Genomic DNA, 56,482 nt, shown 5'->3' with positions numbered 1-56,482 from the left:
ATGGCCTGGTTGTCGTCTCCGGTGACCGGCACCTGGAACTGACCGACACCGGCCGCAAGCGTGCCACTGAGGTCATGCGGAAGCACCGGCTGGCCGAGCGCCTGCTGGCGGACGTGATTGGACTGGACTGGGCTTATGTCCATGACGAAGCCTGCCGCTGGGAACACGTCATGAGCGAACGGGTGGAGCGCCGCATCTACGAGATGCTGGACCACCCTACGGAGTCGCCCTACGGAAATCCCATCCCCGGCCTTGCCGCGCTGGGCGGCCAGCCCGGGCCCGGGTTCGGCGATGGCGCCATGAGCCTGGTGGAGGCAATGAAGGCCTACGGACCTGAATCTGCCGTGACCATCAGCCGGCTGGCGGAACCGATCCAGGTGGAGCCCGAACTGCTGACCCAGCTCGACGAGGGCGGTATCCGGCCCGGTGCGTCTGTCTCCCTTGAACGCGTCGGTGACTACATTTCGGTACGGGTGGCAGGAATCGAGGGCGCGCTGGAGCTGCCTCCCGAGGTGGCGGCGCACGTTTTCGTCGCCGTGAACCAGGCCTGACGCCGCCTTCCCATACCCCACCCAAGGGATTCCACGCAAAGATAACGGAATTGTTACCTAGGGTCTTAAGCCCTTATAGTGGAACGCAGCGTTGATACTTAAGCGTTACCTGATCCGGAGCCGAGCTCTGCCAGCGGGCCAGGTGTACGAGTCGTTACTGGCAGAGGCGGGGGAACCACAACCGGCAGCGGGGGACTGCCTTGGGGTGAAGTCCGTCAGCAGCAAGCCTCTCCAGTGAAGGATTCTTCCGGGAATACCCCTGTGTGGAAGTTTGCCCATGACGGACCGGGTCTTTGATCTCTCTGACCCGAATCCGACAGCTAACTCCGCAGGCTATTCCAGAGAGGAACCCTTCTTGACCATGCAGACCTCCCGGGGCCGCCGTCGCGCGGCGGGCCCCCCTGAGGCACCCCGGGTTGTCGAAGTAGCCGCTGCGGAGCGCCCCCGCGACCCGCAGCGGGATGCACGCCGGCGCCGGGGTCCCTTCCGGCAAATCACCGACTTTGCCGCGGCCAGCGGCATCGGCCAAAAGGCCGGCATCGCCCTCGCCGCCACCGGCCTGGTGCTCACGGTGACCATGCCCGCCACCAGCCCCGTCATGGCGACGGATGCGGCTGGCATTGCACCCCAGGCCGCCTCCGCAGTCAGCCCCCAGCCCCAGATTTCCGCGGATGTAGGCGCCCAGATCGACTTCAGCCGCTCAGCCGTCGTGACGCAGGCGGACCCCGACGGGAAGCTGAAGCAACTGCTGAGCGCCCAGTCGGCCGGATCGGTGACGCGTGCGGCATCCGCCGGGACCCTGGCCGCGCCGCTGGCCTCCCTCGTGACCGCGTCGCCCTTCGGCTACCGGGTCAGCCCGATTACCGGCGGCACCGGAGATTTCCACCGTGGACAGGACTTCGTGGCACAGTGCGGGACGTCCGTCCTGGCGGCCGCAACAGGAACCGTGACCTTCGCCGGCTGGCACCAGTTCGGCGGTGGAAACCGGGTGGTGATCGACCACGGCAACGGCCTGGAGACCACGTACAACCACCTCTCGTCCTTCAACGTCAAGGTGGGCCAAACGGTCTCCCGCGGCGAAGTCGTGGCGCTGAGCGGGACCACCGGCGCGTCCACTGGCTGCCACCTGCACTTCGAAGTCCAGGTCAACGGCGAAGTGGTCGATCCGATGGGCTGGCTGTAACCGTATGATTGCGCACTCTCAGATTCCGGTGACCCGCCGTGACCTGAATGTGACATTGAAGCAAAACTGCTGTACCGTCTAACTCGCGTCAACTTTTCCGAAGTTGACGCTCTTGAGTGGATTGCCTAACTCTGCCACCGCTCAAGGTCCGTTCGCATTTCATCGTCTGGCAGGGGCGGGGGAACCAATTTTGGCCTTCTGCATTCCGGAAGGCCTTGGGGTTAAGTCATGAGCTTCCCAGGAAGCGAAGTGGCCGGGTGACTCCCATCCGAATCCGACAGCTCACCTCGCAGGCATTGGGAGAGGCTACCTTCGTGTCTTCACGCCATAATTCTGCGCGCCACCGTGCGCAAACGGTTCGCGCCAACCCCTTGGACGCCATGTCCAAGGCCGTGAGTGCCAATGCCGGGACCGTGGGCCGCCAGGCTGCCGTTGTGGCAGCGGCTTCGGGCCTCATCCTGAGCATGGGCCTGCCGGCCAACGCCGCGGACACCACCGCCGGCATCTCGGCCTCCACGGAGTCCGGTTCTGCGCAGACCGCCCTTGCTGTCACCGCGGCCCCCACGGCCACCGTTTCCTTCGAGCGTCCGGCGGTCAAGACCACCGCCGCCCCGAAGGTGGAAGCCGTGCGCACCCAGTCCACCGCGTCCGCGGACCGCACCGCCACCGCTGCCGGCCAGGAGGCGTCCAAGGCCGGACAGGCAGTGGAGGCCGTTTCGTCCGCAGCCACCTCGGGCATCGCCGCGATCGCCTACACCGGCATCGGCCACCCCTACGTATGGGGCGGCACCACCCCCAACGGCTGGGACTGCTCCGGATTCGTCCAGTGGGTCTACGCGCAGGCTGGCATCAGCATTCCCCGCACGAACGCGTGGAGCATCATGACCCCCACCTCCACCCCGCAGCCGGGTGACCTCGTGGTCCAGAACGGCGGCGCACATGTCGGCATCTACGTCGGCAACGGCATGATGATCAGCGCGCTCAACCCGTCGCAGGGAACCATGCTCCACTCGCCGGCAGCCACCGGTACTTCCACGTACTACCACCTGAACAAGTAGTTCTTCGGCTCCACGCTCCAAGGGCTATTTCTTTGCCCAAAGCTTTTTCGCTAGAAACCAACATCCCCGTTCGGGACGCGCCGGCGTACCCCCAAGATGCCGGCGCATCCAACCCCCTCGGACAGGCCACCGCGGTCCAGAGGAAAACGAAAGAGAGAACTGATGACGACTCGTGCTACCGCACGGCACCGCGCCGAGGTCACCAAAACCAACTCGATCGCAATCATTGCCAAGGCTGTCAGCGACAACGCCGGCGGCATGGGCCGCCAGGCTGCAGTAATCGCTGCAGCTTCCGGCCTGGTCCTGACCAGCGGCATCGCAGCCAACGCTGCCGACACCAACGTCAAGCGCGACTCCGCTCCGGCCTCCGCCATGGAAGTTGAATCCGCCGTCGACGCTCCGATCTCGGCGGCTTCCACCATTGCCATCAGCTTCGAGAAGCCCGCCGTCACCACCACTCCGGCTCCGGCTCCCGAGCCCGCGGTTGCGGTGCAGGAAGCCGCTCCGGCTCCCGTTGCCCAGGCCGTTGCCGCTCCCAAGGTCACCGCCAAGGTTGCAACTGCCGATGCCACGGCTGCCCCCGCCGCCCAGGTTTCCGCCAGCGGCAAGGGTGCTGCCATCCTCTCCGCTGCCTACGCCCAGCTCGGCGTGCACCAGGACTGCACCATGCTGGTGACCAACGCACTGGCTGCTGTCGGCATCCACTTCCACGACTGGCCCGCCGGTTACCTGTCACTGGGTGACAGGGTGCCTGCTTCCCAGGCCCAGCCCGGCGACCTGATCTACTACGCCGACGGTGGTGGAGGAATGGCCCACATTGCCGTCTACGCCGGAAACGGGATGGCCGTCCACGGTGGCTTCAACGGCAATGACACCGTTGTGTTCAGCGCCAACGTTGGCTCCGGACCGGTCTTCATCCACGTCCGGTAACCATTACAGCCCGCCGCACGCGGCGGCGCCTGAGATTTGCCCGGAAGGACCCCTGCCATTGAGGCGGGGGTCTTTTCCGTTTAAGTCGCGCCATTCTGCGTGCACCCAGGCTTCCGCCACCGGGAGGGGGAGCCGGCCACGGCGAGTACCGATTACCTGATATTGCATTTCTCTGTTTACTCTTGTGATGTCGATCCATAGCCCGGACATGCCGAGGGCAGCCGGCCCTCGTGCCCCTGACGGGTGCGGCCGTGAAGAGGTACGTGCATGCGCACTCTCGTTCTGAATGCTGGATATGAACCGCTGGCGGTTATCACCTTCCGCCGGGCGCTGGTGCTTGTGCTCACCGGCAAGGCGAGCGTGGTGGCCGAGGGGGATGATCCCGTGGTGGGCCCCACCGACGTCCTGGGCCGCCCGTCCGTGATCCTCCTCAACCGCTACATCCGCCCCCGGTATAACCATTCAACGGCCGTCAGCCGCCGTGGTGTGCTTCGGCGTGACGGGCATAAGTGTGCGTATTGCGGAAAGGCAGCGCACACAATCGACCACGTCCACCCAAAATCGCGGGGCGGGGCCGATTCCTGGGAGAATCTCGTGGCTGCCTGCCTGCGGTGCAACAACGTCAAGGGTGACCATACCCCCGGCGAGATGGGATGGACGCTGCGCTTCGTACCGGAGCCGCCGCATGGAACCATCTGGCAGATCAAGGAGCTGGAAAAGCCAACCCCCGCCTGGGATCCGTTCCTGCTTCCGGAGCGCGCTGCCTGACAAGCGGCTTCCAGGCCGGTTGCTGTTCGCTAGGCTGGGTGGGTGCAAACGGACCCGTTGATCTTTGACGCCCTGATCCTGGCGGGCGGCCGGTCATCACGGCTGGGCGGCGTGCCCAAGCAATCGTTGGTCCTGCGGGGAAAAACCCTCCTGGAATGGACACTTGATGCCGCTGCCGGTGCCCGCCATACGGTGGTCGTGGGTGATGTTTCCGCCGGCAGCCCTCCGTCCGGCGGGGCTGCCGATGATGCCGGGGCCGCCCAGGCCCTGCCGCCAGGGGTCCTGTCATGCCGGGAGGAGCCGAAGTTTGCCGGTCCTGCCGCCGGGATTTCAGCCGGCCTCGCGGCCCTTGCCGAATGTGGGGGAGCGGCGCCCTTCACTTTGGTTCTTGCGTGCGACATGCCGCTGGCAGCCCGGGCGGTGGCGATGCTCCGGGACGCGGTGGAAGCAGCGGGCGATGGGCGTGGCGCCGTGGCCCGCTCGGCCGACGGCAGGGAACAGCCGCTGGCAGCCATTTATAACACTGATGAGTTAAAGATCGTGCGGCGATTTGTCCCGCCGTAACGCCCTGGTCAACGGCTCCGTGAGGTCGCTCCTTGCTAATCTGGACGTGCAGCTTGTCACAGTCCCGGCCGGGTCCACTGCCGACGTGGATACGTGGGGTGATGCTGCCACGCTGGGGATCACCGCCGGGAGCCAGCGTGCAGACTTTGACCAAAACGTGCGGAGCCAACGTGGGAGGCAAGTCGTGAAAAGCCAGGACGAAACGCTGGAGGAATGGTGCAGGGCCCTGCTCCAGGCGTACAAGCTGGAGGACGTCCAGGTGGACGTGAACGCAGTGCTGTCCCTTGCCGGGGTCGCGGCCCACGCCGTTGTCCGGCCGGCTGCTCCACTCACCACGTTCATCGCAGGCTTCGCCGCGGGGCTGGCCGCCGCACCGGGCAGGGAAATGGACACGGCGTCCATGGAAGCGGCTATGTCCGTGGCACGGTCCCTGGCTGCCGACTACGAGAATGAAGCTGCCGCCGGGACCCCCGGCGAATGACGGCAGAACCCCGCGACTGGCCGGAGGTCCCACCCGCCGACGACCCCGAAGCGCCACAGGGGACCGCCGGGCCCGAAACACCTGTACCGGAGACCACGGAACCGGAGACCGAAACCAGCCACGGGCACCACCTGGCGCACACCTGGGAAGAAGCCCGGCAGGCTGCGTTCGATGCTGCCACCCCGATCCCGCCAGGGCCGGTGCCGCTGCGCATGGCCCTCGGCCGCAGGCTCGAGCGGGACATCCTGGCACTCCAGGACATGCCGCACTATGCGTCCTCAGCCATGGACGGCTGGGCGGTCAACGGCAGCGGCCCCTGGATTCCGGTGGACCCCGGAAACCGCCTTGCCCCGCACCAGGCAAGCATCATCGTCACGGGAGGCCTGATCCCGGCTGGAGGCAAAGCGGTCCTGAGGACCGAGAATGCAGTTTTAGCCACGGACGACGAGGGACTCCCGCTGCTGATGACCGGCGGAAAGGCCCGCCCGGGGGAACCACGCGCCGGTGAGCACATCAGGAAAGCGGGCGAAGAAGCCCTGGAAGGGGAGGTCCTGGTCAAAGCCGGCGTGGACCTCAACCCCGCACACCTGGCACTGGCCGCACTGGCCGGACACGATGAACTCCAGGTCAGGGGCAAGCCCGTGGTGCGCCTGGTCCTGACAGGCTCCGAGGTGGTGGACTCAGGCACCCCCGGGCCGGGCATGGTGCGCGATACCTTCGGGCCCCAGTTGCAGGACGTCGTAGCGATGCTTGGTGGTATACCGGGCGGTCAGCAGCGGGTCGGCGACTCCTACGAGGAATGGCTGGCGGCGCTCGAAGACGTCGTGCCGGAGGTGCCGAACGCGCCGGACCTGCCGGCCGACGTCGTCATCACCACCGGAGGAACCGGGCGCTCGGGGACCGACCACTTCCGGCGGGCCGTGGCTGAACTTGGCGGCCGGCTGGTCATCGACGGCGTGGCCATGCGTCCGGGGCACCCCGCCGTCCTTGCCGAACTTCCGGACGGCCGCTTTGTCCTGGGCCTCCCGGGCAACCCGCTCGCGGCCATGATGGCACTGTCCACTGTGGGCGCCCCGCTCCTCGCCGCGCTGGGCCACGCCGCCATGCCCGCCGTCCAGGTGGTGCCGTGCGGCACCATGATCGAACCGGACCCGGGGCGCACCCGGCTGATGCCGTTCCGGCTGCTGTACGGCATGGCCTCGCCGGCCCAGCACACAGGACCCGGAATGATGCGGGGACTGGCTGCCGCCGACGGCGTCCTGGTGGTACCGCCGCACGGCGTGCAACTGGGGGAGCCGGTGCCGGCCTTCGCACTGCCCTGGGGCCCGCCCATGCCGCCGCCCGCGGACGCGGCGGCAAAGGCCAAGCCGCGAACCGCTGGACGGACCGGGCAGCCCAAGGGCAAGCCCGCACCCAGCGGCCCCGTGGACTGGAGCGCGCTGCTGGACTGAGCCGGGCGCCGAAAGTGCCATGATGGAGTCATGACGAGGCAGGCTGGAACATGGGACGCGTAACCCAGCGCCGAAAGGTGCACAAGTACGTACTGGATGGATCGCCCGGCGCCCTGGAGTACCCGGTCCGCCACCGCGAAGACGTCCTCGCGGTGGAGGAGCCGCTGGAAATCCGGCTCGGCAGGCTTTCCTACTCGGTAACCATGCGGACCCCCGGGGACGACTTTGACCTCGTGGCCGGATTCCTGGTGTCCGAGGGCGTCATCTGGGCTCCGGAGCAACTGGTATCACTGCGATTCTGTGCCGGCGAGGACGAGGACGGCGTCCAGACGTTCAACGTGGTGGAGGCCCAGCTGCGGCCCGACGTCAAGGTTCCGGATACCGGGCGGAAGGTCTACACATCCAGCTCCTGCGGCATCTGCGGAACCGACTCCATTGATGCAGTCCAAAAGTCCTCGCACTTCAGCCCGCAGTCGGATCCGCTGAGAGTCGATGCGGAAGTCCTGGCGTCGCTGCCCGGGCTGCTGCGGAAATCCCAGCGCCTCTTTGACGATACCGGCGGAGTGCACGCCGCGGGCCTCTTCAGGATTGGGGACGACGGCGAATCGCGACTCCTGTGCCTGCGCGAGGACGTGGGACGGCACAACGCCGTGGACAAGGTGGTGGGGTGGGCGTTGCGCGAAGGCCTCCTGCCGCTGACCGGCACCGTCCTGCAGGTGTCCGGGCGGGCGTCCTTCGAACTGGTGCAGAAGGCATCCCTCGCCGGAATCCCCGTCCTGGCCGCCGTCAGCGCACCGTCGAGCCTTGCCGTGGAGCTGGCCGAGGCCAACGGGCTGACCGTGGCGGGCTTCAGCCGGGGCACGAGCTTCAACGTCTACTCCGGTGAAACCCGGATCCTGCGACCGGAAGCCGCCGTCCCGCGGACCCAGGGGTAAACTCCCGGCTCGAGGGGTTGGATGCCGTGAAGCCAACGGGTAGATTTGTCCATCGAATGGATACCATGATCCAGTTCCAAGCTTAAAGAGGACCCATATTGCATGACGACCGCAGGATCACGGAAGTCCGCCTGGCAAGGTTTGTGCGAGAGCGCATCACCCCGGCCATCTACAGCAGGACGGTCCCGCTTGCCCTGAGCAGCTGGGAAGTTCCCGGCGAACCGGTCCCGGCGCTCGAAGCGATGCGGCAACAGTTCCAGCCGCAGGAACACGGCGCGCCCTGGGGCAGGCCGTGGGGCACCACCTGGCTGAGGCTTCAGGGGGAAGTGCCGGAATCGTGGGGCGGCGGCCCCGACACCACCCTGGAGGTGGTGGTTGACCTCGGGTTCACCACGGAGGCGCCCGGATTCCAGTGCGAGGGAATCGCCTGGCGTTCAGACGGGTCCATCATCAAGGCGATCTCGCCCCGCAACCAGTACATCCCGTTGAAGCTCCTGGGCAGCGGCATGGCCGTGGACTTTTACGTGGAGGCCGCCGCGAACCCGGACATGGCGCAGGGCTGGACCTTTGCGGCCACTCCGCTGGGCGACAAGGCAACAGCCGGCGCAGCGCCGCAGTACCGGCTCGGTACCATCGCCATCGCCGAGCTGAACCAGTGCGTGTGGGAACTGCAGCAGGACCTCTGGACCCTGTCCGGCCTGATGGAACAGCTGCCGCTGGAGCTGCCGCGCCGCCACGAGATCCTCAGGGCGCTGGAACGCATGATGGACGTGATGGACCCGGACAACGTCGCCGGGACAGCGTCGGCAGGGCGTGAGGCCCTCGCCGAGGTCATGCGCCGGCCGGCGTATGCCTCCGCCCACCAGCTGGTGGCCACCGGCCATGCGCACATCGACTCGGCGTGGCTCTGGCCCGTCCGCGAAACCATCCGAAAGTGCGCCAGGACGTTCTCCAACGTAGTGGCGCTGATGGATGAAAACCCGGACTTTGTCTTCTCCTGTTCCTCCGCACAGCAGCTGGCCTGGATCAAGGAGTACTACCCGGAATTGTTCGGGCGGATCCGCGAGAAGGTGCGCGCCGGCCAGTTCGTCCCGGTCGGCGGCATGTGGGTGGAATCGGATACCAATATGCCCGGCGGTGAGGCGATGGCCCGGCAGTTCGTGGAGGGCAAGGGCTTCTTCCTTTCCGAGTTCGGTATCGAGTGCAGGGAAGCCTGGCTGCCGGACTCATTCGGGTACAGCGCTGCTCTTCCCCAGATCGTCAAAGCGGCAGGCAGCCGCTGGTTCCTCACACAGAAGATCTCCTGGAACCAGACCAACAGGATGCCCCACCACACCTTCAACTGGGAGGGGATCGACGGCACCCGGCTGTTCACCCATTTCCCGCCGGTGGACACGTATAACTCGGACCTCAGCGGCCGCGACCTGGCCCACGCTGAACGCAACTACCGGGACCACGGACGCGGCACCGTGTCCCTGGTGCCGTTTGGCTACGGCGACGGCGGCGGCGGTCCCACACGGGAGATGCTGGCTGCCGCAGCCCGCACTCGGGACCTCGAAGGGTCGCCCAAGGTGCGGATCGGGTCGGCGGAGAGCTTCTTCCGGCGGGCCGAGGACGACTACCAGGGGCTGCCCGTCTGGGTGGGCGAGATGTACCTGGAACTGCACCGCGGCACCTACACCAGCCAGGCGCGCACCAAGAAAGGCAACCGGCGCAGTGAGCACCTGCTGCGCGAGGCGGAGCTGTGGTGCGCCACGGCTTCGGTCCGTACCGGCGGCGACTACGAGTACCCCGCCGCTGAACTCCGGCGGCTCTGGCACTTGGTGCTGCTGCAGCAGTTCCACGACATCCTGCCGGGCAGCTCCATTGCCTGGGTGCATCAGGATGCCGAGCGGAACTACCGGGCCATCGATACCGCGCTCGAAGCAATCATTGGCCAGGCGGCATCAGCCATGCTGGGTCCGGGCGATCAGGAGTTCCTGCTCAATGCGGCTCCGCACGCGCGGCAGGGTGTTCCGGCGCTCGCCGCAGCCACGCCCGTGGCCGCGACGGACGCCGTCCGCGCCACGCGGGACGGCGACTGCTGCATCCTGGACAACGGCATCATCCGAGCCGTGGTCGACGCCGACGGGCTGCTGGTCTCCCTCCGCGACCACGCCACCGGCCGCGAGGCCATCGCCCCCGGCCAGCGCGGCAACCTGCTGGAACTGCACCGGGACACGCCCAATGAATGGGATGCCTGGGACATCGACGAATTCCACCGGCGCAACGTCACGCCGCTGCGGCACGCGGAATCGGTCCGGCTGTCCACGGACGCGGCGCGAGCCGTCGTCGTCGTGGACCGGGTGGCAGGCACCTCGCCGCTCACGCAGCGCATCACCCTGGCGCCCGGCAGTCCGTCCCTGGAAATTACCACCACGGTCGACTGGCAGGAGCGGGAGAAGCTCCTCAAGCTGGGCTTCGCCCTGGATGTGCGGGCCGATCGGTCCGCAGCGGAAACCCAGTTCGGCCATGTCTTCCGGCCCACCCACACCAACACTTCCTGGGAGGCCGCGAAGTTCGAAATCTGCGCCCACCGGTGGATCCATGTTGGCGAACCCGGCTATGGCGTGGCTGTTTCCAACTCTTCCACATACGGCCACGATGTGGGCAGGAGCGTCAGGGAAAGCGACGGCGGAACCACTACGACGGTGCGTTTGTCCCTGCTGCGCGCACCCAAGTTCCCCGACCCCGACGCCGATCGCGGCCGCCACGAATTGACCGTGTCCATCCGCCCGGGCGCCGGCATTGCGGACGCCGTCGAGGAAGGGTACCGGACCAACCTGGCACCCCGGCTGGTCCGCGGTGCGGCGCCGGTGCAGCCTCTGTTCACGGTCAGCAATCCTGCGCTGGTGGTCGAAGCGGTCAAATTTGCGCAGGACGGTTCCGGCGATGTTGTGGTGCGGCTCTACGAGTCCTTGGGACAGCGCTCAGCCGGGCGCATCACCGCCAACTTCCCGGTCCATGGAGTGGTGGCCACGGACCTGCTGGAGCGGGCGGACGAAGCGCCGGGAGTTGTTCCGGGCGGGAGCGGGGCCGGGCTCAGCCTGCGGCCGTTCCAACTGGTCACCCTGCGCTTCACCCGGCAATAGCTCTTGCTAGGCCGGGTAAAGAGCCCTTAAACAGGCTGAGTGGGGGCGGTCCCCAACGATCCGCCACCACTCATCCCCCCAATGTGTGCAAAGGCATGTTGGACGGCCCGGCGATTCAGAATTTATCCCCGTTCAAAAGCGCCTGGTCAGCCCGCCTTCACACATTCATGATTGTGTCACACACTAATGATTTTGTGAAAGCGGAAAAGGTTACGTTTCGGTAGATGTCTTTCGGGACCCCGAATGGCGGTTGACTATCCGGGCTGTCCAGATCAGGGCCAGCCCTACCACGTAACAGAGGACTGCCGAATAATTGATGATGAATTCCGCCGCGTTCATCGACGGCGGGATCAAGGGAAAGAGCAAGGTCAGCGCAACGGCTGCCCCGCCCAGTGCCAGCAACCCGGCGGCAATCCGCACCAGGAGGGGCAGGCGTTCCCGCACGGCACGCACCATGGGCGGCACGAGGGCGAGCGCAACGAATGCGGGGTACGCCCGGCCGGCGGCGCCGTAATACTCGACGAGGGCGTAGTTGCGTCCGTCCTTGGCGGAAATGGCCATCAAGCCGGCGGAGGAGCCCGAGGTGTCCATGAGCAGGAAAAGGGCAACCATCACGGCGGAGATGGTGAGCAGGACCATGAGTCCGGTCTTTCCCGTGATCAGCCGGTAGGCGCCGTCCGCGCCGAAGCCCCGGGAGACGCGGATGCCGAGGAAGAAGATGGCGCCGAAGACGACGAAGCGCAGCAGCAGGTTGGCCAGGTTGATTCCGCCCATCGCCTGGTCGATGACGAGGTAGGGGCCCTGGATGCTCAAGAGGATGGCAAGGGTCATCAAGGCGAAGATGCCGAACAGGGAACGGTTTTCGCCGCGGAGGGCACTGGGAATGCGTGCTGCGGCCACGAGGCCGCAAATGGCCAGTGTGCTCCACTGGAGGGTCTCGATCATCCCAGGTTCTCCCATATTTTTTCCGTTTGTGCCTGGTCATGTTCATGCCGGCGCAGCACTTTGCCCAAGGCCTGCAGCCGGTCTCCCGCGAGCACGGTGAGTTCACCGTCGGAGAGGCTGTCCAGTGCGGCCTGCCGGGCCCCCGCCGGCCAGCCGGCCTCCTCCTCGGTGACAAGCCCCGTCGCCACCAGTCCGCCCACGGGCCCCACCCCTGCGGCCACGGCGGTGGCCATGGCGAGTTCGGGGAGAGCCGGTTGGCCGTCAGCTGGGCTGAATAGTTTTGCGGGGCCACCCCGGTACTGGCCGACACCCGCTGACGGACCTCGCCGTCGTCGATCGCATCAACCCAGTTCTTCACCGAAGTGGCATGCGGGGCAGGGCCCAGGGCGGGTGCGGCAGTTCCCGGGACAGGGTCCATGGCGGACCGGGACAAGAGGGCCCGCAGGAGGTCGGGCGTGGAAATCTGGCTTACCAGCTCGCACTTCGTAGGCGGGTGGGGTGGGCCGGCCAGGACGCGGTAATCGTCGAAGCCGGCCAGCGAAGCGACCGGATTCGCGTGATAGGCGCGGCTGATGCTGACCACGGTATGGACGGCCACCTTTCCGCGGACCAGCTGCTGGGCGAGCGTGGTGCGCTTGATCCCGGAGACCCGGCAGACGTCCGCAGTGCTGGCATCGGGGGCGATGCTTTGCAGCCAGCGTTGAAACGCCTTGGCGGGAATGGTCATGTAGAGCCCTCTGCAGAACGTGTGGTGGTGTGGATAACTTTACCGTGCCGGCCGGTCCGGAGCCGTGCCGCGGATTTTGCCGGCGTCCCACATTCGTCTATAGTTGATGGTCGAGCCCGTTGGTCCGTACACCCCCCAAGTCCGGACCAGCGGGTTCTTCTATGTCCTGCAGCCCCAGCGGCGCCGCGGCCCCGTATCCGCTGCTGCGCCGGCCGCATATTGGCTGCCCGGGCAGTGGCGAAAGGACGAATCAATGACCGCAACCCTCGTTGCCAAGGACGTCTCCGGCGGCCACGGCCACCGTATGCTCTTCTCCGGGCTGTCGCTGACGGTCGCCCCGGGCGACGTCGTCGGGGTGGTGGGAGCAAACGGCGCCGGAAAGTCCACCCTGTTGCGCCTCCTCGCCGGCGTGGACGAGCCCCAGGACGGTTCGATCAGCCTGGCCCCGGCGGACGCCTTCGTTGGCTGGCTGCCGCAGGAGCACGAACGCCTCTCCGGTGAGACCGTGGCCGGCTACATTGCCCGGCGGACCGGCTGCGCGGAAGCGACCCTGCAGATGGAAACCACCGCGGAGGGCCTGGGCTCCGGCGAACCCGGGGCAGACGATGCCTATTCACGGGCGTTCGACCGCTGGATGGCCTCCGGCGCTGCGGACCTCGATGACCGCATTCCGGCTGCGCTCGCCGACCTCGGACTGGACGCCGGCCCGGATGCGCTGATGACTGGACTGTCCGGCGGCCAGGCCGCGCGGGTCGCCCTTGCCGCGCTGCTGCTGAGCCGTTTCGACGTGGTGCTGCTCGATGAGCCCACGAACGATCTGGACCTCGCCGGTTTAGCCACCCTTGAAAACTTTGTCCAGGGGCTTCGCGGCGGCGTGGTGCTGGTCAGCCACGACCGTGAGTTCCTGGCCCGCTGTGTGACGCGCGTGGTGGAGCTGGACCTTGCCCAGAACAGCGTGGCCGTTTACGACGGCGGCTACGACGCCTTCCTTGAGGAACGCGCGGTGGCCCGCCGGCACGCCCGCGAGAAGTACGAGGACTTTGCAGCCACCAAGGCAGACCTCGTGTCCCGCGCACGGACCCAGCGCGAGTGGAGCTCCCAGGGCGTCCGGAACGCCATGAAGAAGAACCCGGACAACGACAAGATCCGCCGCGCCGCCAGCACGGAGTCGTCGGAGAAGCAGGCCCAAAAGGTCCGGCAAATGGAGTCCCGCATCGCCCGGCTCGACGTGGTGGAGGAGCCCCGCAAGGAGTGGCAGCTCCAGTTCAGCATCGGCCAGGCACCCCGCTCCAGCGCCGTCGTCGCCACCCTGCGCGGGGTGGTGGCCCGCCAGGGGGACTTCACGCTGGGACCGGTGAACCTCCAGCTCAACGGCGGGGAACGCATCGGGATTACCGGGCCCAACGGCGCCGGAAAGTCGACCTTGCTGCGGCTGCTGCTGGGCACCCAGGAGCCGGACGACGGCGAAGCCTCCATGGGTGCCTCAGTCGCCGTCGGCGAAATCGACCAGGCCCGCGGGCTGCTTGATGGTGCCCGGCCCCTGGGCGACGCCGTGGAGGCCGTGCTGGCCGATTGGAACAGCGCCGACGTCCGCACCCTCCTGGCGAAGTTCGGCCTCAAGGCGGACCACACGTCCCGGACTGTGGATTCCTTGTCGCCCGGTGAACGGACCCGGGCAGCTTTGGCGCTGCTCCAGGCCCGCGGCGTGAACCTGCTGGTGTTGGACGAACCCACCAACCACCTGGACCTTCCCGCCATTGAGCAACTGGAAGAGGCCCTGGAAAGCTACGATGGCGCCCTGTTGCTGGTCACCCACGACCGCAGGCTGCTCGAAAATGTTCGGCTCGACTCACGGTGGCACCTGGAAGACGGCATGGTCCAGGAACTCCACCACACTGCAAGCCAGGAGAAATAACCATGAGCATGGACCGTGTGGCCTGGAGCTCGCTCTACAACATCAGCACCGCCAAGAGCGGCTCGAAGCCGTTCTCCAAGGCAACTTTAAAACGGGTGCTGGCCTTCGCCGCCCCGCACAAGGGCAAGCTCATTGCCTTTGTGCTGTCCTCCATCGTCGCGGCTTTCCTTGCCGTCGCCACCCCGGTGCTCGCCGGCCAGGTGGTTGACGCCATCATCGCCAAGACGGATGCCGGAACCGTGATCTGGCTGGCGGTGCTAATCGCCATCGTGGCGGTGGGCGAAGCCGGAGTGGGGCTGTTGACCCGCTGGCTGTCCTCGACCATTGGCGAAGGCGTCATCGTGGACCTGCGCACCCGGGTGTTCGACCACGTGCAGCGCATGCCCATTGCCTTCTTCACCCGAACCCGCACGGGAGCCTTGGTCAGCCGCCTAAACAACGACGTCATCGGAGCGCAGTCCGCTTTTGCCGGCACGCTTTCCGGCGTGGTGAGCAACTCCGTGGCACTGGCCCTGACCCTGGTCGTGATGCTCAACAAGTCGTGGCTGGTCACCGTGCTCGCCATGGTCCTGCTCCCGATCTTCCTGATCCCGGCCCGCCGCATGGGCTCCAAACTGGCAGACCTGCGCCGCGAAGCCGCTGCGCACAACGCCGCCATGGGCACCCAGATGACGGAGCGGTTCTCCGCACCCGGCGCCACGCTGGTGAAGCTGTTCGGCCGCCCGGATGAGGAATCCCGCGAGTTCGCTGCCCGCGCGGGACGCGTCCGCGACATCGGCGTGCGCATGGCCATGCTGCAGTTCACGTTCGTCACGGCCCTGACGCTGGTGTCCGCGCTCGCGCTCGCGCTGGTCTACGGACTGGGCGGCTGGCTCGCCCTGGCCGGCCAGCTCGCGCCCGGGGACGTGGTGGTCCTGGCGCTGCTGCTGACGCGGCTCTATGCCCCGCTCACGGCGCTGTCCAACGCCCGCGTTGAAGTCATGAGCGCACTGGTCAGTTTTGAACGGGTCTTTGAGATCCTGGACCTGAAGCCGCTCATCCAGCAAAAACCGGACGCCGTGCCCGTTCCTGCCGGCCCCGTGTCGGTCGAATTCGACAACGTCCGCTTCGCCTACCCCTCGGCGGACAAGGTCTCCCTGGCCTCCCTGGAGGAAGTCTCCACCCTTGACACCCGCGGCGGCGAGGAAGTGCTGCACGGCGTCAGCTTCCGGGTGGAACCAGGACAGACCGTTGCCCTGGTGGGCTCCTCGGGGGCCGGCAAGTCCACCATTGCCCAGCTGCTGTCGAGGCTCTACGACGTCGATTCGGGCGCCGTACGTCTCGGCGGCACCGCGCCGGGGACGGGGCTGGACGTCCGGGACGCCACCTTCGATTCGCTGCGGGACACCCTGGGCATGGTCACCCAGGACGGCCACCTGTTCCACGAAACCATCGCCTCCAACCTCCGGCTGGCCCGGCCTGACGCCACGGATGAAGACATGTGGGACGTCCTGCGCCAGGCACGCCTCGAGACCATGATCAGGTCCCTGCCGGACGGCCTGGAGACAGTGGTGGGGGAGCGCGGGTACAGGCTCTCCGGCGGCGAACGCCAGCGCCTGACCATCGCCCGGCTCCTGATCGCCCAACCCCGGGTCGTCATCCTCGATGAGGCCACTGCTGCACTGGACTCGACCAACGAAGCCGCCGTCCAGGCAGCCCTGGGCGCCGCGCTCGAGGGCCGGACCGCCGTCGTGATTGCCCACCGGCTCTCCACCGTCCGTGCGGCGGACGCCATCCTGGTGGTGGAGGGCGGCCAAATCGTGGAACGGGGAACCCACACCGAACTGCTGGCGGCGGACGGCCGCTACGCTGAGCTGTACCGGACGCAGTTTGCCGAGGCCACGGCCGTGGCGCAGGAGTCCGTCCCCGAGTTCTAGCGGAGCTGCGGCCGCGCGGCCAGCACGGGCAGGATGTGGTCCGTGAGCAGCGGTGCGAGGTCCGCCGGGAGGGATGCGCCGTCCGTCCCGGCATAGTCCAGCCAACGGATCTCGGCGATCTCCGCGGCCGGGGTGGCCTGCCAGGTTCCCGGGGCGAGGAAGACGGTTGCCTCGATGTCGGTGGCGGCCTCGTTGGCGGCATCGGCCACCCAGACCCCCATCAGTTCCAGATCCTCCGGACGCACCACGATGCCCACTTCTTCGGCCAGCTCGCGGGCGGCGGCGTGGACGGCAGTTTCGCCCGGCTCCGGTTTGCCGCCGGGGTGCATGAACATGTCCGTGCCGCGTTTGCGGACCGTCAAGAGGCGTCCGGCTTCATCGAATACGCAGACGGCGGACACCACGATCCTGTCCTTCATGCGGGAATCCTTTCCAAGTGCGAGACCAGCAGCAGGTCCTTACGGGGACCGGTAACGTCCCAGCTGTAGCTGAACCGGTCAGGTGATTGGCAGGTGTAGGTCACGCGGTAGGTATCGGGGTCGCACCAGTGCGCGTCCTGGCTGGCATCCGGGGTAAAGCTCATCCTGTGGAACGGGCGGCCGTCCGGGAAGAACATGTCCAGGGCGTCCGGCCGCGGGGACGCCTTCAGCACGTACTCCCGTGAGGCGGGGCCGGTGAAAGCAGGCCAGCGCATGGTGCCTTCCTCGCGAAGGGCAAGGCCGTCGTCGTCCATTGCGGTGTAGAGCACGACGCCGGTAAAGGTTCCGCGGGTGCCGTCCGACCTGTCCAGCAGATCGCGCTCCACCAGCCAGCGTCCCGGCCGCTCCGGTGCGGCGGGACCGTCCGCCGGGCTGCCCAGGAGGTAGGCGCGAAGGAGGGACTGCGGGGAACTGGAGTTCAAGTGCCCTCGATTGGAATCGAACCAACGACACCGGCTTTAGGAGAGCCGTGCTCTATCCACTGAGCTACGAGGGCGGGCATTCGGCAACCGGCGGGGCCGGCTGGTCCGAACACGGTTACAAGCATACAAGGTGCCGGGCCGTACTACGCTCAAACCATGAGTCCAGCCCCGACTGCCACTCCCGCTGCCGCCTACCTGCCGAACACCGCGTCCACCCGGCACTACATCGGCGCCTGGTCCGTGCTGAGCGTGCTGCAGTACTTCCTCGCCGAGGCGGTGGTGGCCCTTGCCTGGGCCGGCCCGCGTCCGTATGACCTCAGGACCGGCTACATCAGCGACCTTGGTGCGCTGCACTGCGGCGTCCATGCCGGGCGGCAGGTGTGCTCGCCACTGAACTGGGTGATGAACGGCTCGTTCGTCCTCCAGGGCCTTGGACTCCTGCTGGGTGCGGTGCTGCTGAGCTCGGGGTTGCTGTGCGTGGCGGCACGGCATGGTGCCCGGGTTGACCGTACACACCGGAAACCCCTGCTGGCCGCGGTGTGGGTGCGGGTGCTGACCGGGGCCGCGGGGGCCGGAACCGTAGTGGTGGGCCTGGTCCCGGAGGACGCCGGCTCACCCTTGCATTACGTGGGGGCCATAACCTACTTCCTGGCCGGCGGGTCTGCCCTGCTGGTCCTGGGCATCCTGTGGCGGCGGCAGACGGGGATGGCTTGGTTCCTGTTGGTCTGCGGAGGGGTATCGCTGGCGGCCGTGGCGACCGGCGGCCTGACCCGCATGGACGTGCCCGAGCCCGGCACGCTGGAACGGTTGATGGGCTATCCGGTCACGGTGGGGATGGCCGCCGCCGGGTTGGTCATTGCGCAGCGCGTGCGGCGGCACCGGAAGGAACGGCGGGCAGCGGCGCGCGCCAGGGCAACAGCTGCCTAACGCCCTTTCCGTTGCCGCCTGTTGAGGAACACCGCCGCGGCCCCGGCCAGGAGGCTCAGCACCAGAAGTACCCAGCCGGCAACGGTGAGGCCGGACGCCAAGGCGACCTGGCCGGCGTCGGGTCCGCTGGAAGCCATCATGGCGTCAATGGCCACGTTGGCGCACAACCGGACCACCACGAACATCATGGGCAAAGCCCAGAGCGCCCAGCGGAGCGCCTTCCGCGCCACGTTGGTCCCGATGAGGAGAAGCCAGGTAAAGCCAAAAATCAGTGGGAAGAGCGTCCCGGCAGTCTTGTGGACGTAGCTCAGCTGGCCCAGGGCGTCGCCGTTCATGACCGCCTGCAGCCGGCCGATGTAGCCGGCATCGAAGCCGCCCATCAGCGAGTCCGGCATGGCCATCTCCTGGGAGAGCTGCGTCATCTGGGTCAGGGTCAGCAGGTGCAGGTACCAGAACAGGAACAGGCTGGCCACCACGCCGGCAACGACAATGAGGTTGCTGTTCCCTTGTGCCTTCTCGGGCGTGCGCGCGGTGGTGGGATTGACCACCGGTGGCAGGTGATGCTGCGGCACAACCGCATTGGCGCCGTGCTTCTTGATCCGCTGGGCAGGGGTTTTGGCCATGGCACCATTATCCCGCCCCATAAACTGAACCCATGACCACTGGCCGACACAGCGCAGCTGTTCTTGACCCCGCATTGGACGACTACGAGCTGGCGGCGGCGCTGGTCCGTGAAGCCGGACAGCTGGCGCTCCTCATGCGCATGGCCGGCCTGGAATCGGAACAGAAGACCTCCGTCTCGGACGTGGTGACTGCGGCCGACCACGCCGCGGAGGCCTACGTGCTGGAGCAGCTGCGGCGCTGCCGGCCGGAAGACGGCATCCTGGGCGAGGAGGGCGCGTCCGTCCAAGGGACCAGCGGGCGGACCTGGGTGATCGATCCCGTGGACGGCACCTACAACTTCCTGCATGGCTCCACTTACTGGTGTTCAGCCATAGCGCTCAAGGATTCCGCCGATGTGCTGCTCGGCGCCGTCTTCCAGCCGGAGGAGGACAAACTCTGGGTCGGCGGCCGCGACAGGCCCGCCACCCGCAACGGCGAAGCGCTCACCGTCTTCGCCGACGACAGCGGCAGGCGGAACACCACCCCCGTGGCCGAACTCGGCGCCGCCACCTACATCCACCCCACGTGGCTGATGGATCCCCTGTGCGCCATGCCGTGGCACGCCGCGGCGACGTCCGCAGCGTCCCTCCGCATGCTGGGCTCGGGTTCCTGCGACCTGGGCCGCGTGGCGGACGGCCAGTTGGGGTGCTGGTTCCAGCACAGCTGCCCGGAGTGGGACTGGCTGCCGGGCAAGGCAATCGTCCGGGCAGCCGGGGGCGCCGTGGACACCGTCCGGGTCAACGGCCTGGAGTGGTTCCTGGCCGGAGGAACGACGGCGGTGCGGGAGTTGCGTGCGGCCCTCCTGTCAGGCTCGGTGGCGTAGCACCACCGCGGGCGCACAGCCCGTAATCCACAGCCTGGAAGGCGGTGTCGGTCCCACCGCCTAGACTTGTAGGCACCATGGATATGTTGTTTGACCCATACTCTGACGGGCCGTTCAAGGCCGCTCCTGCCACCACCGCCCGCACCAAGTCGCCCTCCGAAGGCGCCGTTGCGGTCCCCGCGGGCGGGGGAGGCGTGCGCGCAAGACAGGCACCGGAAGGGCATTCCCGGGGCCACCGCCCGGATGCCGCAGCCTTGCTGGAGGGGTTGAACCCGCAGCAGGAAGAGGCGGTCAAGCACGCAGGCCCGGCGCTGCTGATCGTCGCCGGTGCAGGATCAGGCAAGACCCGCGTGCTCAGTAACCGGATCGCCTACCTGATCGCCACCGGCCGTGCCCACCACGGCGAAATCCTGGCCATTACCTTCACCAACAAAGCGGCCGCTGAAATGCGGGAGCGTATCGAAGCGCTGGTGGGCGGACGCGCCAAGATCATGTGGATCTCCACGTTCCACTCGTCCTGCGTGCGCATCCTGCGGCAGGAGGCGGCCAACGTCGGGCTGAAATCGAACTTCTCCATTTACGACTCCGCCGACTCCCTGCGGCTGGTTACCCAGGTCTCCAAGTCCCTTGACTTGGACCCCAAGAAGTTTGCGCCCAAGGCCATCCAGCACAAGATCTCCGCGTTGAAGAACGAATTGATCGACGCCGACTCCTTTGCCTCCGAGGCCAACTACAACGATCCGTTCGAGCACGCCGTTGCGGACGTCTACAAGGGTTACACCCAGCGCCTCCGGCAGGCCAACGCGATGGACTTTGACGACCTCATCGCCGAAACCGTCTACATGTTCCGTGCCTTCCCGGCCTTGGCAGAGTCCTACCGCCGCCGGTTCCGCCACGTCCTGGTGGACGAATACCAGGACACCAACCACGCCCAGTACGCGCTGGTGCGCGAAATTGTGGGCGAAGGGCCGGGCGCCTCGGAACTGACCGTGGTGGGCGATTCCGACCAGTCCATCTACGCCTTCCGCGGCGCTGACATCCGCAACATCGTGGAATTCGAAAAGGACTACCCCGAAGCCCGGACCATCAAGCTGGAGCAAAACTACCGCTCCACCCAGAACATCCTGAGCGCCGCCAACTCGGTCATCTCGCGCAACCCCAACCGGCCCGAAAAGCGGCTCTGGACGGCCGAGGGCGAAGGCCACAAAATCATCGGATACGTGGGCGAGAACGAGCACGACGAAGCGCAGTTCATTGCCAAGGAGATCGACCGGCTCCAGGACGAAGACAACCTGCGGCCCGGTGATGTCGCCATCTTTTACCGGACCAATGCCCAGTCCCGCTCCATCGAGGATGTGCTGGTGCGCGTGGGCCTGCCCTACAAGGTGGTGGGCGGCACGCGCTTCTACGAACGCAAGGAAATCAAGGACGCCCTGGCGTACCTTCGGGTCCTGGTCAACCCGGACGACGACGTCAATCTCCGCCGGGTGCTGAACGAGCCGAAACGCGGCATCGGCGACCGCGCCGAAGGTGCGGTGGCAGCGCTGGCCGAGCGTGAGCGGACCTCCTTCATGGCAGCTGCCCGGCGCGCCGACCAGGCACCCGGGATGGCCACCCGGTCCGTCAATGCCGTCCTGGGCTTCGTGAAGATGCTGGACGACCTCGCCGAGGTGGCGGTGGGGTCCGGCGCCGCCGCCGCACTCGAAGCTGTCCTGGAACAAACCGGATACCTGGCCGCGCTGCGCTCCAGCACCGATCCCCAGGACGAATCCCGGGTGGAGAACCTGGCGGAACTGGTTGCCGTGGTCCGTGAATATGAACAGGAAAACCCGGAAGGCAGCCTGGCCGCGTTCCTGGAGCAGGTGTCCCTGGTGGCCGACGCCGATCAAATCCCGGACGCCCCGGGCGCGGACATCGATGCCGCGGTGGCCGAGGCAAAGCGTCTGGGCGTGGTCACGCTGATGACCCTGCACACGGCCAAGGGCCTGGAATTCCCGGTGGTGTTCCTCACGGGCATGGAACATGGATTGTTCCCGCACCAGCGATCCGCCACCGATCCCAAGGAGCTGGCAGAGGAACGCCGGCTGGCCTACGTGGGACTTACCCGTGCCCGCAAGCGGCTGTACGTGACCCGCTCCGAGGTCCGCAGCATGTGGGGGCAGAGCCAGTACAACCCTGCCAGCCAGTTCCTCGAGGAGATTCCCGCAGAGCTCCTTGAGTGGAAACGTGAGGGCACCAGCCGGCAGTCGTGGGCGGGCGGCGGTTCCATCGGGTCCGGCCGTTACAGCGGGTCCTTCTGGGGCGCCGGCACGTCCCGCGGAGCGGCGGCAGATTCTTCCGCCGGGTTCAATGCCGACGTTCCGGCGTTCCTTGCCAAGACCCGGGTGCAACCGCAGAAGGAAATCATCGCCGTCAGTGTGGGGGACAAAGTCAACCACACCAGCTTCGGAAACGGTACGGTCCTGGCGCTCGAGGGGGCGGGGGACAAGACGGTCGCCAAGGTCAAGTTCGACGTCGGCGAGAAGCGCCTGCTGCTGCGCTACGCGCCGTTGACCAAGCTCGACGCCTAGGGGCGGACGAGCGGGCTGCCGCCCTGAGCATCCGCCGTTGCGGCGTTAACTGCGTGCGGGGCAAGACGTGGCCACCAGGCGGCGGGCCATCTCCACCGCACGCGATCCATACACGGCGCCGTCCAGGACCGCGGCCGTGGCGTAGGCGCCGTTGAGGACAATGAGGAGTTCTTCGGCGAGCCGGTCCGGGTCCTCGGCCCCTGCCTCGGCCGCCAGGGTGTGGAACCAGTCGCGGACCTGCTGCTTGTGGGCGACCGCGGCGAGGTGGGCCGGGTGCACGCCGTCGGGGAACTCCGTGTTGGTGTTCAGCATGGGGCACCCCCGGTAGCTGCTTCCGGCGCAGTCGGAGGCCAGTATTTCGAACACGGCAATGAGCTTGTCCTGCGGAGATCCTTGCCCGCCGGCAGCCTCACGCATGCGCTCGAACCAGGCGTCTGCCCGGCCCTGGACATAAGCCGTGGCCAGGGCGTCCTTGGTGGGGAACTGGCGGTAGACGGTCGCGTTGCCCACCCCGCACTCCTTGACCACGGTGTCCATGCCCACCGCCCGTATGCCGTGCGCGTAGAACAGCCGCGTGGCCACCCCAAGTACGTTGCGCCGGTTTTCCTCAGCCGTCCTGCGCGCCACAATTCTCCTCCAGTGTGCTCCGATACCGACTGACCCAGTTTGACAGACGGAACGATCCGTCACAAACTTGGGAACGATCCGTCACATTGAATGGCGGCGCCGCCATCACCAGGAGAACACCATGAAGACAGCAGTACTTGGAACCGGAATGGTTGGCCGGACCATCGCCGCACGCCTCGCGGAGCTCGGCCATTCCGTCACCGTCGGCACCCGCGACCCCGCGGCCGCGATGTCCCGGACCGCAGCTGACGCCATGGGCAACCCTGCCTTTGGGACCTGGGCCGCGGAGAACCCGGCCATCAAGGTGGCACGTTTCTCCGACGCGGCGGAAGGTGCCGGGCTGATCGTCAACGCAACCAACGGCGGTGCATCGCTCGAGGTGCTGGAGCAGGTCGGTCCCGCAAACCTCGACGGCGCGGTAGTCCTGGACATCGCCAACCCGCTCGACTTCAGCAACGGCATGCCCCCCACTCTCTTCGTCAAGGACACCGACTCCCTGGCGGAGCGAATCCAACGGGCCTTCCCCGCAGCCCGCGTCGTCAAGGCCCTCAACACCATGAATGCGGACCTGATGGCCTACCCCGGACAGCTGTCCGACCCCGGCTCTGTCTTCGTCTCCGGCAACGACGCCGAAGCCAAGGCCGTGGTCACCGGACTCCTGAAGGACTTCGGCCACCAGGACATCATCGACCTCGGAGACATCACCACGGCACGCGGAACCGAAATGCTGCTGCCCGTCTGGCTCCGCCTGTGGGGCGCCCTCGGAACGCCTGCCTTCAACTTCAAGATCGTCCGCTGAAAGGACAACCACCATGAAAGCCGTCCACATCACCGCTCCGGGCGCGAGCCTGCAGCTCGTTGAAACCGATCGCCCGGAAGTTCCCCACGGACATGTGCTCATCAAAGTCGCAGCCAGCGGCATCTGCCACAGTGATGGCATGCCCGGTGCGGGCATGGCGTCTTCCTACCCGCGTATCCCCGGCCATGAGGTCGCCGGAACCGTTGAGCTGCTGGGCGACGGCGTGACCCGGTGGGCGCCCGGCCAGCGCGTGGGCGTCGGATGGTTTGGCGGGGCGTGCTTTCAGTGCGACCCATGCCGGCGCGGGGATTTCATCTCCTGCGAGGCCGGAAAGATCACCGGGCTGACCGCTGACGGCGGCTATGCAGAGTACGTCGTCGCCCCGGCTGATGCCCTCGCTGCCGTTCCCGACGCACTAACGCTTGCGGAAGCCGCACCGTTGATGTGCGCAGGCGTCACCACCTTCAACGGCTTGCGCCACAGCGGTGCCCGGCCGGGAGACCTGGTTGCCGTCCTTGGGGTGGGGGGCCTCGGCCACCTCGGTGTCCAGTTCGCGGCCAAGATGGGATTCGAAACCGTCGCCATTGCGCGCGGCGCCGAAAAGGAACCGTTTGCCCGTGACCTCGGCGCCCACCACTACATTGACAGCCTCAGTTCCGACGTCGCCGCGGAACTGAGGGGCCTCGGCGGTGCCGCCGTCGTCCTCGCCACCGTCACCGACTCCCATGCGATGTCTGCCGCCGTTCCGGGACTCGCGGCCCGTGGCCGGCTCGTGGTCCTTGGCGTCCCGCACGAACCAGTCCCGGTTAACGCCGGCCTCCTCGTGGGCGGCAGCCGCTCGATCGCCGGACATGCCTCCGGGACGGCAAAAGACTCCGAGGACGCCCTTCGCTTTGCGGCGATGACCGGGGTGCGCCCCCTGATCGAAACCTACCCGCTCGTGCAGGCAGCCGAGGGCTTCAACCGGATGATGTCCGGCCGGGCGCGCTTCCGCGTGGTCCTGACCAATGACTAGGCCCCTGGCGCCGGAACCCGAAGCTGCACTGGAAGGACATACGAACACTCCATGACCAACCAACGCACCCTTGTCATCGTGGCCCACCCCGATTTGGCAGGATCCCGGGTCGCCGCCCACCTCACCGCCTCCATCGGGGACCTTGATGGTGTCACGGTCCGGGACCTGGCGGCCCTCTACCCTGACCGTCGCGTGGACGCCGAACTGGAACAGCGGTACCTGCGGGAACACGACACCATCGTGCTGCAGTTTCCCTGGCACTGGTATTCCGTTCCCGGGCTGCTGAAGGAATGGATGGACCAGGTGCTCACCCGCGGTTTTGCCTACGGCGCCGGTGGGGACGCGCTGCACGGGAAGCGCCTGCAGCTTGTCACCTCAACCGGCGGACCGGAATCCTCGTACTCGCCAGCCGGCCACAACCGCTTCACCATGGCCGAGCTGCTGCGGCCCCTGGAAGCCACCGCACACCTCTGCGGGCTGGACATGGCCGAGCCCCTGGTCCTGCACGGGGCGCATGGGGCGACGCCGGAAGAACTGGCGGCGCATTCCCGGCGATACCGGGACCTGCTCTCCGCGGTGCCTGCAACAGCAGGCAGCTGAGCGCGCCCCGTCTGCCGGCGGCGGGGCATAATGGAGGCCATGCGACGGACTGTACGGGGGATGCTCGCCGCCCTTTTCCTGATGGCCGGCACCGGATGCTCGGTGACAACCAGCGACCCTTCCTATGTCCCGCCGCCACCGCGGCCGCCGATGGAGCAGCTGGCGAACGCGCCGCTGGCCGACGCGAAGCAGTTCTCCAGCGGCGGCGATGTCCTCTCCTTCATTACCGCGGACCGGACCGTCGCCTGCTCGTTGACCTCCGCACGCGGAGATCACCTGAACCTCCCGTACGAGCAGAACAGCTACAGCAATGCGGCCAACAACAAGCTGCCCATCGTCCCCGTGGCCCACTGTGAATTGGCCGCCTATCCGGCGCCGAAAGCCGCCGATATCAAGGACGACTGCGCAGGAACCCACCTGGGCTACCTCGGCGGCACAGCCCTGCTTGCGCCGGACAGTGCACGCTACGGCGAGTGCCGTTCCGGCGTCACGACCATGGAGGCAAGCTACGGGCCCAAGGGAAACAAGGCAGGGCCGCTGGCCCAGCTGCCTGTGCTTGCCGACGGGCAGAACCTGGAGCGCAACGGACTGCGCTGTTCGGCCTACAACGGCGGTGTGGCGTGCGGAAACGTCTCCGCTGGCGTCGGATTCTTCGTTTCAACTGAACGTTACGAGCTGATTCCCGGACCGGACAAAATCACCGCACCGCCGCAGGCAGGGGCCTCAAAAACCCCGTAAATCCGCGGTTTTTCTACGCCCCATAGAATAGTGTGCTTACTCACATAAGAGGTAGTCTGGGACGGCCCGGCCGCTCCAAAGGACTAGAGTTCCCCATGGAGCATTACGCCGCGTGGCTCGTTTCCAGACAGGCCGCCGGTGCGTGCAATCCGCAGCCCGGTCATCGTCCTTCCGATGGTGTCCGACTGTACAGAAACTACTTCGACGTAGAAGGACACTAAACCGTGGACCTGTTTGAATACCAGGCGCGCGATATGTTCGAGGCGCACGGTGTACCCGTGCTTGCCGGCATCGTGGCGTACACCCCAGAAGAAGCAAAGGCAGCTGCCGAGAAGATCGGCGGCGTGACTGTTGTCAAGGCACAGGTCAAGGTTGGCGGTCGCGGCAAGGCCGGCGGCGTCAAGGTCGCAAAGTCTGCCGACGAGGCGCTTGAGCACGCCACCAACATCCTGGGCATGGACATCAAGGGCCACACCGTTAACAAGGTGATGATCGCCCAGGGTGCAGACATCGCCGAGGAATACTACTTCTCCGTCCTGCTGGACCGGGCCAACCGCAACTACCTGGCCATGTGCTCGGTTGAGGGCGGCATGGAAATCGAGCAGCTCGCCGTCGAACGCCCCGAAGCGCTGGCCAAGATCGCCATCGACCCCGCCGTGGGCATCGACCAGGCCAAGGCCGACGAAATCGTCGCAGCCGCAGGCTTCGCCGAGGAACTGCGCGGCAAGGTCGCCGCCGTGATCCTCAAGCTCTGGGATGTCTTCAAGAAGGAAGACGCCACCCTGGTGGAGGTCAACCCCCTCGTCAAGACCGGCGCCGGCGACATCGTCGCCCTGGACGGCAAGGTCTCCCTCGACGAGAACGCCGGCTTCCGGCACGCCAAGCACGCGCAGCTCGAGGACAAGGATGCTGCAGACCCCCTTGAGGCCAAGGCAAAGGCGCAGGACCTCAACTACGTCAAGCTCGACGGCGAAGTAGGCATCATCGGCAACGGTGCAGGCCTGGTCATGTCCACCCTCGACGTCGTGGCCTATGCCGGTGAAAACCACGGCAACGTCAAGCCCGCCAACTTCCTGGACATCGGCGGCGGAGCCTCCGCCGAGGTCATGGCCGCCGGCCTGGACGTCATCCTGGGCGACGAGCAGGTCAAGTCCGTGTTCGTCAACGTCTTCGGCGGCATCACCGCCTGCGACGCCGTCGCCAAGGGCATCGTTGGCGCGCTGGCCGAGCTGGGCCACTCCGCGAACAAGCCGCTGGTAGTCCGCCTTGACGGCAACAACGTCGAGGAAGGCCGCCGCATCCTCACCGAGGCCAACCACCCGCTGGTAACCCTGGCCGCCACCATGGACGAGGGCGCCGACAAGGCCGCCGAGCTCGCCAACGCAGCTAAGTAAGGGACGCACCATGTCTATCTACCTCAACAAGGATTCCAAGGTCATCGTCCAGGGCATCACCGGCGGCGAAGGCACCAAGCACACCGCCCTGATGCTCAAGGCCGGCACCAACATTGTTGGCGGCGTCAACGCCCGCAAGGCCGGCACCACGGTCCTGCACGGCGACAAGGAAATCAACGTCTACGGCACCGTCAAGGAAGCCATGGCTGAAACCGGCGCCGACGTCTCCATCGTCTTCGTGCCGCCGGCCTTCACCAAGAACGCGGTCGTCGAAGCCATCGAGGCCGGCATCGGCCTGGTCGTGGTGATCACCGAAGGCGTTCCGGTCCAGGACTCCGCCGAATTCTGGGCACTGGCACAGTCGAAGGTCGACGCCGACGGCAACCAGGTCACCCGCATCATCGGCCCGAACTGCCCCGGCATCATCACTCCCGGCGAAGCGCTGGTGGGCATCACCCCCGCCAACATCACCGGCAAGGGCCCGATCGGCCTGGTCTCCAAGTCCGGCACCCTGACCTACCAGATGATGTACGAACTTCGCGACCTGGGCTTCTCCACCGCCATCGGCATCGGCGGCGACCCCATCATCGGGACCACCCACATTGACGCCCTGGCTGCCTTCGAAGCTGACCCGGAGACCAAGGCCATCGTGATGATCGGTGAAATCGGCGGCGACGCCGAAGAGCGTGCTGCCGACTTCATCAAGGCCAACGTCACCAAGCCGGTTGTTGGCTACGTGGCCGGATTCACGGCTCCCGAAGGCAAGACCATGGGCCACGCAGGCGCCATCGTCTCCGGTTCCGCCGGTACCGCCCAGGCCAAGAAGGAAGCCCTCGAGGCCGCCGGCGTGAAGGTCGGCAAGACGCCGTCCGAGACCGCCAAGCTGCTGCGCGAGGTTTTCGCAGCCCTCTAGGGGACTTGCACTCAGCGCGGGGCCACTCCGGCCCGCCCCATCTGATGGGGCGGGCCGGGCAGCGGCCCCGCGTTCGGCGTTTAAGCGGGTCGTGTAACCGACGTCGCCGCACTGCCTGCGTCGAGTAGGGTTGAAGGGCAAGAGGGGCCACGGTGCCCAGGCAGGGGAGCAGGATGGCAGAGGCGCGGCGCACGCTGGTTGACGTCGTCGTGGACAAGGTCCTTGAGCACATCCTCAGCGGGGAGATCAAGGCCGACGACGCCCTGCCACCGGAGGCGGACATCGCCAAGGAGTCCGGGGTCAGCAGGCTGACGGCCCGGGAGGCCATGAAAGTGCTGAAGGCCCAGAACGTGGTGTACGTAAGACGGGGCCTCGGCACATTCGTCAACCCGCCCGAACGCTGGACCGGCATGGACGCCATCATGCAGGCGGCCTCCAGGGGAGTAGCCTCCGACCAGGTGGCCCTTCGCCTGCTCGAGGTACGCCGGATGGTGGAGACCGGGGCGGCTGAACTCGCCGCGTCCCGCCATCGCCCGGCTGACCTTGCTGCCCTGCGGGAGAGCGTGGAGCAGATGGAAGCGGCGCACAATGCCGGAGACGTCGATGCCCTGACCGTGGCCGACATCGCGTTCCATGACACCGTGCTGCGCGCGTCCGGCAACCCGTTTGTCCCCGCCCTGCTGGGCCAGCTTTCCACCCTTTTGTATGCCATGCGCCGCGAGACCTCAGCCTTCCCTGACGTGCAGCGCCACGCCATCCACCACCACAAAATGGTCCTTGCAGCCATCGCTGCGGGCGATCCTGCCACGGCGCGCTCCACGATGGACGCCCACATCACCCAGACCTTCGAGGACTACGAGAACTACCTTGCCGTCTCGAGCCGAAACGGCGCCACGGCCCGCTAGGCACTGCCCGGTGCAATCCGGTTACACGTCCGGACGCCGTTTTTCCTGTTGCCCGCGCGCAGCCTCCTGCATGTGTTGACGCCCACATCTGCCTGTGGCTAGAATCTCAGTCAGACATCAGACATCTGATATCAACATTCCCCGAAATGCCGCCAGCCAAAGGAGTCGTTATGTGCGCGCATTCCCCTCTTGAAGGTCCCCACGCCACTGCGGGAGGCCAGCGATGAGCTCCCGTACCGCCAGCCCTGCGCTCAGCGCCCTGGGCGAGACCACCCTCCGCAAGGTCCGCCGGAGGCTCATGCCCCTGATCGTCCTTCTCTACTTCATCGCCTACCTCGACCGGAACAACGTCGGCTTCGCCAAGCTTGGCATGCAGGGTGACATCGGCCTCACCGAGGCTGCCTATGGCCTGGGCGCCGGCATCTTCTTCCTGGGCTACGCGTTGCTGGAAATCCCCAGCAACGGCGGCATGTACCGCTTCGGCGCCCGCAAATGGATTGCCCGCATCCTGATCAGTTGGGGCATCTTCGCCACCGCCATGTTCCTGGTCAATGGCGAAGCCACGTTCTACGTCATCCGCTTCCTGCTCGGCGCGGCAGAGGCCGGCTTCTTCCCGGCCATCCTCTTCTACTTGACCCTTTGGTTCCCCGCGGCGCAGCGCGTGACCGTGCTGGGCATCTTCATCCTGGCCCAGCCCATCTCCAACGCCCTCGGTGCCCCGGTGTCCGGCATGCTCCTGAACCTCGAAGGCGTGGCCGGCCTGCACGGCTGGCAGTGGCTTTACATCCTCGAAGGCATCCCGGCCATCATCCTGGGCCTCATCACGCCCTTCGTCATGACGGACCGCCCGGAACACGCCAAGTGGCTCAAGCCGGAGGAGCGCGATTGGCTCTCCACCACCATGGCCGCGGAACTGGCCGACAAGCAGAAGTCCGGCAACCACAACTTCCTGGCCGGCCTTAAGGACCCGCGCACCATCGCCTACTCGGCGCTCTACTTTGGCCTGGTCTGCGGAATCTATGGCCTGGGCCTCTGGCTGCCCACCATCGTCAAGGCGCTTGGTACGTTCGACTCCACCCAAGTGGGATTCATCGTCTTCATCCCGTACGCCATCGCAGCCGTGTTCGTCTACTTCTGGAGCAAGCGCTCGGACCGCACCGGCAACCGTGTGTGGCACGCCAGCATGAGCATGGTGCTCGCCGCCGTCGGCCTCCTGGGCGCCGGCTACCTGCTGCCGGTCAATGCCGTGCTGGCCATGGTCTTCCTGACGCTCGCCGCCATGGGGATCTACTCGGCGATCGCACCCTTCCTGGCCATGCCGTCGGCCGCCCTCACCGGCGCTGCGGCCGCAGCGGGCCTTGCCATGGTCAACTCCCTTGGCAACCTGGGCGGCTTCGTGGCCCCCTACATCGTGGGCATCCTCAAGGACGCCACCGGAAACAGCCAGACCGGCCTGGTGTTCCTGGCCGCCTGCCTGGCCGTGACCGCCGCCGCCACCTACCTCTACGCACGCAAGCGGCCCGAAGGCGCCTCCGCCCCCGGAGCCACCGTGCCTGCCCCCGAAACCCACTAGGAGACCCCCATGACCACACAGCACATCTTCCCCGCGGAACGCACCGCCGTCCTGACCGGTGCGGCGTCGGCGCGCGGCATCGGCCGAGCCACGGCTGACCGGCTGGCCAGTGAGGGCTGGTCCATCGCGATCCTGGATATTAATGCCGAGGACGCCCAGGCGGCAGCCGCCGAAATCGGTTCCAGCCGGGCGGTCAAAGCGATCGGCGTGGGAGCCGACGTGTCGGACGAGGCATCCGTGGACCGGGCCATCACGGAGATCGAGCAGACCCTTCCGCCCATCGTGGGACTGGTCAACCTGGCCGGAATCAGTTCGCCCACCCCCTTCATGGAGACCACCGTGGCGGAATGGGACAAGGTCTTCGCCATCAACATGCGCGGCACGTTCATCGTGTCCCAGCGCATCCTCAAAGGCATGATCGAACGCGGACTGGGCAGGATCGTCAGCATCTCCTCCATCTCCGCCCAGCGCGGCGGCGGCACCTACTCCAAAGTGGCATACAGTGCCTCCAAAGCAGGAATCCTGGGCTTCACCCGTGCCCTGGCCCGGGAAGTGGGCGAGCACAACATCACCGTGAACGCGATCGCGCCGGGCCCGATCGACACGGACATCATGGGCGGCACGCTGACCGACGAGCGGAAAGCCCAAATGTCGGAGGGCATCATGATGGGCCGGGTAGGAACCAGGGAAGAAGTGGGTGCCCTGATCGCCTTCCTCCTGGGCGAGGACGCCGGTTACATCACCGCGGCCACCTACGACATCAACGGCGGCCTGCAGGTCTCCTGACCGCGCAGCCGGGACTGGTGCCGTGCGGCGTGGCGGCCGCACGGCACAGGCGTGGGTGTGCCCGGGGACACCCGGCTCCGCAGCGTTCCCGCCAGTTCACCGGCTATAGGATTTCTACATGGCAACCAAAAACCAGGCCTCGGGCGGCGTCAGCAGGCAGGTCCTCGCCGACCACGTTTACGAGGCGCTCCTGGGTGCCTTGATGGACGGCCGGCTGGAAGCCGGTACCCCCGTCAGCATTGATGGCATGGCCCGGGAACTGGACGTTTCCCCGACCCCGGTCCGTGAGGCGCTCGCGCGGCTGGAAGCCACCGGTATGGTCCGGCGGATGGCCCTGCGCGGATACCGGGTGGCGCCCCTGTTCTCCCCGGAAGAGCTTGCAGACCTGATGGACGCGCGGCTGGTGATCGAACCTGCCAATGCCTTCATGGCCTGCAAGCACGCGGACCAGCAACTCACCGGGCGGCTCCAGCAGGCCATCGAGGACCTCAAAGCGGCGCCCCGCGGCCCGTCGTTCGCCGAGTTCCGCGCTTATTGGGAAGCGGACGAACGCTTCCACCGCATGATCGCCGAATCGGCGAACAACCAGTTCCTGCTGTCCGCGTACAACGCCCTCGGCGGCCAGGTGCAGCGGTTCCGTTTCTTCGGCGGCCTCGGTGTCACGGACGCCGACTACGCCATCGCCGAGCACACGGAGATCCTGAAAGCCTTTGAGGCCGGCGACGCCGAGCTCGCCCGGCAGAAGATGATCGACCACATCGAAGGCGTCAAGCAGCGCTCGCAGCACGACAGCGAAGTGCGAAACTAGCAGTACCGCCCGGCGCTGTCCTGGCGGCCCCGCGGCCCCCGGTCGCCACCTCATGGCCCATTGGCCTCCACAAGACCCCTTGACAACGCCAGCGAGCAGCATAGATCCTATAGGAAATGCGATTCATGATCTGGAGTGACAATGCCGTACACCGCTGAAAACTGGCCCATCGCCGCTGCCCTGCTGCAGTTCCCCGGAACCAGGCCGGACGGAACCGCCGTCCAGGACGCCCCTGCCAGCGACTGGCAGCAGGTCTTCGAAGAAGTGGCCGACGCCGGTTTCACCAATGCAGACCTCACCGACAGCTGGGTCCGTCCCGGGGATCTTTCCAGCGGCCGGCTGGACGAACTGAAAGCCGCCGCCACGGCCGCCGGCCTGGGCCTTCCCTCCATCTCCGCCATCCGCCGCAGCGTGATCGAGGAAGGCAACTGGGAAGACAACCTGGCCTACACCCACCGCACCCTCGAAGCCGCGGCACAGCTTGGCTGCGAGGTTGTCTCGATCGGGCTGCACCAGGCCATCACCCCCGAGCAGCAGAAGCAGCTGTGGTTCTGGACCGTCGAGGGCCACAAAGACCCGGTGGGGGACAAGGAAAGCTGGAACAACGCCGTCACCCGGATCCGCGAAGTGGGCAAGCACGCCGCCGAACTTGGCCTCCTGGTGTCGCTGGAGATGTACGAGGACACGTACCTGGGCACCGGCGATTCCTCCGTGCAGCTGGTCCAGGACATCGACCTGCCCAACGTAGGGCTGAACCCGGACCTGGGTAACCTGATCCGCTTGCACCGCCCTATCGAAGACTGGCGGGAACTGGTGCACAAGACCCTTCCGTACGCCAATTACTGGCACGTCAAGAACTACATCCGCGATGAAAACCAGGCCCGCAATCAGTACGTCGCCATGCCGGCTCCCATGGAATCAGGCCTCATCAGCTACCGCGAGGCGTTCCAGTTCGCCATCTCCGTCGGCTTCCAGGGCATCATCTGCACGGAGCACTACGGCGGCGACGGCCTGAGCGTCACCGCCGCCAACCAGGAGTACCTCCGGCGCCAGGTCCTGCCCAAGCGCGACGGCTACGCCCTGGGCACCAGCCTGGTGGCGCAGGGCCGGCAAACCCCCGCGGCAGTCCCTGCGCGCTAGCCGGCCGGCTCCCAACCGATCCAACGGGTTCAACGAGGAATCATGACAAAGATATTTGACGATCCAGCGCAGTTCGCAGACGACGCCCTTGACGGCTTCGTGGCCGCCAACCGCCAGTATGTGGCGCGTGTCGACGGCGGTGTTGTCCGCTCCACCGAAACCCCCAAGGGCCAGGTGGCAGTGGTCATCGGTGGCGGCTCCGGCCACTACCCCGCCTTCGCCGGCCTGGTGGGGGCCGGGCTCGCCGCCGGAAGCGCCTGCGGCAACATGTTTGCCTCACCCTCCGCCGGGCAGGTCTACCGCGTTGCCAAGGCAGCCCAGACCGGAGGCGGCGTCCTCCTCAGCTACGGCAACTACGCCGGCGACGTCCTCCACTTCGGCCAGGCCCAGGACAAGCTGAACGCCGAAGACATCCAGACCCGGACCGTGCTGGTCACCGACGACATCGCCAGCGCACCGGTCGAAGAGATCGGCAAGCGCCGCGGCATCGCCGGCGACCTCACGGTCTTCAAAGTTGCCGGCGCTGCGGCAGAAGCGGGACTGGACCTGGACGAGGTGGAGCGGCTTGCCACCAAGGCGAACCACCACACCCGCTCCTTGGGCGTGGCGTTCGCGGGATGCACCCTTCCCGGAGCAGCAGAGCCCCTCTTCACCGTGCCGGAAGGCATGATGTCGGTGGGACTGGGCATCCACGGCGAACCCGGCATCTCCGAGCAGCCGCTTCCCACCGCCAGTGAACTGGCCAAGCTGCTGGTGGACGGCCTGCTGAAGGACAAGCCCGCAACCGCCGGCCGCCGGGTAGTGCCCATCCTCAACGGACTGGGGACCGTCAAGTACGACGAACTCTTCCTGCTGTTCGGCCGGATCGAAGCCCTGCTCACCGCGGCCGGACTGGAGATCATCGAGCCCGAGTGCGGTGAGCTGGTCACCAGCCTGGACATGTCCGGCCTGTCCCTGACGCTGTTCTGGCTGGACGCCGAGCTGGAGAAGTTCTGGGCCGCCCCCGCCGACACGCCGGCCTTCCGCAAAGGCAACCTGGCACCCCGCCGCGCCCGCGCCGTCGAATCCCTGGCCGAGGCGGCAACCATCACGGCGCTGGCCGCCACTCCGGCGTCAACCGCCCTGGCCGCCACCGCGGTTGACGCGCTGAAGGAGGCGCGCGCCGTCGTCGTCGAACACGAAGACGCCCTGGGAAAGCTGGACGCCATCGCCGGGGACGGTGACCACGGTATCGGCATGCGGCGCGGCGTGGACGCTGCCGTCGCCGCTGCGGAGCAATCCCAGGCCGGCGGCGCCGGACTGGAGGAAGTCCTTGCGGCGGCGGGGGAGCAGTGGGCCGAGCGGGCCGGCGGTACTTCCGGGGCCCTTTGGGGCGCGGCCGTCACCGCCGTCGGCAGGACCCTGGGCAGCAAGGACGCCTACACCGCCGCTGACGCGACTGCGGCCGTCAACGCCCTCCGCGACGCCATTATCACCCTGGGCAAGGCGGAAGCCGGGGACAAGACCATGGTGGACGCGCTGCTTCCGTTCGCCGAGACCTTCGCCAAGGCAATAGACGACGGCGGCAGCCTGGCCGCAAGCCTCAGTGCGGCAGCGGAGGCCGCAGCAAAAGCCGCGGACGAGACCGCAGGCCTCAGCCCGAAGAAGGGCAGGGCCCGGCCGCTGGCCGAAAAGAGCCTCGGCCACCCGGACCCGGGCGCGGTCTCCTTCGGCCTCATCGCCCGCAGGGTGGCCGACTACGCCGCCACCGTTGAAAGCCACTAAGGAGAAACGCATGACCGAGAACACTAAACCCGGCTGGCGCATTGTCGTCGGCAATGACGAGGCCGGCGTGGAATACAAGAATGCCCTGCGCGAACTGTTGGAAGCGGACCCGCGCGTCGCCTCGGTCGAGGACGTGGGCGTGGGCGCCGATGACACCACCGCCTACCCGCACCTGGCCGTCGCTGCTGCCCGCAAGGTGGCGGCCGGTGAGGCGGACCGTGCCCTCCTGATCTGCGGAACCGGCCTGGGCGTCGCCATCTCAGCGAACAAGGTGCCGGGCATCCGGGCCGTTACCGCCCACGACAGCTACTCGGTGGAACGGTCCGTACTCTCCAACAACGCACAGGTCCTGACCATGGGCCAGCGCGTCATCGGCCTGGAACTGGCCAAGAAACTCGTGGGCGAGTGGCTGGACCACCGCTTCGACGAAAATTCCGCATCCGCGGCCAAAGTAGACGCCATCTCCTCCTACGAGGACGCGTCGGAAGGACAAGAGAACAAATGAGCACTCGCAACATCGCCGTCGTCGGCTCAGGCTATATGGGCGGCGGGATCGCCCAGGTCCTGGCCCTTGCCGGGGCCCGGGTTGCCTTGGCCGACGTCTCCGCCGACATCGCACAAAGCAACTACGAACGGCTGCTGAAGGAATCCGACGACTTCGTCGCGGCCGGTCTGTTCCCCGCCGGCGCCACCGAAAAGCTCAAGGAAAACCTCTGGGCAGCCAAGGACATCGAAGAGGCCGTGTCCGGCGCCGAGTACATCGAGGAAGCCGTGCCGGAGGTCTTGGAGATCAAGCACGCCACCCTGGGCCGGATCAGCGCCGCAGCCCGCCCGGACGCCATCATCGGTTCCAACACCTCCACCATCTCCATCGCCAAACTGGCCGAGGTAGTGGACAACCCGGAGCGCTTCCTGGGCGTCCACTTCTCAAATCCGGCACCGTTCATCCCCGGTGTGGAAGTCATTCCGCACGAGGGAACCTCAGAGGCCACCGTCCAGGCAGCCCGTGCCATCGTGGGGGAGACCGGCAAGGAAACAGCCACCGTCAAGGACGTGACCGGCTTCGTGCTGAACCGGCTCCAATATGCCCTGTTCCATGAGGCAGCCCAGGTCGTGGAAGAAGGCATTGCCACCGCGGAGGACGTGGACACCCTGGTACGCACCACCTTTGGCTTCCGGCTGCCGTTCTTTGGGCCGTTCGCCATCGCCGACATGGCCGGCCTGGACGTGTACGCATTCTGCTACAAGTCCCTCCAGACGGGGTTCCCGGAGCGGTTCGCCACCCCGGCGATCCTGCAGGAAAAGGTCGACGCCGGGCAGCTGGGCACCAAGACCGGGTCCGGCTTCCTGGACGTCCCCGCAGACCGGACAGCCGCCCTGGTTGCCTACCGGAACAAGGCGTATGTCGCCATGCAGAAGCTCATCGAGGAACTGGGCCCGGCCCCGTTGTCCTAAGCCGCCCGTCCACCCCACACGAAGGAACAACCATGACTTCATTTCCCACAGAACGCACGGTGATCGTCACCGGTGCGGTGTCGGAGCGCGGAATCGGCCGTGCCACCGCGGAGTACCTGGCCGAGCGCGGCTGGAACATCGGCGTGATCGACCTTGACGATGCCGCCAGCAAGACACTCGCCAAAGAGCTGGCGGCGAAGCACGGCGTCCAGGCCCACGGCGCCGGCGCCAACGTTGGCGACGAAGCCTCAGTGCGCGCTGCCATCGACGAGATCGAGGCCGAACTGCCCCAGCTGGTGGCCCTGGCGAACATCGCCGGAGTCAGCTCCCCGGTTCCCTATCTCGAACTCGACGGCGCCGAGTGGGACCGGGTGCTCAACATCAACATGAACGGGGTCCACTACGCCACCCGCCGGGCTGCCGAATCGATGGCCAGGAACCGGCTGGGGCGGATCGTCAACATCTCGTCCGTCTCCGCCCAGCGCGGCGGCGGAACCTTCAGCAAGACCCCTTACTCGGTGGCCAAGGCCGGCGTCATCGGACTGACCCGCGCCACCGCCCGGGAACTGGGGGAGTACGACATCACCGTCAACGCGATTTCGCCCGGTCCGATCGACACCGACATCATGGGCGGCACCCTCAGCGAGGAACGCAAGGATGAACTGGTCAAGGACCTCGTGGTGAACCGGGTAGGCACCACTCGGGATGTTGCGGCAGCCATCTCCTTCCTGATCGGTGAGGACGCCGGGTACATCTCCGGCCAGACGCTGAACGTGGACGGCGGCCTGTACATGCACTGACGGCACCTTGCCGCCACCACCAAGCCCTGCGGTCCGCCGGCCCGCAGGCCCATCACCGCCACCCACTCGAAGGAGAGTGCTGTGTCTGAAACCACCGCAACATCCAAGGAACTCCTGGGCCGTCCGGTCCTGAAGTCCGCGATTTCCAAGGCGGCCCGCAGGCTCATGCCGATGCTGGTCATCCTGTACGTCGTGTCTTTCCTTGACCGCACCAACGTCGGCTTTGCCGAGGCGGCCCTGGGAGCAGACAAGGGGGTGTCCGCCGCGGCCTTCGCCCTCGGTGCCGGCATCTTCTTCATTGGCTACGCCATCTTCGAAATCCCCAGCAACCTGCTGCTCAAGAAGGTTGGCGCCAAGGTCTGGCTGGCGCGCATCGCCATCACCTGGGGCATCGTCTCGGCGTGTTTCGCGTTCGTGCAGGGCGAGACCTCGTTCGTGATCCTGCGTTTCCTCCTGGGCGTCACCGAAGCCGGGCTATTCCCCGGCGTCATCATGTACCTCGCCGAGTGGTTCCCCAACAAGGTACGGGTCCAGATGTTCGCCATCTTCTACCTGGCCCAGCCGTTCTCCCAGATGATCGGCAACCCGCTTTCGGGCTGGCTGATCAACATTGGCGACCAGGTGCCGGGCCTGCGCGGCTGGCAGGTCATGTTCTTCGTCGAAGGCCTGCTGGCCGTCCTGGCAGGCATTGCGGCCTTCTTCTTCCTGATCAACGGCCCGGAAAAGGCCAAGTTCCTCAGCCGCGAGGAAAAGTATGCGCTGAAGGAGGTCATGGCACTTGAAGACACCATCAAGGACGAGACCGGGCCCCGCGGCATCCTCGCCGCCATGCGCAACGGCCGCGTCTGGTACTTCACCGTGATCTATTTCTGCCTGCAGGTCGCGGTCTATGGTGTCACGTTCTTCCTGCCGCAGCAGGTGTCGTCCCTGACGGGGCAAAAGGTGGGGCTCGCCGTCGGCCTGCTGATCGCCGTCCCATGGTTCTTCGGCATCTTCTCCTGCTACTTCATCGGCAAGGCCGCGGACACGGTGGCGAAGCGGCGGAAGTTCGGCACCATCCTGTTCATCTCCACCGGCCTGTGCATCTTTGGCTCAGCCTGGGCTGGGACCAACCACCAGCCGGTCCTGGGCATGGTCTTCATCACCCTGGCAGTCTGCAGCTTCCTGGCCGTAGGCCCGGTGGTCTGGTCCTACCCCACCGCGTTCCTGGCCGGATCCGCGGCCGCTGCGGGCATCGGCCTGATCAACTCCCTGGGCAACCTGGGCGGGTTCGTGGCACCGATCCTGCGGACCGCAGTCAACGAGGCAACGCAGTCACCCACCGGATCCATGGGGGTCTACGCCCTCGGGGTGCTGCCGTTCGTGGCGGCAGCGATGATGTTCGCCACGAAGCGGTTCAAGAACAAGGCCGACGACCTGCTCGACTGAGCGCGTCCGCAGCCACCAAGACCCAAGGAAACCATGAGCACCTCCGGCAGCAGCACAGGCAACGGCGTCCTCCACATCGGCGTCAGCACCAAGATGTACCTGGGCTACCAGGCAAGCCTGCGCTGGCTGTCGGAGGTGCGCGCCGTCGTCGATGACAGGCCCGGACTCACCGCCCCGGACTCCCCGGTGCGGGTCTTCGTCATCCCTTCTTTTCCGGTACTGGAACAGGCCGCGCGGATTTTGGCGGGCTCGCCGGTGTTGCTTGGGGCGCAGAACTGCGCATGGGGGACGGGCCCCTCACCGGGGAAGTCAGCCCCGGCATGCTGGCCGAACTTGGCGTCCGCCTGGTGGAAATCGGACATGCCGAGCGCCGCCGGCTGTTCGCCGAGGACGACGCGGTGGTGGCCCGCAAGGTGCGTGCCGTCGTCGGCCATTCCCTCACCCCGCTGCTGTGCATCGGCGAGCCGGACAGGCTCGACGCCGCTGCTGCCGCCGACTTCTGCGTGCGGCAGGTACGGGCCGCAACGGGCGGCGACGCGGACCTGCTGCCCCGCCTGGTCCTTGCCTACGAACCTGTTTGGGCCATCGGCGCCGACGAGCCCGCCGCCCCGGACCACGTCAACGCCGTCCTCGGGCTGATCCGGGCGGCCCTGCCCCCGGGCTGCCCCGTGATGTATGGCGGCAGTGCGGGCCCCGGACTGTTGCCGCAGCTGGGAGCCGCGGACGGACTCTTCCTGGGCCGGTTCGCCCATGACCCCGCGAATTTGGGCCGCGTTCTGGATGAGGCGGTGCTTTTGCGTCAGGCGGGAGCTTTTGCCCCGGCCAGCAGTTCTTCCAGCCGCTCGTAGCCTTCGGTCAGGCCGCCCTCCATGCCGGACTGGGCCATGCCGTCGCGCGCTTCCTGGCTGGGGTAGACGGAATGTCCCCGCAGCCGGGTCCTTCCGTTGCCCAGGTCCTCGAACGTCATGAACTCCAGGCTGACCACATCCGGATATCCGCCGAACTCGAAAGTCTGGATGGCGAATTCGTTCTCGCGGACGGTGTGGAAAATGCCCTTGAACTCGTAGGCGACGCCATCGCGTCCGGTGTGCAGGTAGCTGTAGCTGCCGCCGGTGCGGAAGTCGTAGTGGTCAATGTCCATCTTCATGCCCCGCGGGCCCAGCCACTGGACAATGAGGTCCGGCTCTTTGTGGGCGCGGAACACGTCCGCGACCGGGAAATCGAACTCGCGCTCGTAATCGATGAAGGGGAGGCCCTCGGGAACGCTGAGTTTCAGGGAATTGCTCATCTTGACTCCTGGGTGGATTGGCCGCCGCTGTGGGCAGCACTTGATCGAAGAACGGCGTCGAGGCTCCGGAACTGGCCTTCGCGGATCAATCGGTATTGGTCAATCCATGCGGTCAGCGCCTCAAGCCGCGCCGGGTTCAGGTGCACGGGCCGGCGCTGTGCTTCCCTGGTCCGGGTCACCAGTTCCGCCTGCTCGAGTACCTGGATGTGTTTCGAGACCGCCTGCTTGGAGATCTCGAACGGTTCTGCCAATTCGTTCACTGTTGCCGGGCCCCTGCTGAGCCGGGCGATGATGCGCCTCCGCACGGGATCTGCCAGGGCCATGAAGGCCACGTCCAGGGCCGCGTCATCGGAGATCAACATCATTCCTCAGTTAGTCAACTTTTATGTTTATCAACCTTACGGTTGATTAAGGATAGGCACCGCGGCAGGATCTGCGCAAGGGTTTGTTGCCTGGGTGTACTACTTGTTAGTATGTCAGGACAAATAACGCAAAGGAGAATGAGCATGCCGCTGGTCCGCATTGACGTCAACGAAGGCCGCACCTCCGAGGAATTGCAAGCGCTGAGCCGAGGGATCCATGAAGCAATCCTGGCCGAGTATGGCATTCCGGAGCGGGACTACTTCCACATCATGACCGAGCATCCGCAGGGCCGGATCATTGCCCAGGACGCGGGCCTTGGATTCGAGCGCACCGGGGAAGTGGTGATGATCCAGATCTTCACCCAGGCGGGCCGGTCGCAGGAGGCCAAGCAGCGGCTTTTCGCGGCCGTGGCGGAAAAGCTCGCCGGGCTGGGGGTTGCCGGCGAGGATGTCTTCATCGGTTATGTGGAAAATGGCGCCGGCGACTGGTCGTTCGGATTCGGCCGCGCGCAGTACGTTACCGGCGAACTGGCGGTCCCCAAGCACTGACTGCGGGCCTTTGCCTGGTGGCGGGAAACGGGTCTCACGATGGTTGTAAGTATGTCAGAACAAACTTTTGACAGGACATGTGATCTACGGCAAAGTAGTGCCTGTGGCCCACGCCACGGCCTGCCAGTCCCGGAACGCCAGCCCCTCACAGGGGCCGGGTTCCACACCAGAAAGGTCCACCATCACCGTGACCCACGAGCTTCTTACGATCGGGCGCATCAGCGTTGATATCTACCCGAACGACATCGGGGTTGGCTTGGAGGACGTCAATTCCTTCGGCAAGTACCTTGGCGGTTCACCGTCCAACGTCGCTGTTGCCGCCGCCCGCCATGGCCGCCGGACTGCCGTCATTACCCGTACGGGGGAGGACCCGTTCGGTGTTTACCTGCACCGCGAGCTGCGCAAGTTCAACGTCGATGACACCTTCGTGACCCCGGTGAAGGACTTGCCCACGGCGGTAACCTTCTGCGCCATCAAGCCGGCAACCGATGAGTTCCCGCTGTATTTCTATGGCCGGTTCCCCACCGCGCCGGACCTGCAGATCAAGGCTGAAGAGCTGGACCTGGACGCCATCCGCCAGGCAGGGATCTTCTGGTCCACCGTGACGGGCCTGTGCCAGGAGCCCTCCCGGTCAGCGCACATCGCAGCCCACCAGGCGCGCCCGCGCACCCGCCTTACTGACGGCCAGTTCACCATCCTGGACCTGGATTACCGGCCCATGTTCTGGGCATCCGAGGAAGAGGCCCGGGCCGAGGTCGCCAAGGTCCTGCCGTATGTCACGGTCGCCATTGGCAACGACAAGGAGTGTGCCGTCGCCGTGGGGGAGGGGACTCCTGATGAGCAGGCGGACCGCCTGCTGGCTGCGGGCGTGGAAATCGCCGTCGTCAAGCTCGGCGCCGAAGGCGTGATGGCGAAGACCCGCACCGAGCGGGTGGTGTCCGCTCCCGTTCCGGTGGAGACGCTGAACGGCCTGGGTGCCGGCGATTCCTTTGGTGGCGCGTTCTGCCATGGGCTCCTCTCCGGCTGGCCGTTGGCCCAGGTCCTGGACTACGCCAACGCCGCAGGCGCGATCGTGGCCTCCCGGCTTTCCTGCGCAGATGCCATGCCGACGCCGGAGGAGGTCACCTCGCTGCTGGCCGAACGCGGCCGGCCGGTCCCCGGCGACGGTGCCGCCGCGCACCTTGCCACCGAAGGAGCAGCACTGTGACCCTCACCCCGATGGCTTCCAAAAGCACCGTGGACGATGATCCGCGCCGCTACGAGCACCTGAGCACCATCCGCCTCGAGGACCCGGAGGCTGTGGCCCGCGCCGCGAAGTCCCGCCGCCGCCACCCGGGCCTGAAATCCGGGCGGCAGAACTTCATCGTCGCGGCCGACCACCCGGCCCGCGGTGCCCTTGCCGTCGGTGCCGACCCGGTGGCCATGGCCGACCGCCGCCAGCTCCTTGACCGGCTCCAGGTCGCCCTGGCCAACCCCGCCGTCGACGGTGTCCTGGCCTCCCCGGACATCATGGACGACCTCCTGCTGCTGGGCGCCCTGGACGGGAAGCTCGTCTTCGGTTCGATGAACCGTGGCGGCCTTGCCGGGCTGGTCAACGAGATTGATGACCGGTTCACCGGCCACACGGCTGCGGCGCTGGAGGCGCTGGGTGCCGACGGCGGGAAGATGCTGACCCGGATCTGCCTGGGTGACCGGGATACTGTCGCCACCCTGGAGGCGACCGCCCACGCGATCGATTCGCTGGCCGAACGGAAGCTGATCGCCATGGTGGAGCCCTTCCTCTCGGTCCGCGAAAACGGCCGCGTCCGCAACGACCTGTCCACCAATGCGGTGATCAAGTCCATTGCGATCGCCGAGGGCTTGGGTTCCACCAGCGCCTACACCTGGATGAAGCTGCCGGTTGTGGCGGAGATGGCACGCGTCATGGCAGCCACCACCATGCCCACGGTGCTGCTGGGCGGTGACCCGGACGGCACCCAGGATGAGGTCTTCGCCACCTGGGAAGCAGCGCTGGCGCTTCCCGGAGTCCAGGGCCTCACGGTGGGCCGCACCCTTCTCTATCCCGCAGACGGGGACGTCGCCGGCGCCGTCGCCACCGCCGCCTCGCTGCTGCACCACACCACGGAAGCATCGGAGTAGTCCCCATGGGCACCACAGGAACGCGCAGGATGACGGTGGCACAGGCCGTCGTCGAATACCTGTCCAAGCAGTACACCGTCGACAACGTGGGCGGTGTGGATTTCCGGGAGCGGCTCATTCCGGGCATCTTCGGTATTTTCGGGCACGGCAACGTTGCCGGCGTGGGCCAGGCCTTGAAGCAATACCAGCAGCTGGATCCGGCCCTGATGCCGTATTACCAGGGCCGGAACGAGCAGGCCCAGGTCCACCAGGCCGTCGGCTACGCCCGGCATACCCGGCGACGCCAGACCTTCGCTGTCAGTACCTCGATCGGGCCGGGGTCCTCGAACCTGCTGACCGGCGCCGCCCTGGCTACCACCAACCGGCTGCCGGTCCTGCTGCTGCCGTCTGACACGTTCGCCACCAGGGTCGCGGATCCGGTGCTGCAGCAGCTCGAACAGCCGTACGCCTACGACCTCTCGATCAACGACGCGTTCCGGCCGCTGTCCAAGTTCTTCGACCGGGTCTCCCGGCCGGAGCAGCTGTTCTCCGCGTTCCATCACGGGCTGCGGGTCCTGACCGACCCGGCCGAAACCGGGGCGGTGACTATTTCGCTGCCGCAGGATGTGCAGGCCGAGGCGCTCGACGTCCCGGAGGATTTCCTGGCCGAGCGGGAATGGCGGATCCGCCGCCCAGAGGCCGACGACGACGACATCGCCCGCGCCGCGACGGCGATCCGCGCCGCCAAGCGCCCGCTGGTCATCGCCGGCGGCGGCGTCCTCTACGCGTACGCCAACGACGAACTGGCAAAATTCGCCGAGCTGACCGGGATCCCGGTGGGCAACACGCAGGCCGGCGTCGGCGTCCTGCCGTGGGACCACAAGCATTCCCTCGGTGCGATCGGCTCCACCGGCACCACCGCGGCGAACGCCATTGCCGCGGAGGCAGACCTGATCATTGGCATCGGCACGCGCTACGAGGACTTCACCACCGCGTCACGCACAGCGTTCCAGAATCCTGACGTGAAGTTCATCAACATCAATGTCGCCCCGCTCGATGCCTACAAGCACGGCACCAGCCTTCCGATCGTCGCGGACGCCCGCAAGGCGCTGGTGAAGCTGAACGCAGCCCTGGGCGGCTACCGTATCGGCGCAGACCTGGCGGAAAAGGTAGCGGCGGAGAAGAAGCGTTGGGACGCAACCGTGGACCAGGCGTTCGACACCCGGTACACCCCACTGCCGGCGCAGAACGAAATCATCGGCGCCACCAACAGGGCCATGGAAGCGGCGGATGTGGTCATCTGCGCTGCCGGGTCCCTGCCCGGGGACCTGCACAAGATGTGGCGTGTCCGCGACCCCTTCGGCTACCACGTCGAATACGCCTACTCCTGCATGGGCTACGAAATCCCCGGCGGCTTCGGGGTCAAGCGGGCAGTGCTCGCCGAAGCGGCCCGTACGACGGCGGCAGGCGGGGACCGCGCGGAGGTGCGGGACGTCGTGGTGATGGTGGGGGATGGCTCCTACCTGATGATGCACACCGAACTGGTCACCGCCGTCGCTGAACGGATCAAACTGATCGTGGTCCTGATCCAGAACCATGGCTACGCCTCCATCGGCTCCCTGTCCGAATCCCTGGGCTCGCAGCGGTTCGGCACCCGCTACCGGGCGCTGGACGAGGAGCAGCACAGCTTCGACAACGGCGAGACCCTGCCGGTGGACCTGGCGTTGAACGCCGAATCCCTGGGCGTGAAGGTCATCCGGATCGACCCCGGGGAGAAGGTGATCGCCGAACTGGAGCAGGCCATCCGCGATGCCAAAGCCGCCCCCGAGGGCAGCGGGCCCATCCTCATCCATGTCGAGTCCGATCCGCTCCTGGACGCACCATCCTCGGAGTCCTGGTGGGACGTTCCCGTCGCGCAGGTATCCGAACTGGAGTCCACCACGGAGGCCTACGGGGCCTACGCCGACCACAAGTCCCGCCAGCGCAAACTGCTCGGCTGACCCACTTTCCCCTACTCAAGGAAGAGTTCCATGACTGCCACCACCACTGAAGCAACCGTGATCAACCACTTCATCAACGGCGCCGAGACCCCGGGCGAGGGCGACCGCACCACGAACGTCTACAACCCGGCCACCGGTGCAGTCACCGGCGAGCTGCGGCTGGCCAACCGGACCGACCTGGACACCGCCGTCGCCGCCGCCCGCAAGGCCGCCGATTCCTGGGGCGAGACCTCCCTGGCCAGGCGTACCGCCGTGCTGTTCACGTTCCGCGAGCTCGTCGCCGCCCATGTGGATGAACTCGCGGGCCTGGTCACCGCCGAGCACGGCAAGGTCCTTTCCGACGCCAAGGGTGAGATCGGCCGGGGCCTGGAAGTGGTGGAGTACGCCTGCGGGATCCCCACCCTGCTCAAGGGCGACTACTCGGACCAGGTCTCCACCGGCATCGACGTCTTCTCCTTCCGTGAACCGCTCGGCGTGGTCGCCGGCATCACCCCGTTCAACTTCCCCGTCATGGTGCCGCTGTGGATGGCCCCGATGGCGATCGCCACGGGCAACGCCTTCATCCTGAAACCCTCCGAACGCGACCCCTCCGCCTCCCTGCTGCTGGCCAAGCTCTGGAAGGAAGCCGGGCTGCCGGACGGCGTGTTCCAGGTTCTGCAAGGCGACAAGGAAACCGTGGACGGGCTCCTGACCCACCCGGACGTGGACGGCATCTCCTTTGTCGGCTCCACCCCGATCGCCCAGTACGTCCACGAGACCGCCACCCGGCACGGCAAGCGCGTCCAGGCGCTGGGCGGGGCGAAAAACCACGCCATCGTCCTGCCCGACGCCGACCTGGACAATGCGGCGGACCACCTCGCAGCCGCCGCGTTTGGCTCCGCCGGTGAACGCTGCATGGCCATCTCCGTCGCGGTCGCCGTCGGAGACGCCGCCGATGCCCTGGTGGCCAAGGTCCGGGAACGCGCCGAAGCCGTCAAGGTCAACAACGGCACCGCGCCCGGCGCCGAAATGGGCCCGGTCATCACCCCGGCCTCCAAGGAACGCATTGTCCGGATCGTCACCGACGCCGAAACAGCCGGGGCCGCCATGGTGGTGGACGGCCGGGACCTGGTGGTCCCGGGCCACGAGGACGGCTTCTGGGTAGGCCCCACCGTCCTTGACCATGTCAAGACCGAGATGACCGCCTACACAGAGGAAATCTTCGGTCCCGTCCTGGTGGTGGTCCGCGTCGACACCCTCGAAGACGGCATCAAGCTGATCAACGCCAACCCCTACGGCAACGGCACCGCCATCTTCACCTCCTCCGGCGCGGCCGCCCGCACGTTCCAGCGCTCCGTGACCGTCGGCATGATCGGCATCAACGTGCCCCTTCCCGTCCCGGTGGCCTACCACTCTTTCGGCGGCTGGAAAGCCTCGCTCTTCGGCGACAAGCACATGTACGGCCCCGAAGGCGTCTCCTTCTACACCCGCGGCAAAGTAGTCACTTCCCGCTGGCCCGAAACCCACCACGCCTCCGGCGCCTCCTACAACTTCCCCTCGAACTAGTCCCCATCCGGTTTCGGCAGGCTCAACCACCGGTGGTTGAGCCTGCCGAAACCCTCCAAAGGAACAGGCACATGACTGAGAACAAGCTGATCATCGGCACGGCACCGGACTCCTGGGGCGTCTGGTTCGCGGACGATCCCCAGCAGACCCCGTGGAAACGCTTCCTCGACGAGGTGGCCGAATCAGGCTACAAATGGATCGAGCTGGGCCCCTATGGCTACCTGCCCAACGATCCCATCCGGCTTGCGGAAGAACTGAAGCAGCGTGACCTCAAGGTCACTGCCGGCACCGTGTTCACCGCCTTCCACCGCGGCCTGGACCAGTGGGAAACCGCTTGGGAGCCCGCCCGGAAAGTCGCTGAACTGACTGCCGCCATGGGCGGAGAGCATATTGTGGTCATCCCGGCCATGTGGCGCGACGACGTGACCGGCGAGGCCGTGGAGAGTGGGACACTGAGCGAAAAGGGTTGGCGCGACCTGTTCGCCGGCCATGACCGCCTGGGCAAGACCCTCCTGGAGGACTTTGGCCTGCAGCAGCAGTTCCACTCCCATGCAGACTCGCACGTGGGAGCCCAGGAGGACATTGAAACCCTGTTGAACGCCACGGACCCGAACTACGTGAACCTGTGCCTGGACACTGGCCATGCCGAATACTGCGGCGCCTCAAGCCTGGAACTGATCAAGAACTACCCCGACCGGATCGGCTACCTGCACTTGAAGCAGGTCAACCCGGAGATCCTGAAGAAGGTCAACGACGAGAACATGACCTGGGCCGCGGCGAACCTCGCAGGAGTCATGACCGAACCGCCGAACGGGCTGCCCGACCTGCGTGCCGTCATCGAAGCCGTGGAAGCGCTGAACCGGCCCATCTTCGGCATCGTGGAGCAGGATATGTACCCCGTGGCCTTCGACGTTCCGATGCCGATCGCCAAGCGGACCCGGAACTACCTGCTGTCCTGCGGCTCCCGCACCACTGTCAATTGACGGACAGCACTTCCCCTCCCTCCAGAACCAGAAGGACTGAACAATGACTGAATCCCTCCGCGTCGCCGTTATCGGGGCGGGCCGCATGGGCGCAGACCACATCCAGCGCCTGAGCAAACGCATCCACGGAGCAGAAGTTGCCGCCGTCGTCGACGTCGACCTTGCCCGCGCGCAGGCCGCCATCGAAGGCATCCCCGGTGCCGTTGCCCTCGCCGACGCTGAGGAAGCCATCAATAGCGGTGGCGTCAACGCGGTGCTGATCGCCACCCCGGGGTTCCTCCACCAGGACATCCTGCTCAAAGCGCTCGCCAAGGACATCCCGATCCTCTGCGAAAAGCCGCTCACCCCGGACGCCGAATCGTCCTGGAAAATCGTCGAAGCTGAGGTTGCCCTGGGCCACCAGCGCATCCAGGTGGGCTTCATGCGCCGCTTCGACGCCGAATACGCGGCACTTGGCTCGATCATCCGGAACCAGGAACTTGGTGAGCTGCTCATGCTCCACCATCAGCACCGCAACCCCACCACTCCAGACGGCTTCACCAACGAGATGCTCATCAACGACTCCGTCGTCCACGAATTCGATGCCATCCGTTACTTCACCGGCGAGGAAATCACCAGCGTCCAGGTCCGCCTGGGCAAAGCAACCAGGACCGCGCCCAACGGCCAGCACGATCCCCAGCACGTCCTCATTGAAACCGAGTCAGGGGTCCTGGCCGACGTCGAAATCTACGTCAATGCCAAGTTCGGCTACGAAGTGGCTACCCAGGCCACCTTCGAGGACGGCATCGTCAGCATCGGCGGGGACACCGGCCCCTACACGCGCACCGCCGGCCGTTGGGGCGGCCACGTCACGCCAGGGTTCGAGGAGCGTTTCGGAGCAGCGTACGACGTCGAAATCCAGTCGTGGGTGGACGCGGCACTTAAGGGCGGGATCGGCGGCCCCTCCGCCTGGGACGGTTACGCCACCGCCGCGTGCTGCGAAGCGGGCGTCGACGCGCAGAAGAACGGTGAAAAGGTGGCCGTGAAGTTGGCCGCAAAGCCGGACCTGTACAAGTAGGACAGGAGGGGGACGGGCCAGCCATCCGTCCCCCTTTTGTGTCCGCATCCCTGCTGGTCCACAATGGAGTGTTTATGTGAAATCCACTCCTGACCAGCATGCGTCGCACGGGCTGCAGCACGCCACCATCCCGCCGGGCAACCACAGGCGGGCGCTGCGGACTGCCACCATCATCGCCACCCTGGGCGGACTGCTCTTCGGCTATGACACCGGTGTAATCAACGGGGCACTGCCGTATATGCAGGAAGACCTGGGCCTGACACCACTGACCGAGGGCCTGGTCACGTCGTCCCTGTTGTTCGGTGCGGCCTTCGGTGCATTGTCCGGCGGCCGCCTGGCGGATCGCCACGGCCGGCGCCTCATGCTCATGGCGCTGGCCGTGATTTTCCTGGCGGGCACCCTTGCCTCTACCTTCGCGCCGAACACCGGGGTGATGATCGCCGCCCGGTTCGTCCTGGGGCTCGCCGTGGGCGGCGCGTCCGTAGCGGTCCCCGTGTATCTGGTGGAGGTGGCGCCGGGAAACCGGCGTGGCCGCATTGTCACGCGAAACGAACTCATGATCGTTACCGGGCAGCTGCTGGCGTTCATTTTCAACGCCGGCCTGGGCAACTCCTTCGGCGGGTCGCACGGCGTTTGGCGCTGGATGCTGGTGATCGCCACGCTGCCGGCCATCGCCTTGTGGATCGGGATGAACTTCATGCCGGAGAGCCCCCGGTGGCTGGCCTCCATTGGCAACTTCGGCGAGACGCTCAGGGTGCTGCAGCGGATCCGATCGCAGGAGGAAGCAGCCAGGGAGTTCGAAGAAGTCAAAGCCATGGCCCTGGAGGACGGCAAGTCCACGGTGGGCTCGTGGAGGGACCTCGGCATCCCATGGCTCCGCCGCATCTTTTTCGTGGGCCTGGGGCTTGCCGTGATCCAGCAGATTACCGGCGTGAACGCGATCATGTACTACGGAACCCGGATCCTCTCCCAGTCAGGCTTTGGCCGCGAGGCCGCCTTGACGGCCAATATAGCCAACGGCGCCATCTCGGTGCTTGCCACGTTCGTAGGCATCTGGCTGCTGGGCAAGGTGGGCCGGCGCAGGATGCTGATCACGGGACAAGTTGGTACCACGACGACGCTGCTGCTGATCGGCTTCTTCTCGCTGATCCTGCCCGAAGGCCCGGACAGGGGCTTCGCCATCCTGGCCCTGACCGTGACGTTCCTGGCATTCCAGCAAGGCGCGATTTCACCGGTGACGTGGCTGATGCTCTCGGAAATCTTTCCATTGAAGATCCGCGGCCTGGGGATGGGTGCTTCGGCGTTCCTGCTCTGGATCGTCAACTTCCTGGTCGGCTTCGGATTCCCGCAGCTGCTGGCAGTCATCGGGATCTCCAACACCTTCTTCGTGTTTGCCGTCCTGGGCGTCGGTGCCATCGGCTTCGCGGTCAGGTACGTGCCGGAGACCAGGGACAAGAGCCTGGAGGACCTGGAACACTACTTCAAGGCCGCGGCCGGCCACCCAACGGAGGCCGCGGCCAAGGTTCCCTGACCTTCCCCGTCCGCTGCCGCGCAGAGAGCAGCAATCCCCGCTGGTCCTTTCGGGGGTGCTTTATGCCGACGCGTGCAACCGGGGCAGGGCGTCCACCAGCGGCGCCAGCTCCGGGACCGCCTGGGCCTGGTCCAACGCACGTTCCAGGGTGGCAGCGTGGACCGGCCGGGCCTCAGAAAGCAGGCTGATGCCGCTGCCGGTCAGCTCGGTGTAGATGCCGCGGCGGTCGTCGTCGCACAGGACCCGGGTCAGGAGGCCGCGGTCCTCCAGCCGGTTCACCAGCCGGGTGGTGGCGCTTGGGCTGAGCGCCGTGGCGCGGGCAAGTTGCTGCATCCGCATATGCCACCCGTCCTGCCGGCTGAGGGCATCCAGCACGGTGTACTCCACCACGGAAAGCTTCGACTCGGCCTGCAGGGAGCGTTCCAGCTCACCTTCAATCAAGCCATGCAGTGCCGCCAAGGTGCGCCACCCCTGGGCGCGTACCTCAACGGCGTCGTCCTTGATGCCCATGGTTGCTCCTTCACCACAATGGCGCCAAACGGCGGCCATCGACTATTGAACGCTTATAGTTGCTTGCGCGGTATATTTGCATGTGCAACAATAAATACCGCGCCTGCAACTATCTTAGGCGCCTTCCCTTCCACGGGACAACCAACCCCTGCAACTCGAAGGAGCATTTCCATGCCTGTTGGCCTGATAGCCCTTGCCCTCGGCGGCTTCGGAATTGGACTCACCGAATTTGTCATCGCCGGACTGCTTCCGCAGGTGGCCGCGGATTTCGGCGTCAGCGAGGCCTCTGCCGGATGGTTCATCTCCGGCTACGCGCTCGCCGTCGTGGTGGGCGCACTGGGCCTCACGGCAGCCGTGACGAGGTTTGAACGCAAGCCGGTGCTGGCTGCCCTCCTGGTCCTGTTCATCGCAGGAAACCTGCTCTCCGCCACCGCGGGCGGCTATTGGCCCATGATGCTGGGCCGGATCATCGCCGCCCTGTCGCATGGCGCCTTTTTCGGAATTGGCGCCGTGGTGGCCGCGGGCATGGTGCCGCCCAGCAAGAAGGCCGGTGCCATTGCGCTGATGTTCACCGGACTCACAGCCGCCAATGTCCTGGGCGTTCCGTTCGGCACGCTGTTGGGCCAGGCCGCCGGATGGCGGGCTACGTTCTGGGCCATCACGGTCATCGGGGTGGCCGCGCTCGCCGGCATCCTTGCCCTGGTGCCCCGGCAGGCAGGTGAAGCCGACAAAGCGGGCAACCTCCGCTCCGAGCTGCGGGCCTTCCGCTCCGGGCAGGTATGGCTGTCCATTGTGGTGACCATCCTTGGCTTCGGCGGAATGTTCGGCGCGTTCACCTACATCGCCTACACGCTGACCGAGGTGTCCGGCTTCGCCGCCTCCACAGTGCCATGGCTGCTGATTGTCTTTGGCGTGGGACTCTTCGCCGGCAATACGCTGGGCGGAAAAGCGGCAGACCGCAACGTCGACCGGACGCTGCTGGTGGTGCTTGCCATCCTCTCCGTGGTCCTGGTGGCCTTTGCCGTCACCGCCGCCAACCCGGTGCTCACCGTCATCTCATTGGTCCTGATGGGCGGCTTCGGCTTTGCTACCGTTCCCGGGCTGCAGATGAGGGTCATGAAGTATGCCCCCGGCTTCCCACGCTTGCCTCCGGGGCGAATATCGGGGCGTTCAACGTGGGCAATGCCTTGGGCGCCTGGCTGGGTGGCGTCACCATCACCGCGGGATTCGGCTACACCTCACCCATCTGGGCGGGGGCGGTCATCACCCTCGCGGGAGTAGTGGTCATGGCGTTCGCAGCTGCGGCCGCCAAGCGGCGCGAACAGCGGCCGGCCGGCGAGGTGCAGGCGGCGGAAGCGCTGGCCGTCCGCTAGCCGCCGGGCCAGGAATAGAAGCGCCACAGCCCTGGGTCAGGCTCCGAAAGGCAGGCGGGGATCGATGTCCTGGCCTTCCCAGGTCTGCCGCACCCAGCCATGGTGCGGGTCGTCGCTGATCAACCATTCGCGCACCGGCCCCGGGCCCGCCATGACGTTCAGGTAGTAGAGGTCGTACCCCGGGGCAGCCATGGCGGGGCCATGCCAGCCGTATGGCACCAAGACAACGTCGCCGGTGCGGACTTCTGCCGAGACGTCAATAGGCCGCTCGTCCGAAGCGTAGACGCGCTGGTACCCAATGGCATCCACGCCGGCAGGTGCCGCGGCGCCGGCCGCAGCCTGGGTTTCGAAGTAGTAGATCTCCTCCAGGGAGGTCTCGCCGTCCTTCTCCTCGTCATGTTTGTGCGGAGGATAGGAGGACCAGTTTCCGGCAGGGGTAAGGACCTCGCAGACGATGAAGCGGTCCGCCTCAAGTGCTGCCGGTGTACCGAAGTTGTGGACCTGGCGGGAGCAGTTGCCCGCACCGCGCAGTTCCACCGGGATGTCGGCGGCGGGTACCAGCCGGGTGGGGTACGAGGCCTGGGCCGGGGCGGTGGCAACGGCCACCCGGCCGCCGTCGGCCGACGTGATGCGGACGGTGCGTCCGGTGCCGGAATAGAGCACGTCGGTGGGGCCGGAGAAAACGGTCGGGCGGCCGGCCAACGGGTATTCCGTGCCGTCCACCGTCACCGTGAACGACCCGCTGAGGGGCACCACGATCCGTTCCTCGCTTGCGGCGGGAAGGTCGACGGCGGCGCCCGCCGGCAAGGTGGCCACCTTCAGGCCGGTGTGTGCCCAGCCCTCCACGGAGAGGGAGGAATCGGAGGTGCCGATCGAAACGTCCCATTTCCCGTCCGAGGCTGTGCTCAGGGGATAGACCCAGTTGGTCATGGCGGGGTTCCTTTGTGCTAGCGCTGTACGAGGGTCATTTCAAAGCTGTAGGAATCGGCCCGGTAGACGTGGTGGCCGGTCTCGACGCGGCGGCCGGTGTCATCCACGGCCGTGCGTTCCATGGTGACCAGGGCGGACCCGGCGGCGGTGTCCAGCATGGACGCCTGGTAGTCGTTGGCATTCACGGCGCCGATGCGCTGGTTGGCCAGCCGGAAGTTCACGCCGCCACGACGCAGGATCGAGTACAGGCCCTCGGCCCCCAGCATGGCCTCGTCCATGTCGGCAATATCATCGCGCACCCAGTTCTCCATCAGGGCCAGCGGCTTGCCGGCCACCTTCCGAAGCCGGGTGAAATGGTAGACCTTGGAGCCGGCCGGAAGCTGCAGCGTGGTGAGGGTGGCGTCGTCCGCCTCCACATGGGAAAAACTCAGGACCTCGGTAGTGGGCTTCTTGCCGTTGTTGGTCAGGTCGTCGTACAGGCTCGAGAGCTCCAGTGGACGCCGCACCTGGCTGGAAACCACCTGGGTGCCCACTCCGCGCTTGCGCACCAGGAGGCCTGAACGCACCAGTTCGTCCATCGCCTTGCGCATGGTTGGCCGGGAAAGGTTGAGCTGGGCGGCCAGGTCGATTTCGTTGTCCAGCCGGCTGCCGGGTTCGAGCACCCCGCTGTAGATTGCGGCTTCGATCCCTTGGACCACTTGGTGGTACAGGGGTACGGGGGAGGAACGGTCGATGCTCAGTCCCAGGTTGTTCGCCACGGTGCGGTCCCTCGTCTTTGGTGTCTGCGCGGCAGCCGGCCCTGGCGGCGTGCCGACGGACCGAGTGCCCTATATGTTCTCTTGATAGGACATACTATCTTGCTCGATCGTAGCAGGAGGGTTCCGGGCGTCAAGGGAACTTGCGTGTGGTGGCCGGACGGGACGGGCGCGGCGCCCATCGCGCCGGGCGGCAGAGCCCCGCGTGCGCCTGCGGTGCCCTAGGCTGGCTCCATGACCAGGAGCGGAGGGCAGCAACCGTGAATTTCGCCGGCAGCCTTGGCCCCCGTCCCCGCAACCTCGAAGTCCAGGACCTGGCCAGCTTCGACCGGTTGGTTGCCGGCGGCGCCGTCAACCTGCATGGCTGGCACGCCCAGTCCCTGGACCTCCGGGGGCGTGCCGCGGCCCTGAAAAGGGTGGATGTTGAGGGGGCCATGTTCCTTGGCTGCCTCTTCGACGACGGCATGGAGGCGAACCTCCGCAGCCGTGGCGCGCTGATCTTTCCCGGCTCGAAGGCGTCCCCTTCGACCCCTACCGCGCCACCCTGTATTCCCCGGCCGAGCTCTACGACGGGCTGGCTTCCCTTCCCTACGAGGAACTTCCCGATGCCCGCATCTACCACTGGAGCATCCAGTCCGGCCAGCGCCACCGCGTGGACGCGACCCTGGCCTCCGCCCTGCACGACCACGCCATCGGCGATGCGCTCGACGAACTCACCCGCTCCGTGCCCTGGAACCGCCGGTCAATCGTCGGCGTGATGGGCGGCCATGCGGCGCCCCGCGGCAGTACGGAGTTCGCCCAGGCGGCGCGGCTCGGCAGGCTGCTCGCCCGCGACGGCCATGTGGTGGCCACCGGCGGCGGACCCGGCGCCATGGAAGCGGCGAACCTGGGTGCGTACCTGAGCGCGGCGTCCGACGACGACGTGCAGGGGGAGCTCACCGCGCTCGCCGCCGTCCCCGGGTTCCGGCCTTCGGTTTCGGCGTGGGCACGCGCGGCCGCCGCCGTCGTCGACCGCCACCCGGGCGGGACGCCGTCCCTGGGGATCCCCACCTGGTTCTACGGGCATGAGCCGCCCAACTACTTCGCCACGCACATCGCAAAATACTTCGCCAATGCCATCCGCGAAGCCATCCTCCTGCAACTGTGCCACGGCGGCATCGTGTTCCTGCCCGGAGCCGCGGGCACAGTCCAGGAGATCTTCCAGGACGCCTGCGAAAACTACTACGGTGCCCGGGAAAAGGTGGCTCCCATGGTGCTGGTGGGCCGCCGGCACTGGGAACAGGACTACCCGGCATGGCCCATGCTGGCCAGCCTGGCCGCCGGGCGCACCATGGCCGACTACATCTTCCTGGTGGACACGGTGGACGAAGCAGTGGAGGTCCTCCGGCGCCGCTGAACGGCGCCCGAGGACCTCCACGGAGTGGGCAGGTGGCGGCTAGCCCACCGCCGTGCCGAACAGCAGGCCCAGCAGGTACGTGATGACGGCAGCGCCCAGGCCGATGGCCAGCTGGCGCAGGCCGCGGGTCAGTGGGGAAGTGCCGGACAGCAGGCCAACGGCGGCGCCGGTGGCCAGGAGGGAGATGCCCACCAGGGACCCCGCCACCACGAGGGCGGCAACGCCGGTGAGGCCGAACAGGAAAGGCAGGATGGGGATGATGGCGCCGGAAGCGAAGAAGCAGAAACTGGAGAGCGCGGCACCCCATGCGGTGCCTACTGCTTCATGCTGGTCCTCTTCCTCCGGCAGCTCCGGCTGCAGCGACAGGCTCGGGTCGCAGTCGCAGGACAGCAGGCCCATGCGCTCGGCCACCCGGTGTTCGGCTGCCTCCCGCGACATCCCGCGGGCCAGGTACACCAGCAGGAGTTCGTTGTGTTCGAGGTCAAGCTTGGGCGCAGCCGCCAGGGTGACCTGGGTGGGGCGCGTGGCTGCCAGCAGTTCCCGCTGGGAACGGACGGAAATGAACTCGCCGGCCCCCATGGACATGGCGCCGGCCAGGAGCCCGGCGATGCCGCTGAGCAGCACCACGCTGCTGGCCACTCCGGACGCCGCCATGCCCATCACCAGGGAGAGGTTGCTGACCAGGCCGTCGTTGGCACCGAAGACGGCGGCGCGGAACGTGCCGGCCAGCCGGTTGCGGCCGCGGGTTGCCAGCCCCCGGACCACCTCCTCATGGATCTGTTCGTCGGCCGCCATGGCCTCGGTGGCATTGGGGTCCTTGGCGTAGGGGGAGCGGCCCTCAGCCCGCTGGGCCAGGGCCAGCACAAAGACGGAGCCGAAGTGCCGGGCCAGGAACCCCAGG

At 66.7% G+C, this 56,482-nt stretch carries 51 protein-coding genes, 1 tRNA gene, 4 pseudogenes and 2 riboswitches (2 of these 58 only partly in view); of the genes and pseudogenes, 42 read left to right on the top strand and 14 right to left on the bottom strand.

Going from position 1 to position 56,482, the window contains the following annotated elements:
• From ACX5I6_RS00785 to ACX5I6_RS00740, 10 genes are all read left to right on the top strand, one after another.
• Positions 1-551, top strand: the 3' portion of a protein-coding gene (locus ACX5I6_RS00785) for a metal-dependent transcriptional regulator (RefSeq protein WP_461839130.1). Its footprint begins 151 nt before the window's first position; the window shows 551 of its 702 coding nt (coding positions 152-702); its start codon lies beyond the left edge, outside the window; its stop codon occupies positions 549-551.
• A 118-nt stretch (positions 552-669) separates the two neighbouring features.
• A riboswitch (cyclic di-AMP (ydaO/yuaA leader) is annotated at positions 670-900 on the top strand.
• Positions 901-912: 12 nt separating this feature from the next.
• A complete protein-coding gene (locus ACX5I6_RS00780) occupies positions 913-1,734 on the top strand; it encodes a M23 family metallopeptidase (protein ID WP_109863882.1) in 822 nt (273 codons plus the stop codon).
• A 128-nt stretch (positions 1,735-1,862) separates the two neighbouring features.
• A riboswitch (cyclic di-AMP (ydaO/yuaA leader) is annotated at positions 1,863-2,044 on the top strand.
• 70 nt (positions 2,045-2,114) lie between these two features.
• Complete coding sequence (locus tag ACX5I6_RS00775; protein WP_461841641.1) at positions 2,115-2,792, top strand: C40 family peptidase; 678 nt, start codon at positions 2,115-2,117, stop codon at positions 2,790-2,792.
• Positions 2,793-2,954: 162 nt separating this feature from the next.
• Positions 2,955-3,722 carry an NlpC/P60 family protein gene (locus ACX5I6_RS00770; protein ID WP_461839129.1) on the top strand — a complete coding sequence of 256 codons (768 nt, stop codon included), beginning with the start codon at positions 2,955-2,957 and terminating at the stop codon, positions 3,720-3,722.
• A 267-nt stretch (positions 3,723-3,989) separates the two neighbouring features.
• Entirely contained in the window at positions 3,990-4,490 is a 501-nt protein-coding gene (locus tag ACX5I6_RS00765; protein ID WP_018762155.1) for an HNH endonuclease, read from the top strand.
• Between the two features lie 42 nt (positions 4,491-4,532).
• Positions 4,533-5,054, top strand: a complete 522-nt coding sequence (locus ACX5I6_RS00760; RefSeq protein ID WP_461839128.1) for an NTP transferase domain-containing protein — start codon at positions 4,533-4,535, stop codon at positions 5,052-5,054.
• Positions 5,055-5,238: 184 nt separating this feature from the next.
• Positions 5,239-5,535: a DUF6457 domain-containing protein gene (locus ACX5I6_RS00755; protein WP_461839127.1), complete on the top strand. Its 297-nt coding sequence runs from the start codon at positions 5,239-5,241 to the stop codon at positions 5,533-5,535.
• The gene (locus tag ACX5I6_RS00750; protein WP_461839126.1) at positions 5,532-6,986 is read left to right on the top strand and encodes a molybdopterin molybdotransferase MoeA; all 1,455 of its coding nucleotides are present in this window, start codon (positions 5,532-5,534) and stop codon (positions 6,984-6,986) included. The genes ACX5I6_RS00755 and ACX5I6_RS00750 overlap by 4 nt, the downstream gene beginning before the upstream one ends.
• A gap of 50 nt (positions 6,987-7,036) precedes the next feature.
• Positions 7,037-7,921, top strand: coding sequence for a formate dehydrogenase accessory sulfurtransferase FdhD (gene fdhD / locus ACX5I6_RS00745; RefSeq protein WP_461839125.1), 885 nt, complete (start codon positions 7,037-7,039; stop codon positions 7,919-7,921).
• Between the two features lie 98 nt (positions 7,922-8,019).
• Positions 8,020-11,052, top strand: a complete 3,033-nt coding sequence (locus tag ACX5I6_RS00740; RefSeq protein WP_461839124.1) for an alpha-mannosidase — start codon at positions 8,020-8,022, stop codon at positions 11,050-11,052.
• A gap of 210 nt (positions 11,053-11,262) precedes the next feature.
• Here the strand turns inward: ACX5I6_RS00740 and ACX5I6_RS00735 are convergent, their stop codons facing one another.
• Positions 11,263-11,997, bottom strand: a complete 735-nt coding sequence (locus ACX5I6_RS00735) for a hypothetical protein (protein ID WP_461839123.1) — start codon at positions 11,995-11,997, stop codon at positions 11,263-11,265.
• Positions 11,994-12,724 (bottom strand): annotated as a pseudogene (locus ACX5I6_RS00730) (hypothetical protein). Before ACX5I6_RS00730 ends, ACX5I6_RS00735 begins: the two are co-directional and overlap by 4 nt.
• 253 nt (positions 12,725-12,977) lie before the next feature.
• Here ACX5I6_RS00730 and ACX5I6_RS00725 point away from each other — a divergent pair.
• Positions 12,978-14,639 carry an ABC-F family ATP-binding cassette domain-containing protein gene (locus ACX5I6_RS00725; protein WP_461839122.1) on the top strand — a complete coding sequence of 554 codons (1,662 nt, stop codon included), beginning with the start codon at positions 12,978-12,980 and terminating at the stop codon, positions 14,637-14,639.
• A gap of 2 nt (positions 14,640-14,641) precedes the next feature.
• Positions 14,642-16,555 carry an ABC transporter ATP-binding protein gene (locus ACX5I6_RS00720; RefSeq protein ID WP_461839121.1) on the top strand — a complete coding sequence of 638 codons (1,914 nt, stop codon included), beginning with the start codon at positions 14,642-14,644 and terminating at the stop codon, positions 16,553-16,555.
• Here ACX5I6_RS00720 and ACX5I6_RS00715 read toward each other — a convergent pair.
• From ACX5I6_RS00715 to ACX5I6_RS00705, 3 genes are all read right to left on the bottom strand, one after another.
• The gene (locus ACX5I6_RS00715; protein WP_461839120.1) at positions 16,552-16,974 is read right to left on the bottom strand and encodes an NUDIX hydrolase; all 423 of its coding nucleotides are present in this window, start codon (positions 16,972-16,974) and stop codon (positions 16,552-16,554) included. The two genes, ACX5I6_RS00720 and ACX5I6_RS00715, sit on opposite strands and share 4 nt — an antisense overlap.
• Complete coding sequence (locus ACX5I6_RS00710) at positions 16,971-17,456, bottom strand: DUF6314 family protein (RefSeq protein WP_461839119.1); 486 nt, start codon at positions 17,454-17,456, stop codon at positions 16,971-16,973. The genes ACX5I6_RS00715 and ACX5I6_RS00710 overlap by 4 nt, the downstream gene beginning before the upstream one ends.
• Before the next feature lies 1 nt (position 17,457).
• A tRNA-Arg gene (locus tag ACX5I6_RS00705) sits at positions 17,458-17,530 on the bottom strand.
• Between the two features lie 82 nt (positions 17,531-17,612).
• On the opposite strand from ACX5I6_RS00705, the gene ACX5I6_RS00700 reads away from it, so the two are divergent.
• On the top strand, positions 17,613-18,383 hold the full coding sequence (locus tag ACX5I6_RS00700) for a DUF998 domain-containing protein (RefSeq protein WP_461839118.1): 771 nt from the start codon (positions 17,613-17,615) through the stop codon (positions 18,381-18,383).
• Here the strand turns inward: ACX5I6_RS00700 and ACX5I6_RS00695 are convergent.
• The gene (locus ACX5I6_RS00695; RefSeq protein ID WP_461839117.1) at positions 18,380-19,006 is read right to left on the bottom strand and encodes a hypothetical protein; all 627 of its coding nucleotides are present in this window, start codon (positions 19,004-19,006) and stop codon (positions 18,380-18,382) included. The genes ACX5I6_RS00700 and ACX5I6_RS00695 overlap by 4 nt on opposite strands.
• Before the next feature lie 32 nt (positions 19,007-19,038).
• Here ACX5I6_RS00695 and ACX5I6_RS00690 point away from each other — a divergent pair, with 32 nt between their 5' ends.
• Both ACX5I6_RS00690 and pcrA read left to right on the top strand, forming a co-directional pair.
• Positions 19,039-19,869 (top strand): inositol monophosphatase family protein, encoded by an 831-nt coding sequence (locus tag ACX5I6_RS00690; RefSeq protein WP_461839116.1) that lies wholly within the window; start codon positions 19,039-19,041, stop codon positions 19,867-19,869.
• Positions 19,870-19,946: 77 nt separating this feature from the next.
• Positions 19,947-22,439, top strand: coding sequence for a DNA helicase PcrA (pcrA, locus tag ACX5I6_RS00685; RefSeq protein ID WP_461839115.1), 2,493 nt, complete (start codon positions 19,947-19,949; stop codon positions 22,437-22,439).
• Positions 22,440-22,484: 45 nt separating this feature from the next.
• Here the strand turns inward: pcrA and ACX5I6_RS00680 are convergent, their stop codons facing one another.
• Positions 22,485-23,066: a TetR/AcrR family transcriptional regulator gene (locus ACX5I6_RS00680; RefSeq protein ID WP_285249100.1), complete on the bottom strand. Its 582-nt coding sequence runs from the start codon at positions 23,064-23,066 to the stop codon at positions 22,485-22,487.
• Positions 23,067-23,187: 121 nt separating this feature from the next.
• Between ACX5I6_RS00680 and ACX5I6_RS00675 the strand changes: the two genes are divergently transcribed.
• From ACX5I6_RS00675 to ACX5I6_RS00595, 17 genes and pseudogenes are all read left to right on the top strand, one after another.
• The gene (locus ACX5I6_RS00675; protein WP_461839114.1) at positions 23,188-23,865 is read left to right on the top strand and encodes an NADPH-dependent F420 reductase; all 678 of its coding nucleotides are present in this window, start codon (positions 23,188-23,190) and stop codon (positions 23,863-23,865) included.
• A gap of 13 nt (positions 23,866-23,878) precedes the next feature.
• Positions 23,879-24,880, top strand: coding sequence for an alcohol dehydrogenase catalytic domain-containing protein (locus ACX5I6_RS00670; protein WP_461839113.1), 1,002 nt, complete (start codon positions 23,879-23,881; stop codon positions 24,878-24,880).
• A 51-nt stretch (positions 24,881-24,931) separates the two neighbouring features.
• Positions 24,932-25,480 carry an NAD(P)H-dependent oxidoreductase gene (locus ACX5I6_RS00665; protein WP_461839112.1) on the top strand — a complete coding sequence of 183 codons (549 nt, stop codon included), beginning with the start codon at positions 24,932-24,934 and terminating at the stop codon, positions 25,478-25,480.
• 60 nt (positions 25,481-25,540) lie between these two features.
• Entirely contained in the window at positions 25,541-26,218 is a 678-nt protein-coding gene (locus tag ACX5I6_RS00660) for a hypothetical protein (protein WP_461841640.1), read from the top strand.
• 224 nt (positions 26,219-26,442) lie between these two features.
• Positions 26,443-27,612, top strand: a complete 1,170-nt coding sequence (gene sucC / locus ACX5I6_RS00655) for an ADP-forming succinate--CoA ligase subunit beta (RefSeq protein ID WP_018762175.1) — start codon at positions 26,443-26,445, stop codon at positions 27,610-27,612.
• Between the two features lie 10 nt (positions 27,613-27,622).
• Positions 27,623-28,525, top strand: coding sequence for a succinate--CoA ligase subunit alpha (gene sucD / locus ACX5I6_RS00650; RefSeq protein ID WP_018762176.1), 903 nt, complete (start codon positions 27,623-27,625; stop codon positions 28,523-28,525).
• Positions 28,526-28,698: 173 nt separating this feature from the next.
• Complete coding sequence (locus ACX5I6_RS00645) at positions 28,699-29,430, top strand: FadR/GntR family transcriptional regulator (RefSeq protein ID WP_461839111.1); 732 nt, start codon at positions 28,699-28,701, stop codon at positions 29,428-29,430.
• A 223-nt stretch (positions 29,431-29,653) separates the two neighbouring features.
• Entirely contained in the window at positions 29,654-31,003 is a 1,350-nt protein-coding gene (locus ACX5I6_RS00640; protein ID WP_461839110.1) for an MFS transporter, read from the top strand.
• A 9-nt stretch (positions 31,004-31,012) separates the two neighbouring features.
• The gene (locus ACX5I6_RS00635; protein WP_461839109.1) at positions 31,013-31,789 is read left to right on the top strand and encodes an SDR family NAD(P)-dependent oxidoreductase; all 777 of its coding nucleotides are present in this window, start codon (positions 31,013-31,015) and stop codon (positions 31,787-31,789) included.
• Between the two features lie 118 nt (positions 31,790-31,907).
• Positions 31,908-32,597 (top strand): GntR family transcriptional regulator, encoded by a 690-nt coding sequence (locus tag ACX5I6_RS00630; RefSeq protein ID WP_018762180.1) that lies wholly within the window; start codon positions 31,908-31,910, stop codon positions 32,595-32,597.
• A 141-nt stretch (positions 32,598-32,738) separates the two neighbouring features.
• On the top strand, positions 32,739-33,737 hold the full coding sequence (locus ACX5I6_RS00625; RefSeq protein ID WP_018762181.1) for a sugar phosphate isomerase/epimerase family protein: 999 nt from the start codon (positions 32,739-32,741) through the stop codon (positions 33,735-33,737).
• 42 nt (positions 33,738-33,779) lie between these two features.
• Entirely contained in the window at positions 33,780-35,501 is a 1,722-nt protein-coding gene (locus tag ACX5I6_RS00620) for a dihydroxyacetone kinase family protein (protein WP_461839108.1), read from the top strand.
• Between the two features lie 10 nt (positions 35,502-35,511).
• Complete coding sequence (locus tag ACX5I6_RS00615; RefSeq protein WP_461839107.1) at positions 35,512-36,006, top strand: ribose-5-phosphate isomerase; 495 nt, start codon at positions 35,512-35,514, stop codon at positions 36,004-36,006.
• Positions 36,003-36,956: a 3-hydroxyacyl-CoA dehydrogenase family protein gene (locus ACX5I6_RS00610; RefSeq protein WP_461839106.1), complete on the top strand. Its 954-nt coding sequence runs from the start codon at positions 36,003-36,005 to the stop codon at positions 36,954-36,956. Before ACX5I6_RS00615 ends, ACX5I6_RS00610 begins: the two co-directional genes overlap by 4 nt.
• A gap of 32 nt (positions 36,957-36,988) precedes the next feature.
• The gene (locus tag ACX5I6_RS00605) at positions 36,989-37,756 is read left to right on the top strand and encodes an SDR family NAD(P)-dependent oxidoreductase (RefSeq protein WP_461839105.1); all 768 of its coding nucleotides are present in this window, start codon (positions 36,989-36,991) and stop codon (positions 37,754-37,756) included.
• An 81-nt stretch (positions 37,757-37,837) separates the two neighbouring features.
• Positions 37,838-39,184, top strand: a complete 1,347-nt coding sequence (locus ACX5I6_RS00600) for an MFS transporter (RefSeq protein ID WP_461839104.1) — start codon at positions 37,838-37,840, stop codon at positions 39,182-39,184.
• 33 nt (positions 39,185-39,217) lie between these two features.
• A pseudogene (locus ACX5I6_RS00595) lies at positions 39,218-40,032 on the top strand (triose-phosphate isomerase family protein).
• Here ACX5I6_RS00595 and ACX5I6_RS00590 read toward each other — a convergent pair.
• The gene (locus ACX5I6_RS00590; protein ID WP_461839103.1) at positions 39,984-40,472 is read right to left on the bottom strand and encodes an SRPBCC family protein; all 489 of its coding nucleotides are present in this window, start codon (positions 40,470-40,472) and stop codon (positions 39,984-39,986) included. The pseudogene ACX5I6_RS00595 and the gene ACX5I6_RS00590 sit on opposite strands and share 49 nt — an antisense overlap.
• The gene (locus ACX5I6_RS00585) at positions 40,469-40,834 is read right to left on the bottom strand and encodes an ArsR/SmtB family transcription factor (protein WP_461839102.1); all 366 of its coding nucleotides are present in this window, start codon (positions 40,832-40,834) and stop codon (positions 40,469-40,471) included. Before ACX5I6_RS00585 ends, ACX5I6_RS00590 begins: the two co-directional genes overlap by 4 nt.
• 144 nt (positions 40,835-40,978) lie before the next feature.
• Between ACX5I6_RS00585 and ACX5I6_RS00580 the strand changes: the two genes are divergently transcribed.
• From ACX5I6_RS00580 to ACX5I6_RS00545, 8 genes are all read left to right on the top strand, one after another.
• Positions 40,979-41,383: a tautomerase family protein gene (locus ACX5I6_RS00580; protein WP_461839101.1), complete on the top strand. Its 405-nt coding sequence runs from the start codon at positions 40,979-40,981 to the stop codon at positions 41,381-41,383.
• A 187-nt stretch (positions 41,384-41,570) separates the two neighbouring features.
• Positions 41,571-42,590, top strand: a complete 1,020-nt coding sequence (gene iolC / locus ACX5I6_RS00575; RefSeq protein ID WP_461839100.1) for a 5-dehydro-2-deoxygluconokinase — start codon at positions 41,571-41,573, stop codon at positions 42,588-42,590.
• A gap of 11 nt (positions 42,591-42,601) precedes the next feature.
• Positions 42,602-43,522, top strand: a complete 921-nt coding sequence (locus ACX5I6_RS00570; RefSeq protein WP_461841639.1) for a Cgl0159 family (beta/alpha)8-fold protein — start codon at positions 42,602-42,604, stop codon at positions 43,520-43,522.
• Between the two features lie 29 nt (positions 43,523-43,551).
• Positions 43,552-45,501: a 3D-(3,5/4)-trihydroxycyclohexane-1,2-dione acylhydrolase (decyclizing) gene (iolD, locus tag ACX5I6_RS00565; RefSeq protein WP_461841638.1), complete on the top strand. Its 1,950-nt coding sequence runs from the start codon at positions 43,552-43,554 to the stop codon at positions 45,499-45,501.
• A gap of 30 nt (positions 45,502-45,531) precedes the next feature.
• Entirely contained in the window at positions 45,532-47,046 is a 1,515-nt protein-coding gene (locus ACX5I6_RS00560; RefSeq protein ID WP_461839099.1) for a CoA-acylating methylmalonate-semialdehyde dehydrogenase, read from the top strand.
• A gap of 71 nt (positions 47,047-47,117) precedes the next feature.
• Entirely contained in the window at positions 47,118-48,029 is a 912-nt protein-coding gene (locus ACX5I6_RS00555; protein WP_461839098.1) for a sugar phosphate isomerase/epimerase family protein, read from the top strand.
• Between the two features lie 43 nt (positions 48,030-48,072).
• Entirely contained in the window at positions 48,073-49,086 is a 1,014-nt protein-coding gene (locus tag ACX5I6_RS00550) for a Gfo/Idh/MocA family protein (RefSeq protein WP_461839097.1), read from the top strand.
• 76 nt (positions 49,087-49,162) lie between these two features.
• Positions 49,163-50,617: a sugar porter family MFS transporter gene (locus tag ACX5I6_RS00545; protein ID WP_461839096.1), complete on the top strand. Its 1,455-nt coding sequence runs from the start codon at positions 49,163-49,165 to the stop codon at positions 50,615-50,617.
• A gap of 60 nt (positions 50,618-50,677) precedes the next feature.
• Here the strand turns inward: ACX5I6_RS00545 and ACX5I6_RS00540 are convergent, their stop codons facing one another.
• On the bottom strand, positions 50,678-51,127 hold the full coding sequence (locus ACX5I6_RS00540; RefSeq protein WP_461839095.1) for a MarR family winged helix-turn-helix transcriptional regulator: 450 nt from the start codon (positions 51,125-51,127) through the stop codon (positions 50,678-50,680).
• A gap of 171 nt (positions 51,128-51,298) precedes the next feature.
• On the opposite strand from ACX5I6_RS00540, the pseudogene ACX5I6_RS00535 reads away from it, so the two are divergent.
• Positions 51,299-52,500, top strand: a pseudogene (locus ACX5I6_RS00535) (MFS transporter).
• Between the two features lie 36 nt (positions 52,501-52,536).
• On the opposite strand, the gene iolB reads toward ACX5I6_RS00535, so the two are convergent.
• The 3 genes from iolB to ACX5I6_RS00520 all read right to left on the bottom strand — a co-directional run bounded on the left by iolB (position 52,537) and on the right by ACX5I6_RS00520 (position 54,556).
• Positions 52,537-53,430, bottom strand: coding sequence for a 5-deoxy-glucuronate isomerase (gene iolB / locus ACX5I6_RS00530; RefSeq protein ID WP_461839094.1), 894 nt, complete (start codon positions 53,428-53,430; stop codon positions 52,537-52,539).
• Positions 53,431-53,447: 17 nt separating this feature from the next.
• Positions 53,448-54,188 carry a GntR family transcriptional regulator gene (locus ACX5I6_RS00525; protein ID WP_461839093.1) on the bottom strand — a complete coding sequence of 247 codons (741 nt, stop codon included), beginning with the start codon at positions 54,186-54,188 and terminating at the stop codon, positions 53,448-53,450.
• 218 nt (positions 54,189-54,406) lie between these two features.
• Positions 54,407-54,556: a hypothetical protein gene (locus ACX5I6_RS00520; protein WP_461841759.1), complete on the bottom strand. Its 150-nt coding sequence runs from the start codon at positions 54,554-54,556 to the stop codon at positions 54,407-54,409.
• Here ACX5I6_RS00520 and ACX5I6_RS00515 point away from each other — a divergent pair.
• Positions 54,500-55,581 (top strand): annotated as a pseudogene (locus ACX5I6_RS00515) (LOG family protein). The gene ACX5I6_RS00520 and the pseudogene ACX5I6_RS00515 sit on opposite strands and share 57 nt — an antisense overlap.
• A gap of 39 nt (positions 55,582-55,620) precedes the next feature.
• Here ACX5I6_RS00515 and ACX5I6_RS00510 read toward each other — a convergent pair.
• On the bottom strand, positions 55,621-56,482 hold the 3' portion of the coding sequence (locus tag ACX5I6_RS00510; protein WP_461839092.1) for a VIT1/CCC1 transporter family protein. The gene runs 281 nt beyond the window's last position; the window shows 862 of its 1,143 coding nt (coding positions 282-1,143); its start codon lies off the right edge, out of view — the gene reads right to left on this strand; the stop codon is at positions 55,621-55,623.

This window comes from Arthrobacter sp. MMS24-T111 (assembly GCF_054888995.1).
Note: the sequence above shows the minus strand (reverse complement) of the source record. Positions and strands in the feature narration are given on the sequence as shown.

What these genes read in the sequence shown, in the direction of transcription:
- ACX5I6_RS00780 (WP_109863882.1), top strand. Translation starts at nt 913, where the DNA reads ATGCAGACCTCCCGGGGCCGCCGTCGCGCGGCGGGCCCCCCTGAGGCA.
- ACX5I6_RS00775 (WP_461841641.1), top strand. Translation starts at nt 2,115, where the DNA reads ATGTCCAAGGCCGTGAGTGCCAATGCCGGGACCGTGGGCCGCCAGGCT.
- ACX5I6_RS00770 (WP_461839129.1), top strand. Translation starts at nt 2,955, where the DNA reads ATGACGACTCGTGCTACCGCACGGCACCGCGCCGAGGTCACCAAAACC.
- ACX5I6_RS00765 (WP_018762155.1), top strand. Translation starts at nt 3,990, where the DNA reads ATGCGCACTCTCGTTCTGAATGCTGGATATGAACCGCTGGCGGTTATC.
- ACX5I6_RS00750 (WP_461839126.1), top strand. Translation starts at nt 5,532, where the DNA reads ATGACGGCAGAACCCCGCGACTGGCCGGAGGTCCCACCCGCCGACGAC.
- fdhD (WP_461839125.1), top strand. Translation starts at nt 7,037, where the DNA reads ATGGGACGCGTAACCCAGCGCCGAAAGGTGCACAAGTACGTACTGGAT.
- ACX5I6_RS00735 (WP_461839123.1), bottom strand. Translation starts at nt 11,997, where the DNA reads ATGATCGAGACCCTCCAGTGGAGCACACTGGCCATTTGCGGCCTCGTG.
- ACX5I6_RS00725 (WP_461839122.1), top strand. Translation starts at nt 12,978, where the DNA reads ATGACCGCAACCCTCGTTGCCAAGGACGTCTCCGGCGGCCACGGCCAC.
- ACX5I6_RS00720 (WP_461839121.1), top strand. Translation starts at nt 14,642, where the DNA reads ATGAGCATGGACCGTGTGGCCTGGAGCTCGCTCTACAACATCAGCACC.
- ACX5I6_RS00715 (WP_461839120.1), bottom strand. Translation starts at nt 16,974, where the DNA reads ATGAAGGACAGGATCGTGGTGTCCGCCGTCTGCGTATTCGATGAAGCC.
- ACX5I6_RS00700 (WP_461839118.1), top strand. Translation starts at nt 17,613, where the DNA reads ATGAGTCCAGCCCCGACTGCCACTCCCGCTGCCGCCTACCTGCCGAAC.
- ACX5I6_RS00695 (WP_461839117.1), bottom strand. Translation starts at nt 19,006, where the DNA reads ATGGCCAAAACCCCTGCCCAGCGGATCAAGAAGCACGGCGCCAATGCG.
- ACX5I6_RS00690 (WP_461839116.1), top strand. Translation starts at nt 19,039, where the DNA reads ATGACCACTGGCCGACACAGCGCAGCTGTTCTTGACCCCGCATTGGAC.
- pcrA (WP_461839115.1), top strand. Translation starts at nt 19,947, where the DNA reads ATGGATATGTTGTTTGACCCATACTCTGACGGGCCGTTCAAGGCCGCT.
- ACX5I6_RS00675 (WP_461839114.1), top strand. Translation starts at nt 23,188, where the DNA reads ATGAAGACAGCAGTACTTGGAACCGGAATGGTTGGCCGGACCATCGCC.
- ACX5I6_RS00670 (WP_461839113.1), top strand. Translation starts at nt 23,879, where the DNA reads ATGAAAGCCGTCCACATCACCGCTCCGGGCGCGAGCCTGCAGCTCGTT.
- ACX5I6_RS00665 (WP_461839112.1), top strand. Translation starts at nt 24,932, where the DNA reads ATGACCAACCAACGCACCCTTGTCATCGTGGCCCACCCCGATTTGGCA.
- ACX5I6_RS00660 (WP_461841640.1), top strand. Translation starts at nt 25,541, where the DNA reads ATGCTCGCCGCCCTTTTCCTGATGGCCGGCACCGGATGCTCGGTGACA.
- sucD (WP_018762176.1), top strand. Translation starts at nt 27,623, where the DNA reads ATGTCTATCTACCTCAACAAGGATTCCAAGGTCATCGTCCAGGGCATC.
- ACX5I6_RS00645 (WP_461839111.1), top strand. Translation starts at nt 28,699, where the DNA reads ATGGCAGAGGCGCGGCGCACGCTGGTTGACGTCGTCGTGGACAAGGTC.
- ACX5I6_RS00640 (WP_461839110.1), top strand. Translation starts at nt 29,654, where the DNA reads ATGAGCTCCCGTACCGCCAGCCCTGCGCTCAGCGCCCTGGGCGAGACC.
- ACX5I6_RS00635 (WP_461839109.1), top strand. Translation starts at nt 31,013, where the DNA reads ATGACCACACAGCACATCTTCCCCGCGGAACGCACCGCCGTCCTGACC.
- ACX5I6_RS00630 (WP_018762180.1), top strand. Translation starts at nt 31,908, where the DNA reads ATGGCAACCAAAAACCAGGCCTCGGGCGGCGTCAGCAGGCAGGTCCTC.
- ACX5I6_RS00625 (WP_018762181.1), top strand. Translation starts at nt 32,739, where the DNA reads ATGCCGTACACCGCTGAAAACTGGCCCATCGCCGCTGCCCTGCTGCAG.
- ACX5I6_RS00620 (WP_461839108.1), top strand. Translation starts at nt 33,780, where the DNA reads ATGACAAAGATATTTGACGATCCAGCGCAGTTCGCAGACGACGCCCTT.
- ACX5I6_RS00615 (WP_461839107.1), top strand. Translation starts at nt 35,512, where the DNA reads ATGACCGAGAACACTAAACCCGGCTGGCGCATTGTCGTCGGCAATGAC.
- ACX5I6_RS00610 (WP_461839106.1), top strand. Translation starts at nt 36,003, where the DNA reads ATGAGCACTCGCAACATCGCCGTCGTCGGCTCAGGCTATATGGGCGGC.
- ACX5I6_RS00605 (WP_461839105.1), top strand. Translation starts at nt 36,989, where the DNA reads ATGACTTCATTTCCCACAGAACGCACGGTGATCGTCACCGGTGCGGTG.
- ACX5I6_RS00590 (WP_461839103.1), bottom strand. Translation starts at nt 40,472, where the DNA reads ATGAGCAATTCCCTGAAACTCAGCGTTCCCGAGGGCCTCCCCTTCATC.
- ACX5I6_RS00585 (WP_461839102.1), bottom strand. Translation starts at nt 40,834, where the DNA reads ATGTTGATCTCCGATGACGCGGCCCTGGACGTGGCCTTCATGGCCCTG.
- ACX5I6_RS00580 (WP_461839101.1), top strand. Translation starts at nt 40,979, where the DNA reads ATGCCGCTGGTCCGCATTGACGTCAACGAAGGCCGCACCTCCGAGGAA.
- ACX5I6_RS00570 (WP_461841639.1), top strand. Translation starts at nt 42,602, where the DNA reads ATGGCTTCCAAAAGCACCGTGGACGATGATCCGCGCCGCTACGAGCAC.
- iolD (WP_461841638.1), top strand. Translation starts at nt 43,552, where the DNA reads ATGACGGTGGCACAGGCCGTCGTCGAATACCTGTCCAAGCAGTACACC.
- ACX5I6_RS00560 (WP_461839099.1), top strand. Translation starts at nt 45,532, where the DNA reads ATGACTGCCACCACCACTGAAGCAACCGTGATCAACCACTTCATCAAC.
- ACX5I6_RS00555 (WP_461839098.1), top strand. Translation starts at nt 47,118, where the DNA reads ATGACTGAGAACAAGCTGATCATCGGCACGGCACCGGACTCCTGGGGC.
- ACX5I6_RS00550 (WP_461839097.1), top strand. Translation starts at nt 48,073, where the DNA reads ATGACTGAATCCCTCCGCGTCGCCGTTATCGGGGCGGGCCGCATGGGC.
- ACX5I6_RS00540 (WP_461839095.1), bottom strand. Translation starts at nt 51,127, where the DNA reads ATGGGCATCAAGGACGACGCCGTTGAGGTACGCGCCCAGGGGTGGCGC.
- iolB (WP_461839094.1), bottom strand. Translation starts at nt 53,430, where the DNA reads ATGACCAACTGGGTCTATCCCCTGAGCACAGCCTCGGACGGGAAATGG.